The organism is Bacillus sp. AM 13(2015), from assembly GCF_001518755.1.
Classification (GTDB): domain Bacteria; phylum Bacillota; class Bacilli; order Bacillales; family Bacillaceae; genus Bacillus; species Bacillus safensis.
In genome coordinates this window covers 1-40,978 of record NZ_LKCP01000095.1, presented here as the reverse complement: position 1 = coordinate 40,978, position 40,978 = coordinate 1, and the positions used below count along the sequence as shown (strand labels likewise).

At 41.4% G+C, this 40,978-nt stretch carries 43 protein-coding genes and 2 pseudogenes; 1 reads left to right on the top strand and 44 read right to left on the bottom strand.

All coding sequences use genetic code 11. The features are described from left to right. From AOQ70_RS18860 to AOQ70_RS18795, 15 genes and pseudogenes are all read right to left on the bottom strand, one after another. Nucleotides 1-385, bottom strand: a pseudogene (locus tag AOQ70_RS18860) (DNA replication protein DnaD); the annotation flags it as partial. 99 nt (nt 386-484) lie between these two features. Next, a complete protein-coding gene (gene asnS / locus AOQ70_RS18855) occupies nt 485-1,777 on the bottom strand; it encodes an asparagine--tRNA ligase (RefSeq protein ID WP_156417757.1) in 1,293 nt (430 codons plus the stop codon). 115 nt (nt 1,778-1,892) lie between these two features. Beyond that, nucleotides 1,893-2,378 carry a cell wall elongation/penicillin-binding protein regulator TseB gene (tseB, locus tag AOQ70_RS18850; protein WP_039179489.1) on the bottom strand — a complete coding sequence of 162 codons (486 nt, stop codon included), beginning with the start codon at nt 2,376-2,378 and terminating at the stop codon, nt 1,893-1,895. Between the two features lie 12 nt (nt 2,379-2,390). Then, entirely contained in the window at nt 2,391-2,561 is a 171-nt protein-coding gene (locus tag AOQ70_RS19490) for a YpmA family protein (RefSeq protein ID WP_064497519.1), read from the bottom strand. A 132-nt stretch (nt 2,562-2,693) separates the two neighbouring features. Next, nucleotides 2,694-5,486 (bottom strand): ATP-dependent DNA helicase DinG, encoded by a 2,793-nt coding sequence (dinG, locus tag AOQ70_RS18845; protein ID WP_059377988.1) that lies wholly within the window; start codon nt 5,484-5,486, stop codon nt 2,694-2,696. Between the two features lie 114 nt (nt 5,487-5,600). Continuing rightward, on the bottom strand, nt 5,601-5,984 hold the full coding sequence (panD, locus tag AOQ70_RS18840; protein WP_024422780.1) for an aspartate 1-decarboxylase: 384 nt from the start codon (nt 5,982-5,984) through the stop codon (nt 5,601-5,603). Then, on the bottom strand, nt 5,977-6,843 hold the full coding sequence (gene panC, locus AOQ70_RS18835) for a pantoate--beta-alanine ligase (RefSeq protein ID WP_059377985.1): 867 nt from the start codon (nt 6,841-6,843) through the stop codon (nt 5,977-5,979). Before panC ends, panD begins: the two co-directional genes overlap by 8 nt. Further along, nucleotides 6,840-7,679, bottom strand: coding sequence for a 3-methyl-2-oxobutanoate hydroxymethyltransferase (gene panB / locus AOQ70_RS18830; RefSeq protein ID WP_024422781.1), 840 nt, complete (start codon nt 7,677-7,679; stop codon nt 6,840-6,842). The genes panC and panB overlap by 4 nt, the downstream gene beginning before the upstream one ends. Nucleotides 7,680-7,876: 197 nt before the next feature. Then, the gene (locus tag AOQ70_RS18825) at nt 7,877-8,860 is read right to left on the bottom strand and encodes a biotin--[acetyl-CoA-carboxylase] ligase (protein ID WP_059377983.1); all 984 of its coding nucleotides are present in this window, start codon (nt 8,858-8,860) and stop codon (nt 7,877-7,879) included. Continuing rightward, nucleotides 8,833-10,034: pseudogene (locus AOQ70_RS18820) on the bottom strand (CCA tRNA nucleotidyltransferase). The gene AOQ70_RS18825 and the pseudogene AOQ70_RS18820 overlap by 28 nt, the downstream one beginning before the upstream one ends. Continuing rightward, entirely contained in the window at nt 10,027-11,172 is a 1,146-nt protein-coding gene (bshA, locus tag AOQ70_RS18815) for an N-acetyl-alpha-D-glucosaminyl L-malate synthase BshA (protein WP_039179506.1), read from the bottom strand. Before bshA ends, AOQ70_RS18820 begins: the two are co-directional and overlap by 8 nt. A gap of 2 nt (nt 11,173-11,174) precedes the next feature. Beyond that, nucleotides 11,175-11,879, bottom strand: a complete 705-nt coding sequence (gene bshB1, locus AOQ70_RS18810) for a bacillithiol biosynthesis deacetylase BshB1 (RefSeq protein WP_059377981.1) — start codon at nt 11,877-11,879, stop codon at nt 11,175-11,177. Further along, nucleotides 11,866-12,285 carry a methylglyoxal synthase gene (gene mgsA, locus AOQ70_RS18805; protein WP_034280445.1) on the bottom strand — a complete coding sequence of 140 codons (420 nt, stop codon included), beginning with the start codon at nt 12,283-12,285 and terminating at the stop codon, nt 11,866-11,868. Before mgsA ends, bshB1 begins: the two co-directional genes overlap by 14 nt. A gap of 17 nt (nt 12,286-12,302) precedes the next feature. Continuing rightward, a complete protein-coding gene (gene dapB, locus AOQ70_RS18800) occupies nt 12,303-13,106 on the bottom strand; it encodes a 4-hydroxy-tetrahydrodipicolinate reductase (protein WP_039179514.1) in 804 nt (267 codons plus the stop codon). A gap of 5 nt (nt 13,107-13,111) precedes the next feature. Further along, entirely contained in the window at nt 13,112-13,447 is a 336-nt protein-coding gene (locus tag AOQ70_RS18795) for a nucleotide pyrophosphohydrolase (RefSeq protein WP_024422788.1), read from the bottom strand. Between the two features lie 137 nt (nt 13,448-13,584). On the opposite strand from AOQ70_RS18795, the gene AOQ70_RS18790 reads away from it, so the two are divergent. Continuing rightward, entirely contained in the window at nt 13,585-14,457 is an 873-nt protein-coding gene (locus AOQ70_RS18790; protein WP_024422789.1) for a YitT family protein, read from the top strand. 30 nt (nt 14,458-14,487) lie between these two features. Here the strand turns inward: AOQ70_RS18790 and ypjB are convergent, their stop codons facing one another. From ypjB to spoIVA, 29 genes are all read right to left on the bottom strand, one after another. Then, a complete protein-coding gene (gene ypjB / locus AOQ70_RS18785; protein WP_059377980.1) occupies nt 14,488-15,291 on the bottom strand; it encodes a sporulation protein YpjB in 804 nt (267 codons plus the stop codon). A 65-nt stretch (nt 15,292-15,356) separates the two neighbouring features. Further along, nucleotides 15,357-15,950, bottom strand: a complete 594-nt coding sequence (locus AOQ70_RS18780; RefSeq protein ID WP_047203225.1) for a DUF1405 domain-containing protein — start codon at nt 15,948-15,950, stop codon at nt 15,357-15,359. A gap of 100 nt (nt 15,951-16,050) precedes the next feature. Continuing rightward, on the bottom strand, nt 16,051-16,818 hold the full coding sequence (locus AOQ70_RS18775; RefSeq protein ID WP_039179522.1) for a menaquinol-cytochrome c reductase cytochrome b/c subunit: 768 nt from the start codon (nt 16,816-16,818) through the stop codon (nt 16,051-16,053). A gap of 41 nt (nt 16,819-16,859) precedes the next feature. After that, a complete protein-coding gene (gene qcrB, locus AOQ70_RS18770) occupies nt 16,860-17,534 on the bottom strand; it encodes a menaquinol-cytochrome c reductase cytochrome b subunit (protein WP_003215804.1) in 675 nt (224 codons plus the stop codon). 2 nt (nt 17,535-17,536) lie between these two features. Further along, nucleotides 17,537-18,043 carry a ubiquinol-cytochrome c reductase iron-sulfur subunit gene (locus AOQ70_RS18765; protein WP_007500911.1) on the bottom strand — a complete coding sequence of 169 codons (507 nt, stop codon included), beginning with the start codon at nt 18,041-18,043 and terminating at the stop codon, nt 17,537-17,539. A gap of 144 nt (nt 18,044-18,187) precedes the next feature. Beyond that, nucleotides 18,188-18,634, bottom strand: coding sequence for a YpiF family protein (locus tag AOQ70_RS18760; protein WP_059377977.1), 447 nt, complete (start codon nt 18,632-18,634; stop codon nt 18,188-18,190). 61 nt (nt 18,635-18,695) lie between these two features. After that, a complete protein-coding gene (locus tag AOQ70_RS18755; protein WP_008344562.1) occupies nt 18,696-19,235 on the bottom strand; it encodes a ReoY family proteolytic degradation factor in 540 nt (179 codons plus the stop codon). 75 nt (nt 19,236-19,310) lie between these two features. After that, complete coding sequence (locus tag AOQ70_RS18750; RefSeq protein ID WP_059377976.1) at nt 19,311-20,582, bottom strand: tetratricopeptide repeat protein; 1,272 nt, start codon at nt 20,580-20,582, stop codon at nt 19,311-19,313. A gap of 280 nt (nt 20,583-20,862) precedes the next feature. Beyond that, entirely contained in the window at nt 20,863-22,149 is a 1,287-nt protein-coding gene (gene aroA, locus AOQ70_RS18745; RefSeq protein ID WP_059377975.1) for a 3-phosphoshikimate 1-carboxyvinyltransferase, read from the bottom strand. Nucleotides 22,150-22,159: 10 nt separating this feature from the next. Beyond that, nucleotides 22,160-23,275: a prephenate dehydrogenase gene (locus tag AOQ70_RS18740; RefSeq protein ID WP_039179536.1), complete on the bottom strand. Its 1,116-nt coding sequence runs from the start codon at nt 23,273-23,275 to the stop codon at nt 22,160-22,162. Nucleotides 23,276-23,391: 116 nt separating this feature from the next. Further along, nucleotides 23,392-24,489 carry a histidinol-phosphate transaminase gene (hisC, locus tag AOQ70_RS18735; RefSeq protein ID WP_039179539.1) on the bottom strand — a complete coding sequence of 366 codons (1,098 nt, stop codon included), beginning with the start codon at nt 24,487-24,489 and terminating at the stop codon, nt 23,392-23,394. An 11-nt stretch (nt 24,490-24,500) separates the two neighbouring features. Continuing rightward, nucleotides 24,501-25,304: a tryptophan synthase subunit alpha gene (trpA, locus tag AOQ70_RS18730; protein ID WP_059377974.1), complete on the bottom strand. Its 804-nt coding sequence runs from the start codon at nt 25,302-25,304 to the stop codon at nt 24,501-24,503. Next, complete coding sequence (trpB, locus tag AOQ70_RS18725) at nt 25,297-26,499, bottom strand: tryptophan synthase subunit beta (protein WP_047203218.1); 1,203 nt, start codon at nt 26,497-26,499, stop codon at nt 25,297-25,299. The genes trpA and trpB overlap by 8 nt, the downstream gene beginning before the upstream one ends. Further along, the gene (locus AOQ70_RS18720; protein ID WP_059377971.1) at nt 26,480-27,148 is read right to left on the bottom strand and encodes a phosphoribosylanthranilate isomerase; all 669 of its coding nucleotides are present in this window, start codon (nt 27,146-27,148) and stop codon (nt 26,480-26,482) included. The genes trpB and AOQ70_RS18720 overlap by 20 nt, the downstream gene beginning before the upstream one ends. Further along, nucleotides 27,145-27,897: an indole-3-glycerol phosphate synthase TrpC gene (gene trpC / locus AOQ70_RS18715; protein WP_059377970.1), complete on the bottom strand. Its 753-nt coding sequence runs from the start codon at nt 27,895-27,897 to the stop codon at nt 27,145-27,147. The genes AOQ70_RS18720 and trpC overlap by 4 nt, the downstream gene beginning before the upstream one ends. Then, on the bottom strand, nt 27,890-28,912 hold the full coding sequence (gene trpD, locus AOQ70_RS18710) for an anthranilate phosphoribosyltransferase (RefSeq protein ID WP_059377969.1): 1,023 nt from the start codon (nt 28,910-28,912) through the stop codon (nt 27,890-27,892). Before trpD ends, trpC begins: the two co-directional genes overlap by 8 nt. Beyond that, nucleotides 28,884-30,431 (bottom strand): anthranilate synthase component I, encoded by a 1,548-nt coding sequence (trpE, locus tag AOQ70_RS18705; protein ID WP_059377967.1) that lies wholly within the window; start codon nt 30,429-30,431, stop codon nt 28,884-28,886. Before trpE ends, trpD begins: the two co-directional genes overlap by 29 nt. A 231-nt stretch (nt 30,432-30,662) precedes the next feature. Next, entirely contained in the window at nt 30,663-31,046 is a 384-nt protein-coding gene (aroH, locus tag AOQ70_RS18700; protein ID WP_024422804.1) for a chorismate mutase, read from the bottom strand. Beyond that, nucleotides 31,043-32,134, bottom strand: coding sequence for a 3-dehydroquinate synthase (gene aroB, locus AOQ70_RS18695; RefSeq protein ID WP_059377965.1), 1,092 nt, complete (start codon nt 32,132-32,134; stop codon nt 31,043-31,045). Before aroB ends, aroH begins: the two co-directional genes overlap by 4 nt. Next, nucleotides 32,134-33,306 carry a chorismate synthase gene (gene aroC, locus AOQ70_RS18690; protein ID WP_039179560.1) on the bottom strand — a complete coding sequence of 391 codons (1,173 nt, stop codon included), beginning with the start codon at nt 33,304-33,306 and terminating at the stop codon, nt 32,134-32,136. Before aroC ends, aroB begins: the two co-directional genes overlap by 1 nt. 74 nt (nt 33,307-33,380) lie before the next feature. Further along, complete coding sequence (locus AOQ70_RS18685; RefSeq protein WP_039179563.1) at nt 33,381-34,160, bottom strand: CheR family methyltransferase; 780 nt, start codon at nt 34,158-34,160, stop codon at nt 33,381-33,383. Between the two features lie 145 nt (nt 34,161-34,305). Beyond that, nucleotides 34,306-34,752 (bottom strand): nucleoside-diphosphate kinase, encoded by a 447-nt coding sequence (gene ndk / locus AOQ70_RS18680; protein ID WP_024422808.1) that lies wholly within the window; start codon nt 34,750-34,752, stop codon nt 34,306-34,308. A gap of 129 nt (nt 34,753-34,881) precedes the next feature. Further along, nucleotides 34,882-35,844: a heptaprenyl diphosphate synthase component II gene (gene hepT / locus AOQ70_RS18675; protein WP_041085904.1), complete on the bottom strand. Its 963-nt coding sequence runs from the start codon at nt 35,842-35,844 to the stop codon at nt 34,882-34,884. 24 nt (nt 35,845-35,868) lie between these two features. Beyond that, nucleotides 35,869-36,573, bottom strand: coding sequence for a demethylmenaquinone methyltransferase (locus AOQ70_RS18670; protein ID WP_024422810.1), 705 nt, complete (start codon nt 36,571-36,573; stop codon nt 35,869-35,871). A gap of 3 nt (nt 36,574-36,576) precedes the next feature. Then, complete coding sequence (locus tag AOQ70_RS18665; protein ID WP_041085908.1) at nt 36,577-37,344, bottom strand: heptaprenyl diphosphate synthase component 1; 768 nt, start codon at nt 37,342-37,344, stop codon at nt 36,577-36,579. A gap of 115 nt (nt 37,345-37,459) precedes the next feature. Then, complete coding sequence (gene mtrB / locus AOQ70_RS18660) at nt 37,460-37,690, bottom strand: trp RNA-binding attenuation protein MtrB (RefSeq protein ID WP_008344541.1); 231 nt, start codon at nt 37,688-37,690, stop codon at nt 37,460-37,462. A 24-nt stretch (nt 37,691-37,714) separates the two neighbouring features. Then, a complete protein-coding gene (gene folE, locus AOQ70_RS18655; RefSeq protein WP_003215789.1) occupies nt 37,715-38,284 on the bottom strand; it encodes a GTP cyclohydrolase I FolE in 570 nt (189 codons plus the stop codon). 190 nt (nt 38,285-38,474) lie between these two features. Beyond that, nucleotides 38,475-38,753 (bottom strand): non-specific DNA-binding protein Hbs, encoded by a 279-nt coding sequence (gene hbs / locus AOQ70_RS18650; protein ID WP_003215863.1) that lies wholly within the window; start codon nt 38,751-38,753, stop codon nt 38,475-38,477. 375 nt (nt 38,754-39,128) lie between these two features. Then, nucleotides 39,129-40,607: a stage IV sporulation protein A gene (gene spoIVA, locus AOQ70_RS18645; RefSeq protein ID WP_008344534.1), complete on the bottom strand. Its 1,479-nt coding sequence runs from the start codon at nt 40,605-40,607 to the stop codon at nt 39,129-39,131. Nucleotides 40,608-40,978 lie beyond the last annotated feature (371 nt).

Here is a 40,978-nt window from a genome sequence, read left to right as displayed (position 1 = left end):
AAGATTTTTCTGCCTGCACATGTTGTTTTTGAGCTTCTTTCGCCTGTTTTGTTTCTAAAAAGTCATACAGCACGCCCCATAAAGGTTCTACTGAGTAACGGTCATGCTGAATACCAGACCTGTCTTCAAATGGCTGAATTGAGATAAATCCTTTTTGAATCAGATGCTGCACCATATACGCGCACTCTTCCGCTGATATGGTCATTCCATGAGAAAGCTCTTCAAATGTTTGAAAGAAAACACCTTGTTCTTCATTCATTTTAATCTTGAGCATGACCATCATCTGTGATTCATTCAGTCCTAACTGCTCATAATGAGCAATCAGCAAATTAGGCAAACTTGTCGCCCCCATTTGCTGCATATTTATAAATTGCTGCCTATTCATCGGATACACCTCTTCATTTTAAGTATATCACGTTTTATTTCACGTGCCTCCCTAAAAAGACGTTTGAAAAAGCCTCCATTTGTTGGAGGCTTTCACGTCTTAAGGGTATAAACGGTTTAATAATCTTGGGAAAGGAATGGTTTCACGCACATGCGGCGCTCCACTAATCCAAGCAACTGTACGTTCAAGTCCAAGACCAAAACCTGAATGCGGTACAGAACCGTATTGTCTTAATTCTGTATACCATTTGTAAGTTTCCTGATCAAGCCCATGTTCTTTCAATCTTGCTTCAAGAAGCTCTAAATCATGAACACGCTCAGAACCGCCAATAATCTCTCCGTAGCCTTCTGGTGCAATCAAGTCTGCACAAAGGACAACATCTTCACGATCTGGTGCTGGCTGCATATAGAACGGTTTTAATGATGTTGGGTAATGAGTGATAAACACTGGTTTATCATAGCTTTCGGCAATCGCTGTTTCGTGAGGCGCTCCGAAATCATCTCCCCATTCGATATCATCATAGCCTTTTTCCTGCAAGAATTTAATCGCTTCATCGTAAGTGATGCGCGGGAATGGTGCTTTGATGTTTTCTAATTTCGCTGTATCACGACCTAGTGTATGCAGCTCCACTTTACAGTTTTCAAGTACACTTTGAACAACATGAGACACATAATTTTCTTGATACTCAAGGTTTTCATTGAATTCGACAAAAGCCATCTCAGGCTCGATCATCCAAAACTCAATTAAATGACGTTTTGTTTTAGATTTTTCTGCTCTAAATGTTGGGCCAAATGAGAATACTTTTCCGAGTGCCATTGCTGCAGCTTCCATGTAAAGCTGACCACTTTGAGAAAGGTACGCATCTTCATCAAAATATTTCGTAGCAAACAGTTCCGTTGTGCCCTCAGGTGCACTTCCAGTTAAAATTGGCGGATCTACTTTCACGAAACCTTCTTGATGGAAGTATTCATATGTAGCACGAATAATTTCGTTACGGATTTTCATAATGGCATGCTGTTTTTTAGAACGAAGCCATAAATGACGGTGATCCATTAAGAATTCTGTTCCATGCTCTTTCGGTGTAATTGGGTAATCTGTCGCTTCATGAATCACTTTAATGGATTTCACTTGTAATTCAAAACCTAGTGGTGAACGCTCATCTTTTGTCACTTGACCTGTCACATAGACAGATGTTTCTTGTGTGACTGATTTCGCAAGCTTAAAGACTTCCTCTTCCACTTCTGCTTTTACTACGACTCCTTGAATAAAGCCTGTCCCGTCACGCAACTGCAAAAATGCAATTTTTCCGCTTGAACGTTTATTGGCAATCCATGCGCCGATGGTTACTTCTTGATCGACGTGTTTGAACACTTGATTAATCGTTGTTTTCAACATAATTCCCTCCAAAGCCAGAAAGAAACTCACCTATTTGTCAGGTGTGAATCTTTTTTCATACATTTTATTATAACCGTTCTAAATCAGCATGGTCAACGCAAGACAGGAGAAACTACGGTGTTAAATTTTTTTCCACACGTCCTGTCGAAAAGTCGACATAGCTGAAGCTATATTGATTGTTCTCATTTAAGTACGTCACTTCCCAAAGGAGTACGTCACCTTCTCTCGCTAATTTGACTTCTTTTAGCTTAGAGACCGTGTTCTCCTTTTGAACGGCTTGTACTGCTTGATTCGAGGTAATGCCTTCTTTTGCTTTTTTTGCGATCACTTTTTCTTTTTTGCTGGCAGGAACCCAAACGTAGGTCGTTTCATTCTGTTTGTTTTTCCCTTCAACAATAAATTGCTTTTCTTTCCCGACAAAGGTTTCCACTTGCTCCACTTGTACGATGTTTGCTTGTTCTTTTGCTCGTTCGATCGCTGCTTCATGCCCTTGTTCTCTTTGTCCCATGGCAATTTGATAAATCCACGTAAAGCTGATGATGCCAATGAGCAGAACGAGAGCCACTACAGATGAAATAATCCAGACTATTTTTTTCATGTCAAGCTTCCCCTATGTGCGATATATCGTGAATACCGCTTGATTTTGGTCTTCTTGATCTAATGCTAATCCAAACATGAGATCTTCTCTTTTAAGCGTTCTGTTCAATACATCAACGATTTTGTACAGGTCTTCTGAATGCTTAATTTGAACAGTTGAAAGTACCTCTATTTTACTTTCCACTTCTAATTCCTCCTCGGTACGTAAATATTGTTAGTCATACTTTTCTGCACGGGAACCGATACTATTTTTACAACGGAACACAAAAAACCGTTACGATAAATTAACTCCAAACCCACACCAGCTAAAGGCCGCTTATGACAGCGGCTTTTCGTTGTTAAGGTTTTCTATATACGCCTCAAGTGACTCTTTTGACATCTCGTGAACTGGCGCATGAGGGAGTGATTCTAAAAATAGTTTTCCATATGAAGCGGTTTTCACTCGGCGGTCTAAAATCAGCAATGTGCCAATGTCTTTTTCAGAGCGCAGCAAGCGTCCAGCTCCTTGCTTAAAGGTTAACACAGCTTCTGGTAAAGCGACGGCTTTAAATGGATTCTTCCCTTGTTTTTTAGCTGCATCACATTTTGCTTCAATGAGCGGAGAATCAGGCGGCCGGAACGGAAGACGTGCCATGATGACTGTAGTCAGCTCTGAGCCTGGAAAATCAACACCTTCCCAAAAGCTACCCGTACCAAGTAAAATAGCTTGTTTTGCTAATTTGAACATTTTCGTTAATTTTACGGGGCTTCCGCCTGTCAGACCTTGAGCAAAAAGGGCGGACTGCATCCCTTCTGTTTTTAGCTCTTCATAGACTGCTTTTAACATCTCATGTGAATTAAACAAAACCAATATTTTTGCATGCTGCTGCTTTTCCATAATCTTAATATATTGCGCAGCTTGCTTTACATAATCTCGTTCATCACGATTTGTAATCGGCGGCATGTCTGCCGGAACAATGACCTTGAGCTGTTTTTCAAGTTCGAAAGGTGAATCAATTTGCACAAGATGAGGGTAAAAATCTTGCAGGCCAAACCGTTCCAAGCAATAATCAAAGCGGTGATTGATCGTAAGCGTCCCTGATGTAAGGACGACACTCTTTTTGTTCATAAAGAAACGATCAGCCAAAAGCTCCCCAGTATCTAACGGCTGTGCATGCATAAAGACAGCGTTTTTGGCGCCCTTTGCATCAATTTCAATCCAAACCGTTTCATCGTTTTTCGGTTCAAAGATAAACCGGTAAAGCGTACTGCAAAAAGTATGCATAAACGACATGACTTGGTCGTATTCCTCTGCTTCAAAGGCAAAGTGTTCTGTCAGCTGATCACTTTTTTGAAGAAGCTCATTTTTTTGCTGTTCATACAGCTTCTCACAAGCAATTAACAAGGAACAAAGCTTACTTGCCGTTTCTTTAATCCGTTTCCACTGAGCATGCTTTGAATGATGACGTACTCTATGAATGAGACGATTGATGTCGGCTTTTGGTTTTGTCCTTTTCACAAATGAATGAACGGTGCTAAAGAAAGCATCACTTTCCATTTGAAGCTGATTCAGATACTCATCCATTTCGATAAAAGTGTCCGTCTGTAACCCTGCATGATGAAATCTTTTTTTCAGTTTCTTTAACAGTCCGCCTTGCAAGGAGCCAAGCTGCGTTAATTTCGCATGAAGCTGGATATAAGACGCACTATCTCCTAGTGTTTCATTGGCTGTTTTCTCAAATTGATGGGCTTCGTCTATCACATATACGTCAGCATGCTGAAAGATCGACGATGCCTCTGTTTGTGATAAAAGCAGACGATGATTCGTTAAAATTAAATCAGCTGTTTTTGCCCTTTTTTTGGCGCGCTCATAAAAGCAATACTCTTTAAAACGGCGCTTTTTTGATGTAAACGGCATATGTACACAGGAAATGCGGTCTTTTATATTGGCGGCTCCTGACGGTAAATTCAGTTCAGATAAATCACCTGTTTCCGTTACAAGGAGCCACATTAAAATTTGCGCCTTCGTTAAGACCACATCATAGTTATCATCTTCCTCATGAAGCACATGCTCAAACTTATCTAAACAAATATAATGCGCCCGGCCTTTAAAGACACAGGCAGCAGGCTCAAACGGGAGCAGTTGATTCAACATCGGCACATCGCGCTGAAGCATTTGCTGCTGCAACAGGATGGAATATGTACTAATAATGACAGGTTTTCCTGATTTCCTCGCTTCTAAAGCAGCTGGGATGAGGTAAGCGAGCGTTTTCCCAATACCCGGTGCCGCTTCAATTAATGCATAGGCTCGTTCATGAAACACGTCTCTTACTTTATTCATCATCGTAAGCTGGCCTTCTCTTACCTCATATCCTTCTACCGTTTGCGGAAGCTTCTTTTTAATTTCCTCAAACAGCTTTTCATCATCTTCACCTACTGAATGTGTCGCCCTACTGATAGGATTCGTGACATCTTTTACAGCAAAAGAGCCGACTTCCACCAAAGAATCTTCCAGGCTGGCATGACTCGTTTCAAGCTGCTTAATTAAGAGCCCTATATCACTTAGGAGATAAGAAGATAATCTGCGCAGCTGCTTCAGCACATTTTGCGGTGTATGTTTTAATTGATGTAATAAAGTTAAAAATAACATGGCAGTAACTTCCGCATCACTATCCGCCCTATGCGGGTGGTCATGTGGAAGCATGAGCTCTTCACTTAATTCAGTGAGCTTATAACCTTCAAGCTCAGGATAAAGAATTCTAGAAATCTCAACTGTATCAATTGCTAGCACATCCAGCTCATTTTTCCCGCATGCTTTTAGTTCATCATTTAAAAAATTCAAATCAAAATGAACATTGTGCGCAACAAAATAAGCACCCTGTATGAGATCATACACCTCTTGGGCAATGTCCTCAAAAAACACCGCATCGTCAACCATGTGCTGCTGAATGCCTGTCAGCTGTTCAATAAATCCAGGGATTGCTTTTCCCGGGTTCACATATTTTGAATACCGTTCGACAATTTGTCCATTTTCAATGACCACCGCAGCTATTTGAATGATTTTATCACCTTTTTTAGGTGAATTCCCGGTGGTTTCAATATCAACGACAACAAACCTTTGATCGGTCATAAAATGGACACCTCAATTCCTCGTTTCACCCTGAAGTGAAACACGCTCTGGACAAAATAGATGAAACAGAACAGCTTCTCTTCCTGAAACTGTTCTGTTTCTACGAAGCTTGCGTTATAAAATCGTTCTAGCAGGCTCTTGCCCAATCATTTGCTCAATTTGATTTTGTTTATTTAACACGACCACTTTTGGTGTATGTGTCTTTGCTTCTTCTTCTGACAGCATCCCATAAGCGATAATAATGACTTCATCCCCTGGCTGAACCAATCTCGCCGCCGCCCCATTTAGACAAATGACACCGCTCTTTCTTTCGCCAGGAATAATATATGTTTCAAGTCTCGCGCCATTATGATTATTGACAATTTGTACTTTCTCATTTGCCATCATACCTGCCGCATCAAGTAAATCTTCGTCAATTGTAATACTTCCTACATAATGTAAGTTTGCTTCTGTTACCGTCGCTTTATGAAGCTTAGATGTCATAAAGGTTCTATACATGTTTTTCACCGCTTTCAGGAACATGGAAAATCACATTATCAATCAGTCTTGCCCGTGAAAATTTCACCGCAATCGCCATAATGACTTGACCTGCTAACTGCTCAAGCGGCTCAAGTTCTGGATATGAGTAGATCTCAATATAATCAATTTCCCCGCTCGTCTGAACAAGTTCCTCTTCAATCAGCTGATACACACGGCTGACATCACGTTCACCTTTTTCAACAGCTGACCGTCCTTTTGTTAAAGCGCGGTATAAAGCAGGTGCTTCTTGTCTTTCTTTTTCTGACAAGTATACATTCCTTGAGCTTTTCGCTAAACCGTCTTCTTCTCTGACTGTTGGTACAGATACAAGGTGAAGATCAAAGAAGAAATCCTTGATCATCGCATCGATCACAGCGACTTGCTGTGCATCCTTTAGACCAAAGTAGACATTTGTTGGTGACACAAGATGAAACAGCTTTGTAAGCACAGTGACAACGCCGTCAAAATGTCCTGGACGTTTTTTTCCGCATAACACATCCGTCCGCTTTTGAACCGTCATCGTAATAGATGGTTCGTTTTGGTACATTTCCTTCACATCAGGTGCAAATAAAATGTCCACTCCTGCTGCTTCTGCAAGACGCTGGTCTCTTTCCATATCCCTTGGATAGGATTCAAAGTCTTCATTTGGTCCAAATTGCAAAGGATTGACAAAAATACTCATCACGACAATGTCATTTTGTCCTCTTGCTTCCCTCGCAAGCGTCAGATGTCCTTCATGAAGAAAGCCCATCGTCGGAACAAAGCCGATGGAATGCTGCTTATCTTGATGCTGCTTGATTAATTCTTTTAGCTCGTGAATATGGGTGACAACGTTCATTTTTTGATTCCCCCATATAAGCCATCAAGGACTTCTTCTTTGATATGAAACGTGTGCATGTCCTCTGGAAATGTGCGTGCTTTTACTTCTTTTGTATATTGAATGAGCGCTTCTTCTAAAACAGTATCAATTTGCGCGTATTGTTTCACAAACTTAGGTGTTCTAGACACCCCGTATCCAACCACATCATGGTAAACGAGAACTTGTCCGTCTGCCTCAGCTCCTGCACCAATTCCGATCACAGGAATCTTCAGCATATCGGTAATTCGTTTTGTCAGTTCGCCAGGTACGCATTCCAGCACAAGTGCGATTGCACCAGCTTCCTCACATTTCAAGCTGTCTTCAATCAATTTTTGAGCACTTTCGTGGTCTTTTCCTTGCACCTTATACCCGCCAAGTACACCAACAGATTGAGGTGTGAGGCCTAAATGACTGACGACAGGAATGCCGCCTCTTGTTAGAGCTTGAATGGATTCAAATACTCCATCTCCGCCTTCTAGCTTTAAGGCATCGGCACCGCTTTCTTGCATGATGCGTGCTGCATTTTTCATTGTTTCTTCTAACGAATAATGGTAAGACATAAATGGCATATCAGTCACAACAAATGTGTCTTTTGCGCCTCTTTTCACTGCTTTTGTGTGATGGATCATATCATCCATCGTGACTTGAACTGTGGAATCTAATCCAAGTACAACCATCCCAAGTGAATCACCAACTAAGATCATGTCGACTTCCGCTTTTTCCGCTTGCTTTGCAGCTGGATAGTCGTATGCAGTCAGCATCACAATAGGTTCATTTTGTTCTTTCATTTTGAAAAAATCTAGCTTTGTCTTCATTTGTTCCTCCTCATTCTGGAGAGGAAATGGCTTGCCTCACATCACATGCGTTAATTTCTCATGTGCGGCGAATCATCCCTCTGTCCAAGTCCCTTAGGATCAAGGCAGAAATTTATCAAATTTTTCTTCCTAACAGGTACAGTTCTTTGCAGATACTGCCCACACGAAGTATATCAAAAATGTGCCGGGTGTTCCACTCAAGTTGACTTGATCTCAATGTCTGCGGAGTAGATTTTTTGGATACCGTCCTCCGTTTCAAGCAATAAAACACCTTCTTCATTGATTCCAAGCGCCTTCCCCGAATATTGCCCATTGACGGTGCGGGCAACAATATGTTGACCGATCGTCATCGCAAACGATTCCCATAATTGTTTAATCGGCGCAAATCCTTGCTGCATATAATCATCATATCTTTTTTCAAAGGTGGACATGATCTGTTGTATGAGTGCAGCCCGATCCACTTTTTCATTCAGTTCCATTCGCAGACTTGTGGCGACATCCTTTAGTTCATCTGGGAAGTCATCAGCTGTTTGGTTCACATTAATGCCCGGTCCAATAATGACCGCATGAACCTGGTCAGCTTCTGCTTTTAATTCAGTCAGAATGCCAACGACCTTTTTCCCATTCAACAAAATATCGTTTGGCCATTTAATAGATGGAGTGAGTCCTGTTTGCTGCGCAATCGCTTCTGCGATGGCTACTGATGCCAAAAGCGTCATTTGCGGCGCTTTATAGAGCGGGATCTCAGGCCGGAGAATGAGACTCATCCAAATGCCTGTCCCATTGGGTGAATGCCACGTTCTTTGAAGGCGTCCTTTTCCGTCTGTCTGATGATCGCTGACAACGATCGTGCCGTGGGGCGCACCTTCATTTACAAGATCATGGGCAATCAGCTGAGTTGAAGCGACTTCTTTCTGAAAGTAAATATGCCTGCCGAAGCTCTCTGTTTCAAGACCAAACAGAATTTCGTCCTCACTAATTTTGTCCGGTTTACGAAGCAGACGGTATCCTTTTCTTCTGACCGCTTCTACCTCATACCCCTCTTTTCGCAAATCCTCCATATGCTTCCATACAGCCGTTCGGGAGCAGCCAAGCTCATCACAAATTTGCTGACTTGAGACAAAATCCTGGCCGGATGCTGTAAATAGTTCAATTAATCGTTTTCTAATTGCGGATCGCATGCTTTAAGCCACTCCTCTATGGCTTCTTTTCGGTTTTCTAAACGGTTTGCAAAACGGCTTTTTTCACAAGATCAAGCTCTTCTGCAATCCATTTCCCAGACGTCTTTTGCCGAAAGGCCATTAAATCTTTTCCTGAAACAGCGAGGTCTTGGAGCTTTTTAATCGGCAGTGCATCATAAGAACGCTTCGCTGCCTCCAGCTCATCAAAGAAAATGCGGCGTTCATGTTTTAGCTGCGTGATCTTCAAACTAGATAAGAGCACGTGTTCACCAGCTTCAAACATGTTTTCCGCATCCCAGTCACAATCAACGTATTTACTAATAGCCATTGCGTCTTTCAAAAGCTTCGTTGACAGCTTCCATTCTTTTAAGAAGACCGCAGCTTCCGCTTCATCTAGGCCAAGCAAATGGATACAAGCCCCCCATACCTCTTCTAGTCCATCCAGTAAGTAATATGGAAAGGATTGAAAGGATTCGTGAAGACGATCCTCTTTGAGACCTGGTAATTCTTCATATAACTTAGTTGAGATGAGCACTTGAATGGCCTGCTCACAATGACGGCCTTTTAAAAGCTTCTCCATTTCAATCTTTTTGCGCTCAACCGATATGTTGGCAAGCAGATGTTTATCTTTTTTCATTGCTTCAGCCGTCTCATCTGCCAGCTCAAAGCCAAGCTGGCTTAAAAAACGGACAGCTCTCATCATACGAAGCGCATCTTCTTGAAAGCGGCACGCAGGATCTCCGACGGTTTGAATTCGTTTCCGCTTAATATCCTGTTTACCACCTACATGATCAATGATTTCCCCGTTTATATCCATAGCCATCGCATTAATCGTTAAATCTCTTCTTAAAAGATCTTCCTTAAGCGACTTGATAAACGCCACTTCTTTCGGTCTGCGAAAATCTTCATATTCTGATTCCGTTCGAAATGTCGTGACCTCATAGCTGACACCCTCATGTAACACAATGACAGTGCCATGCTCCTTACCGACATCTACTGTTTTTTCAAATAAGGACTCAACCTTATCAGGTGTTGCATCTGTCGCAATATCGATATCGCCGATTTCTCGTCCTAATAGAACATCTCTCACCGCTCCGCCGACAAAGTAAGCCTGATGCCCATGTTCGTGCAGTGTATGTAATATAGGGATCGCATGTGTGAATGGTTCATTCATCTTCAACATCACCTTCGATCAATTCTAGGTAAAGCTTTTCATATTCACTCACAATCTTTTCAGAGGAGAAATGAGCCTGAACACTAGACTGAGCTGCCGCTGACACTTTTTCATGAAGCGCTTCGTCTTTTAGCAGAGACACTGCGTGCTTTGCTGCTCCGTCTATATCGCCGAGCGGGACAAGAAACCCTGTTTCTCCATGTGTAATGACCTCTGGAATACCTCCGACATCCGTTCCGATACAAGGGACACCGCACGCCATTGCTTCAAGAAGCACAAGCCCAAAGCTCTCCTTCTCTGAAAGAAGCAGCTTCAAATCACTTATTGAATAAAGCTCCTCAACCTTCTCTTGCTTGCCTAAAAACAACACGCGGTCTGTCAGTCCCAGTTTTTTCACAAGTTCGCATACGACCGATTTTTCAGGACCATCACCAATGAGTAGCAGCTTTGCCTGCACCTGTTCAGAAATCTTTTGAAACACATGAATCACATCATGCACCCGTTTCACTTTTCGAAAGTTTGATACATGGATGATAACCTTTTCGTTCGGTAAAAGACCATAATGTGTCTTTAGCAAATCGTGATCTTCACGCAAATACACCCGTTCATCAACAAAATTATGAATCGTATCAATCTTTTTATCTGGTTTGATGAGATCGTACGTCTGCGCAGCTAATGAATGCGACACCGCCGTCACACGATCCGATGATTCGATGGCGAACCGAATGACTTCCTTTAATGATGGATCATAGCCTAAAACCGTAATATCCGTTCCGTGAAGCGTCGTAACGACTTTCACAGAGTGTCCAGTCATTTGTTTGGCTAAAAACGCACAGACAGCGTGCGGGACCGCATAATGCGCGTGAATAATATCAAGCTTTTCTCGTTTTGCGACTTCTGCCAATTTACTTGCCAGCGCAAGGTCATAAGGTGGATATTGAAAAACAGCATATTGATTCACATCCACCTCATGAAAATAAATATTCGGATACACTTTATTAAGCCTAAACGGAATGCTAGAGGTAATGAAATGAACATCGTGCCCTTTTTCAGCTAAACGTTTTCCAAGCTCCGTGGCTATAATGCCCGATCCGCCGACACTTGGATAACATGTAATTCCGACCTTCAGTTTTTTCATAATTACCCCCCAAGTAAGTCATCGTCCATCAAAAGTGGTTTCTTTGTGATAAACCCTTCTGCATAAGCTTTGTTGACTTCTCTTCCATACATAGACTCTCTCATTTTGACAAAATCAATATAACCGTTCACAAGAGGTGTCTCTACTGAATTTGCCGATTTAATAAATTGGCTTTTATACGCATGCAAGCTATCAATTTTTTGATGCATTTCCTCAGAAATATCGATCACAAAATCTGGACGATGGTGCCCATTAATCATGTAATAATACATTTGGCTTATTTTATGCGCTGGCTGCTTGTATGAATCTTCAAATTTATGTATACCTGCAGAAAAAGCGGCCTCTTCTACAAGTGAGCCCGCATGGCCATGATCTGGATGCCGATCTTGGTGGTGCGGAGCGAAAATCAGTTTCGGTTTGTATGTTCGAATCACGCCCGCAATTTCCTTCATCGCTTCGTCATTTAGATACAGCCCTCTATCTGGCAGTGTGAGCTGGATTCTCGCTCTGACACCTAAAATAGCGGCGGCGGCTTTTGCTTCTTCTTTGCGGCTCTCTACCGTTCCATTTGAAGATAATTCGGCCTGGGTCAAGTCGCAAATTCCGACGCGCGCCCCTTTTTTTACGTATTTTGCAATCGTTCCGCCCATTCCGATCTCTACATCATCGCTATGTGCACCGAATGCAAGGATATCAAGTCGTTTCATTTGTTCCTCCGTTTTTTGCTACATCTCGAAAATCAAACGTACCTTTATTTAAATTCCTGACTAAAATTTCAGCGGTTCCCATATTGGTGGCTAATGGAATGGTATACACATCGCAAAGCCGGATGAGTGCAGATACATCCGGCTCATGCGGCTGCGCAGTTAGCGGGTCTCTAAAAAAGAGCACAAGATCCATTGCATTATCAGCAATTAAAGCACCGATCTGCTGATCTCCCCCAAGTGGTCCTGACTGGAAACGATGAATGGGAAGCCCCGTCGCTTCTTTCACTCTCAAACCTGTTGTCCCTGTTGCGTAAAGTGTATGATCTGCCAAAATATCACGGTACGCGGTGGCAAACTGTATCATGTCACTTTTTTTCTTATCGTGAGCGATTAAAGCAATGTTCATCAGGAATCCACTCCTTATTAGTCGATGATATTTTCTAAACCATAGACGAGCTGATCAATGTGCATGACCTGTTCCACTGAAAGCTTTACGCCTGACATAAAGGATGCACGGTTATAAGAATCATGACGAATGGTGAGCGTCTGTCCGTCCATTCCAAACAGCACTTCTTGATGTGCAATCATACCAGGAAGTCTGACGCTGTGCAGACGGATACCATCATAATCTGCTCCTCGTGCCCCTTCGATCAATTCTTTCTCTTCTGGATGTCCCTGCTTTTTGCTTTCTCTTACTTCTGCAATCATTTCAGCCGTTTTTAAGCCCGTACCGCTTGGGGCATCTAGTTTTTTATCATGGTGAAGCTCAATGATTTCAACGTCAGGAAAATAATTCGCGGCCATTTTGGCAAATTTCATCATTAAGACTGCACCGACAGCAAAGTTTGGCGCAATAATACAGCCTATGCCCTTTTCTTCTGTTAATTGCTGAAGCTCTTTTAGGTCATCTTCTGAAAATCCAGTTGTGCCTACGACTGGACGCACGCCATGTTCAAGTGCTTTTTTTGTATGTACTTTCCCGATTTCTGGTGTCGTCAGATCAATTAATACATCTGGTGCTGTTTCTGAAAGACACACATCAATATCCGTATAAATTGGCGCATGAGAGGTCGTATGAATCACATCAGATAATTTTTTTCCTTCATGCACGTGATCAAGTGCGGCCACCAGCTGAAAATGGCCTGTTTCTTCCGCCAGCTTCACAGCTTCTATCCCCATTCTTCCTCTTGCTCCAGCGATTACTACTTTGATGGTTTCGTTCGTCATCTTCTCTACTTCCCTTCTTTTTTCGTCCAGCGGTCTTTATCTCTTGTGTTGAATTTATGCATCACACGGTCATGTGCTTCTTCTAGTGAAATATCAAGTGAATTAGCGAGGCATGTTAATACAAACAAAACATCGCCTATTTCTTCTTCCATACTTTTTTCTGTTTCCGTTGTTTTTTTCGGCTTTTCTCCATAGTAATGGTTAACCTCTCTTGCCAGCTCTCCCAATTCTTCTGTCAGACGGGCCATCATGGCAAGCGGGCTGAAATAGCCTTCTTTAAATTGTCCTATGTAATCATCTACTTCTTGCTGCACGTGACGCAGCGTTTTTTCTTTCGTCATGAAGCTCATCCTCCTATCCATCTCTTACATGTTAGCGAAATCATAAATATTTGACAAATGTTTAAGACTCAGTTTGCTTGTTTCTCTCCCATACCATATAATATTATCGCTGTCTAAGCAAAAAAAGGAGTGATCTCTTGCTAAAAGAAATTCGTCTTAAAAATATCGTATTTATTTTAATAGGATCTGCGATTTTTTCTTTCGGTCTTGTTCATTTTAATATGCAGAACAATTTGGCGGAAGGCGGATTTACAGGTATTACACTGCTTTTATATTTTCTATTTCACATTGACCCATCTATTTCAAACCTTGTCTTAAACATTCCGATCTTTTTTATTGGCTGGAAAATGCTCGGCAGAACGATGTTTACTTATACAATTGTAGGCACAGTTAGTCTTTCTGTCTTTCTTGCCATCTTCCAGCGCTTTCAAATACATATGCCTCTCCAGCACGATTTAGCCTTAGCCGCCCTCTTTGCAGGTGTGTTTATCGGAACAGGCCTCGGGATCATCTTTAAATTCGGCGGTACAACAGGCGGTGTGGACATCATTGCAAGACTGATCAACAAGCATTATCAGGTGGCCATGGGACGAACAATGTTCATCTTCGACGCATGCGTCATTACCATCTCTCTTACCTACTTAAATTATAAAGAAGCGATGTATACACTTGTCGCAGTATTTGTTGCTGCGAAGGTCATTGACTTCATGCAAGAAGGCGCTTACGCTGCCAAAGGCGCCATGATTATCTCTGAAAAAGATGACATCATTCAAAAGAAAATCACGGATGAAATGGAGCGCGGTGTCACCATCTTAAAAGGGGTCGGTTCCTATACGAAGCAGGAGCGCAACGTCCTTTATTGCGTCGTTCCGAAAAACGAGCTTGTCCACCTCAAAAGCGTCGTGACCTCAGTCGATCCTCATGCGTTCGTATCTGTCAGTGACGTGCATGATGTACTCGGTGAAGGCTTTACATTAGATGAACACAAAAAGCCGCTCAATCCACATTAAAAAAGAAGCACCAGTTTTGGGCTTCTTTTTTTATGATTTAGGATAATCAGCCTGACGTTTTTGCTTCTTTTCTTTTTCAGCACGATATTTCCGAAATCCAACATACGTTAACGTTAGTAAAATGATACTCCCAGTTGTTAAGATGACCCATAAAAGGGATGGATCAGCTTCATCTTCATCGACGTGAGCAAACACACTCGATAAATCCTCTTCCAGCTTCGTGAGACGTTCAAGCTTTGTCCCACTTGATGCTTTTAAAAATTCACCTTGCTCAATCACTTCCATGTGCTGCTTAATCGTCTGGAGCTTTTCAGGCGAAATATCAATGGTTAAGCTCGGATAGATCATATCGTATAAAGAAACCAGCTCATTCCAAGTTTCATAAAATGTCGTCGATTCTGGATCTTTCACTTCTTTTTTCAAAGTAGGAAAAGACTCCATAATGGGCTTCTCGAGCGAACCCCAAAGAGGCTCAGAATCCGACTGGATCGCATCAAGCAGCATTCTAAATTGAGAAGCATAACGAAGCTTTTCGCGCTCATTCAATTCTTCCTGCGGCAGCCCTTTTATCATATCTTGATAGCCAAGTGTAATTTGCCGAATCTGCGTATTCGTCAAAGTTCCACGCCAATTCTCAGCTTTAAATGTCTTTTCAACATACAATGCGACTTGTAATGCCTCATCATATTTAGCTTGTCTCGTTAATTGAAAGATGGAATCTGATAGTTCCGTTAATTCTTGCAGCGTGTTAGCAGCTGTTTCCTCACCTTTGGCAACAGCAGGATGTAATACGAGAAAAAATAATAGAATCATCGCGATTGGCTTTCGTTTCATGCAAGTCCCTCCTAGCCCTTCTCCATACAGCGTATGAAGAAAAGGACAAGGTTAGACCAACATTGTTAAGGGAGTTCCAGCTTGACCGATTTTTTCGATAGAACGAGATAATACGAAACAAGAAGAACCGCGATACTTAACCAAAACGTCGCATAGCCGATCTCGTTTGAATAGGCAGACAGCATAGAATAACGCGGCATCATACCAAATACATAATCAATCACATCGTTATGTAAAATCCAAATTCCCGCTACCACGAGATGACGCATTTGGAAACGATAATACGGTGCAAACAATACGGCCTGAACCGCCATCGCAAAGTGAGACCCAATCAGCATGTAGCCTTCCCACGGAAAATCATCAACAGATAAAAGCACAAAGATATTCATTCCTACCGCCCATAGCCCATATTTAATCAAGGTCACAAGAGCAAGTGCTTCAAAATAAGGAGCATTTCGTTTCATCAAAAACGCAAGTAATACAAATAAAAAGAAAAAGCTGGCCGTTGGACTGTCTGGTACAAAAGCTAAAAAGACAGCCGGCGTCTCTACAAGCTGCGGAATATACCAATAGTATCCGTACACAGTGCCAAGGAAATTGATCATAAGCACCAGCACAAGCATGTAGCGCGTCGCTAGCAAATATTGAATCCATCTCATATGTCTCTTCACTCACGATCTGTTAAAATCAGAAAAAAGCTGACAGCGCCAGCTTTTTCTCTTTTGAGTATATCCTTGTACTTGCATTTAAACAACTGAATTATTTTGATTTGACCTCAGATAAATATTTAGAGAGCTTCTCGAGTTCTTCATCACTGCCTTTAAAGACACCCTTAGGCATATTGCCTTTTCCTTCTACAGCGATTTTAGCAATCTCCTCAGGCGAAAGACCGTTGTCAACAAGTGACGGTCCGGCTGCTCCGCCCTGCATGTTATCCCCGTGACAGGAGATACATGTCTGCTCTTGATAAATTTTATACTCTTCAGCTGAAGTATCAATCTCTGCTTCTTTCTTAATCTCACCTTGTTTTGCCGCTGCTTCCCAATCATGGGTTGCAACAGACTCCCACGTTAAATATGTTGCTGCGCCGACTGCAAGGATCATCATCCCGACTGCAATTGGTCTTCTATACGGTCTGCGTTCTGGACCTGAATCAAGAAATGGTGCGAGCAAAAGTGCACCAAACGCGATTCCAGGCATAATCATCGCGCCAACGACAGTGAAGCTACCTGCAGCAAATTCATATTTTAATAACTGGTACAAAAATAGGAAATACCAGTCTGGCAGCGGAATATAGCCAGTATCTGTCGGATCAGCCATCCGCTCAAGCGGAGGCGCATGAACAACAGTTAGGACAAGAAATCCAATTAAAAAAACGGCACCTACAAGCCATTCCTTTAAAAGAAAGTTCGGCCAAAAGGCTTCTGTTTTTCCCGGATATTCGGAATAGTCTTTAGGTATGTTAGGTTTTCTTTCTGCCGGTATCCTGGAATCTCCGACAAACTTCATCCCTTTTCCCCTATGCAAAGTCATCCCCTCCTCATTGAACATTCATCAAACGCAACATTTTATAGCGGTCCAGAAATTCCTTGCTTACGAATCATAATAAAGTGGGCAGCCATCAGCCCAAATAATGCCGCTGGCAAGAAAAAGACGTGGATAGCGAAGAATCTCGTCAGCGTTTGTGCCCCTACAATGTCAGGATGACCTGCAAGCAGCGTTTTGATCTCTTTACCAATGAAAGGTGTTGCTTCTGCTATTTGAAGACCAACCTTCGTCGCAAACAGCGCCTTCATATCCCATGGTAAAAGATAACCTGTAAAACCAAGTCCAAGCATCACAAAGAAAATGAGCACACCAACAATCCAGTTCAGCTCTCTAGGCTTTTTATACGCCCCTTGGAAAAAGACCCTTAGCGTATGTAAAAACATCATCACAATGACTAAACTCGCACCCCAGTGGTGCATCCCTCTGACAATCTGGCCAAATGCCACTTCATTTTGCAAATAATAGACAGATTCCCAGGCATTTTTAATATCCGGCACGTAATACATCGTTAAAAACATGCCCGACAGGACTTGAATGACTGTCACAAAAAACGTTAAACCGCCAAAACAATACACAAAAGCGGAGAAATGATGTGCTGGATTGACGTGCTCTGGCACCTCGTGATCCGCAATATCTCTCCATATCGGTGTAATGTCTAGCCGCTCATCTACCCAATCGTAAATCTTGTTAAGCATCGTTACCCTTCCCCTTTCGGCACAGCTTTTCCAAGATAGAGGTATCCGTCCTTCACTTGCTGCTTATAATGGTCAAGCGGTGCAAGCGGTGGAGTTCCGGGTACGTTTGTACCATCCTTGTCGTACAGCCCATAATGGCACGGGCAGAAAAATTTGTTTGGATTTTTCGGATCACTGTTCCAGTTCACTGTACATCCTAAATGTTTACAGATTGGCGATAAAGCGACAATTTCATCCCCTTCTTTGTACACCCATGCTGACCTAGATTCCTTTGACTCATACCATGCATCTACTTGATCAATTTTAAAGTCAAAGCGCTTCGGTTCCTTTGTCAGTTCATCTACACTGACAACTTGAACCATATCCTGATCCTCTGTTCCTTTTAGCACAGGGTCAAGCGCAAAGCGAACCATAGGCATGAGCATTCCAGCGGCCATAAATCCCCCCACGCCGGTCAACGTGTAATTCAAAAATTGACGCCTGGACACTCCATGTCTCTTCTCGCTCATTTTTTTCTCCCCCCCTCAGGTCGTCAGCTACTTTATAACTGAATTAGAAAAAATTTCATAAAACTAGGACACCCTCATAATATATCAATCTATTCACAAGGTCAACATCCTAAAAAGCTATGTACAATGCAAATGTAAGGGTTTTTATGAAGGGTTCCATTTTTGTAACAAAAAGTTCAAAATTTGTTCTACACTGTCTTGAATGACTTTTTGCTTTAATTCAACCTTCAAATGCTCCAGCGGAACCGGCTTGAGCAAAAATAGCGATTCGCTAATCTCAGCATGCTCTTTCCACTGGTGATCAGATGTGATCAGTGCGACATGCTGAAAATGATCTTTGAGCGACTGCTTCATTGTGAATATGTCTTCTTGTTTCCGGTCACTCACTTCTAAATATGTATGTGGTGGAAAAAGAAAAACCCGCCCTTTTAATTGTCTTTCAAGTTCCTCTGCTACAAGAATAGTAAACTCTCCTAAAGACACGGTTTGTTTCATTTGATCTGCGTTAATCCCAACTAATGGAATGATAGCGGTATCAATGTAAGCTTTAGATTGCAAAAAGCGATCCGCGTCCTCTGCTTGAAACTTCATCAATTTCCCCTCTTTCATGACATAAGCCCTGCCTGTATAGGGCAAGGCTTATTCGTTCAGTTTATGACAATAGGCTTAATTCTTTTGCCAGCTTATTAAATGTTTCTTGATCATGACGGTCGAGTGCTTCATCTATCTCTTTCATGAGCCGTTCTTTTTGGAAAGTTGCGATTGAGTGCTCAAGCACTTTCTCAGCAAGATCCTTATCTTTTTCATTCTCATAAAGATCCTTTGGAATATGGGGATTTGTTTCAAGAACAGCTGCATATTCCGGCGAACGATAAGCAGAACGGAAATTCAATTGAATAAACAAATCCTGCTGTTTATTCAAACGAATATCATGAAATGACTTTTCAGCATCTGTCGTCATGATGTTTTCTTTATAAAATCTAAAGGGAACTTCATCCACACAGTGTGTTGACATGATGATTCCCCTTGGGCAAAATTCTGCTTGCTCTACAAAATGAACCTTTTCCATCAAAGAGTCGTGACTCATTAAATAATTTAATATCCAAACACACTCTCTTCGCTTTAGCTGATAATGGTTTAAGAACCACCGGATAAATTCCTTCTTTTCATTGACAGAAACAGGGGTCTGCATGTTATTCCCTCCTCTATCGTAAATTAAATTGCTATACATGAATTATTCAACAAACCAGTTCTTCATTCCTGCAAACTATAAGGAAATTTCGTCTTCAATTCTTAAAATCGTTTCTTCAATTTCTTCATTTGTGCCATCTTTCTCTAGAACTTTGCGTAATAACGGCAGTGCTTCTTTTTGTCTGCCCTCTTCTAAAAGGAACGAAGCGTATTCATATAAAAAGTCACGTTCCTCATCAAAATCAGGCAGGGCAAGCTTGAAATACTCGGCAGCTTCTTTGTATTCTTCTCGCCCGACAGAAGCAGATGCAGCATACCAATTCCATTTTGGATCATCTTCCCCAAAGCTTTTAACCTCTTTAATAACATCTAGAATTTCATCAAACAGCTCTTCATTTAAATAGATCGCCAGCAATGTTTGAACTGCTTCAATATAACCCGGATCGAGAGCAAGTGCTTCTTGAAGCAGTTTTTTCGCATCTTCTGAATCCCCATTTTTCAAATCAATCTTGGCACCATATAAATATAATTCTTTGTTATACTCATCAACTTTAATACCCTCTTTTACTACCTCTAAAGCCTCGTGATATAGTCCTTCTTCCTCATAACTTTTCGCTAAAGGCATATAAAGTGACGAATAGGATGGATCAATATCTTTCAGTTCTGTAAGCTGCTGAATGGCTGTTTTTGTTCTGCCAGCCCTCATCGCTGTAAATCCGTAGCCAAAAAGAGTGTTCGGGTCTGCTTGATCTTTTACTGCCTTTTCGTACCATTCAAGTGAATCCTCAAATTCTCCAGCTGTACTGAGTGATTCAGCAAGCCGCTGATACACATTGACACCGCCAACCTCATGCTGTTGATCTGCCACTTTGCAGAAAAAATCAGCCGCTTTTTTTGAAAGACCTTGAGAAAAATACAACTCACCTAATGCAAAATCGATGACGGCTTCATTCGGAAGTAGTTCTTTCGCTTTTAAAAGCTTTTGTTCACTGACTTCAAATAGTCCTTGCATTTGATACAAATCTGCCATTAACAATAAACTCTCTGGGTACGCATCATCATCTTCAGGAATCGTTTCTAATACTGCAATCGCCTTCTCTTCTTCATCAGAGTCAATCAGCAGCTCTGCATAAAAACACGTTAAACCTGTTTCCTCTGGATATAAATCATGTAAATCACTGATGAGATTCCGTGCTTTATCGATATCTCCCCAATCATAATATAATTGAGCCGCTTGCGCCTTTTCTTCATCATGCAAATGCTTCTCTGCTTGAGCAAGTGTTTGGAGTCCTTTTTCAGTCTCACCCGCCTCAACTAATTTTATGGCTTCTTGTAATGAACTATTCAAATCAAACCGTTCCTTTCTGTTTCCAAAAACCTAAACTATTGTTACTTCATATCATAATCGACAGGTGCACATCCAGCAAATATGTTGCTCTTTTAAAATGAACCCATTTTTGTGTTTTAAAGACTGTTTTTCATTTCATCCTATACGAAACTGATGATTTGTAAACTGCAGACACTATTTTTATCGGACAAAATGTTTTTTTTCAAGGTTTCACCTTGAGACAAGCTATGCTATATTTCTGACAAATATGCAGAAGGAAAGAAAAAGCCTGAGGACATCCTCAGACTGTTTTCGTTAAATATTCAATGTGTTCAAAGAAATTTGGGTATGAGACACGAACAGCTTCCGTATCTTCAATCTCAATTGCTTGCTTTGTCACACATGCGGCAATTCCAAGCATCATACCGATACGGTGATCTCCGTAGCTTGAGACGACTGCGCCGCCTTGAAGCGTAGTTTTACCATGAATCTTCATACCATCATCTGTTGCTTCAATATCAGCACCGAGTTTTTTAAGTTCTGATACGACTGTATCAATTCGATTGGTTTCTTTTACTTTTAACTCAGCAGCATCTTTAATGATTGTTGTTCCTTCTGCTTGGGTCGCAAGAAGCGCAATTATCGGAATTTCATCGATGAGTCTTGAAATCATGTCACCAGAAATTTCAATCCCTTTTAATGATGAAGTAGAAATGGTTAAATCACCGTACGGTTCTCCGCCTTTGGCATCTACTTCATTGATCTCAAGATTTGCCCCCATAAGTTTCAGTACATCAATAATACCTGTTCTTGTTTTGTTTAGCCCGACATTTTTTAAGACAATCTGGCTATTAGGAACGATTGATCCAGCTACAAGGAAAAATGCAGCTGAAGAGATGTCCCCAGGAACAAATATATCTGTTGCTGTTAATGTTTGGCCGCCTTCAATGGAAACACTTTGTTCATCTTCATCTAGCTTTACACCAAACATAGAGAGCATTCTTTCTGTATGATCTCTTGATTTGTGTGGTTCAGTTAATGTCGTTGTTCCCTCTGCTTGTAGCCCTGCTAAAAGGACAGCTGACTTAATTTGTGCACTTGCCACTGGAGACTCATAGGTTATGCCTTTTAAATGACCGCCACGAATAGACAGTGGTGTATACTCGCCATTTGCTCTGCCGTCTATTTTGGCTCCGAGTTGTTTAAGCGGACCCGTCACACGTTTCATTGGTCTTTTGGCAATACTCTCATCACCGATTAGTGTACTGTGAAACTCACAACCAGCTAATATTCCCATCATTAATCGAATGGTTGTACCAGAATTACCGACATCGAGAATGTCAGACGGCTCCTTGAGCTCTTTCAGCCCCTTACCATGAATGACAACATCTGTCCCTTTTTGTTCAATTTCAACGCCCATCTTTCTAAAGCAATCAATCGTACTTAAACAATCAGCTCCAGGAAGAAAGTTTTTCACTACTGTGGTCCCATCAGCAATTGCACCAAACATCACTGATCTATGTGAAATAGATTTATCACCTGGGATATGAATTTCTCCATTCATAGGAGCATTTTTATGAATTTTCATGTTTGTCACCTCAGTCAGCATAAAATGTATCGTAATTCGCTCTATTTTTTATACAGATTTCTGCACGCTTCCGGTCGTCATCTGTTTGAAAACTAATGCGTAAAATCCCATTAATGTCTTCCCGCGTCTCAATAATACGGATATTTGTAATACTAATGTTTTCACTTGCAAGATGCCCTGTAATCTCCGAAATGACCCCAGGGTGATCCGGAACATCGACATACAGATCATAAAAAGCAGGAATGGCTCCTTTTTTCCTTAGAGGAAGTCCATCGCGATATTCCTTTGCATCTTGAAAATAAGAGAACAATCCTTCAGCATCTTCTTGCTGTACGAAGGTCTCAATGCGATTAATCTCTTTTTTCCATTCATGAAAACGGTCTAAAATCTTGTGTTTATTGTGCAGCAGGATATCCCGCCACATTGCAGGATTACTTGAAGCAATTCGTGTGATATCACGAAAGCCTCCAGCAGCAAACCGTTTAACAAGTGGGAATTGTTCTTCAAAATGATGCGCTTGATGCACAAGACTGGCTGCAACAATATGAGGAAAATGGCTAATGACACTTGTCACAGCATCATGTTCTTCTGGTGTCATCTCGATGAAATGAGCATTTGTCCCCTTTAACAAGTCCATCAACCGATCAACAGCTTGACGGTTTGTTTCCTTTGCAGGCGTTAAAATGTAGAACGCATTTTCAAATAAAAAGTCTTTTGCTGCAATAACACCTGACTTATGAGAGCCTGCCATTGGATGGCCACCAATAAATTGGTAATGCTCAGGCAGCGCTTTTTCAGCAAAATGGACGACCTTTTGCTTTGTGCTGCCGACATCAGTGATTGTGAGCTCTCTTTCAATTCCAGAGTCTGCAATATCACTAAGCATCTTTACTGTTTGCTGGACAGGTGTTGCCAAAATAATGGTCGAAGATTCTTCTAAACCCGCTAGAAACGAATCAGCTGTTGCATCAATAATTCCCAGCTTTGTTGCAGCAACCATTTGCTCTTTGGAAACATCAAATCCTACAATTTTTTTATGAGGATACTCTTTTTTAATCGAGAGTGCAATGGACCCACCGATTAAACCGAGTCCAGCGATTAATATTGTTTCGTTTGCATCGTTCATATTCATCACCTGATTTTTCGCGAAAATTAAACAACCTATTTCAACAGCTTATATGTATAGGAGGTTGGTACAATGAAAGCCATATCCTGCATTAGGATATGACTTTTATGGTTATGCTACGCACGAATGCCTTGCAGTAAATCGGCAAGTGTACTTAGAATTTCTTCATTTTGCTCTTTTGTTCCGACGGTAATACGTAAAGAAGTCGGAAAACCAAGTGCTTTACCGGAACGAACAATGTAACCTTTTTTCAATAATGCATTGAACAATTCATCTGCATCTCGTTTAAAATCAATCAGCACAAAGTTTGTTTGAGATGGATAGATATATAGTCCAAAACGTTCAGCGAAATCTTGGTATTGCTTGAGACCTGCTTCATTTTTCTGTCTGCATGATTGAATGAAGTCTTGGTCTTTTATCGCTGCACGCGCAGCTGCCTGAGCGATACGGCTAGTATTAAACGGCTCTCTCGCTGGTTCAATGGCAGTAATCAGCTCTTCTGATGCAATCCCGTAGCCTACTCGAAGTGCTGCAAGTCCATACGCTTTAGAAAACGTTCGAAGTACAATGACATTTTGATAGGATTGTAATAAAGATAAACTGTCTGGAAAATCTTCTGCACGAACGTATTCAACATACGCTTCATCTAGTACAACAAGCACGTGAGCCGGCACTTCGTCTAAAAACGCCACAAGCTCAGATTCTGACAAATGATTTCCCGTCGGGTTATTTGGATTACATACCCAGACAACCTTCGTGTTTTCATCGATCGCATCCAGCATGCCCTTCAGATCGTGAGCTCCTCCGTCTAATAGAGGCACTTCTCGAATTTCAGCATGTTCAATCACTGCATTGTGACGGTATTGCGGAAAAGATGGAGATGGGATGACGGTATTTGTATGTTGATCAAGGAATGCTCTCGCAATAATTTGCACAAGTTCATCTGAGCCATTCCCGAAAATTAATTGTTTTTCACTTACTTGAAGAAATTCAGCCAGCTCTGTTCTTAAACTTGCGCTGTATCCATCTGGATAAATCGCTAAATGTTCGAGCTCGGCCTGTATCGCCTCTCTTGCATGTACGGAACATCCAAAAGGGTTTTCATTTGAAGCCAATTTCACAATTTTGTCTAATTGATATTCTTTTTTGACCTCTTCAATTGGTTTCCCAGGTTGATACGGTTTTAGCTGTTTTAATTGATCTTTGATTTGCAAAATGTTTCACCTCATTTGAATGAATAGAGGGGACTAAATGTTTTTGCATATGTTTCAAATTCTCTTAAAGCCTCTTGACGTGTATCACTTGCCAGCAATTGTTCTTGAAGCTCTTCAATTTTTTTCACAAGTGCACTGCCGACAACGACGCCGTCACTCAGTTTATTCATTGAGTCTACCTGCTCTCTTGTTGAGATGCCAAAACCGACCGCAACCGGTATGTGACTCAGCTGTTTCACTTGTTGAATAAAATCTGTAATTGACGCGTCAAAGGATTGTCTGACACCTGTTACACCAAGAGATGAAACACAATACACAAAACCTTCTGCCTGCTCTACAATGTTTACTAATCGTTCCTTGCTTGTTGGTGCAACGAGTGAAATATATGAAATGTCATGGGTTTGACAGTTCTTTTGCAGCTCGCTGCTCTCTTCAAACGGCAAGTCGGGTGTTAAGAGTCCCGAAATATGATTTTTGCGCAGTAAAGCGAAAAAGTATTCTGTGTCTAATTGTAACACAGGATTATAATACGTAAATAGAATTACAGGAATTTTTACACCGTTTTTTTTCATCTTCCCTGCTAATTCTATCGCTTTTACGATATTCATGCCATGATTTAGAGCTCTTTTGGAGGCTCTTTGAATGACAGGACCGTCCGCTAGTGGATCGGAATAAGCAACACCGAGTTCAATCGCATGTGCACCGGCTGCTTGAAGGGAGATAGCTAAATCAATCGTGATGTCTTCTGACGGATCTCCTGCTGTGATAAATGGGATGAATAATTTTTCGCCTTGCTCTAATTGAAATCTAATCATTTTGTTTCCCCTCACTTTCAAGCACGTTCATTAATGTATGCACATCCTTATCGCCTCTTCCTGACAGGCAGACAAGGACGATTTCATCTTCATTCATCGTCTTGCTTACCTCAAACGCCTTGGCTAGCGCATGTGCAGATTCAATTGCTGGAAGTATTCCTTCTTTTTCAGTCAGCAGTTTTAGGGCATCTAGTGCTTCTTCATCTGTCGCACTCACATATTGAACCCGTCCGCTCGCATGTAAATAGGCGTGCTCTGGTCCAATTCCCGGATAATCTAAACCAGCGGAAATCGAATATGGCTCAATAATTTGGCCAAATTCGTCTTGGATTAAATAGGTCAAAGACCCGTGGATCACTCCTTTGGTTCCTTTCGTGATGGTTGCAGCATGGAGCGGCGTATCGATTCCTTTTCCAGCAGCCTCTACCCCAATGATATCTACCTCTTCATCTAAAAATGCCCGGTACATTCCAATGGCATTACTTCCGCCGCCGACACAGGCAATCACTTTATGTGGAAGCCTTCCTTCTTTTTCAAGCAGCTGCTCTTTTGCTTCATCACCAATCATGCGCTGGAACTCGCTGACGATTTGAGGATACGGATGAGGGCCTACAACGGAGCCGATCATATAAAAATGATCACTGCAGTGCTGAACCCAATAGCGAATGGCTTCGTTTGTTGCATCTTTTAATGTACCATTTCCGCTTGTGACAGGTATGACTTCAGCGCCAAGCAGTTTCATTCGGAAGACATTGAGTGATTGTCTTTCCACATCTTCTTTTCCCATAAAGACCGTGCAGGATAACCCGAACTTTGCGGCCACCGTTGCAGCAGCTACTCCGTGCTGACCTGCGCCTGTTTCCGCGATGATGTTTGATTTCCCCATTTTTTTTGCAAGCAGAGCCTGCCCAAGCGCATTGTTAATTTTATGAGCACCTGTGTGGTTTAAATCTTCTCTTTTTAAATAGATCTTTGCGCCGCCGAGGTATGCTGATATTTGGTCAGCATATGTAAGCGCAGTTGGTCTGCCTGAATAGTTTCGAAGTAGTGATACATATTCTGCTTGAAAAGCAGGATCTTCTTTTAATTCACGAAATGCCTGTTCAATTTCTGCAAGTGGCTGCATGAGCGTTTCCGGCACAAATTTCCCTCCGAATTCTCCGTATCTGCCAATCTCATTTGGATATGCGTACATCATTTAACATCCTTTCTTCGAGCGCTTCGATCTTAGCGCTGCTTTTCTTTCCGTTTTCTTCTATTCCGCTTGAAAGATCGATCGCTTCTGGACCATAGGCGAGCAGATCTGCTATCGTTTCTGGTGTGATGCCGCCTGCAATTACGCAAGTCTTCCCCAGCCGTTTTGCATGTTTAACGTATAGAGGCACTGCCTCCCAAGCAAAAGCTGTTCCAGAGCCGCCTCTCATCCCTTTTACTTTCGCATCAATAAGGAAGCCATCGATAACAGGCGCAAATGCCGTCATTTTTTCAAGCGTTCTTGTTACATCAGGCTCGTGATGGAACACTTTCCAAACGACAGCCCCTGTTTGTTGTTTGATTTCTTTTACGTCATCCTGCGTTTCATCTCCATGAAGCTGTACGATATCTAAAGGTATCTGTTTTGTGATCTCGCGCACTCTTTGAATCTTTTCATTTACAAATACACCGGCAATCTTTTTCTCACACTTTGTTTGGGTGAGCCATTGTTTCACTTGATCTGGTTGGACTTGTCTTTTACTTGGAGCAAAAATAAATCCGATGGCATCTGCGTGAGATTGCGCAATACATTCCACATCTTCTTGTGATACTGCCCCGCAATATTTTACATAAGGCTTCATCCTGTTCATTCTCCAAACAATGTCTGAACGGCTTTTTCTTGTGATTGTTCTCTCATTAATGATTCTCCTACAAGGATTGCACCCGCTCCATGATTCTTCACAAAGGTTAGATCATCAAATGTTTGAATCCCGCTCTCACTCACTAGTAAGACCTCTTTTGGAACGAGGGGGGCAATCTCTTTTGTTTGTTCAACTGTTGTTGTAAATGTATTTAAATTCCGGTTGTTCACTCCAATGATTTCAGGAGTGAACAACTTTAAAATATTTTCCAGTGTATCTGCTGCATGTACTTCGACAAGGACGTCAAGTCCATTCTCTTTCGCTTCAGCATAGAGCTCGTGCAGCTTTTGCGGCTCAAGTACTTCTCCAATTAATAAAATGGCATCTGCTCCTATACGTCTTGACTCTTCTACCTGTATGGAGTCAATGATGAAATCTTTTCTTAAAATTGGACGATCTACGTGTTTTTTAATGAGGGATAAGTATTCATTTTTTCCTTGAAAGAATGGTTCATCCGTTAAAACAGATAAGCAATCAGCGTTGGATTTTTCGTAAGCTTTTGCTGTTTGTAAAGGATCAAAATTTGGTTGAATGATTCCTTTGGAAGGAGACGCCTTTTTCACCTCAGCAATTAGACCAATTGAGCGATGAGGATTCATGAGTGCTTCTTTAAATGATCGTCTTTCAAAGTGTTCATCTACTGGTAACTGCAATGTTTGGACATGTTCTTTTTTGCGGGCAATGATTTGATTAAGCATAGATCTCTTCCTCTCTCGTTTTTTGTTTTAAACGAGCCAATTGTTCTTTGGCTGCGCCGTTTTTAATCGTTTCAATCGCTTTTAATGTTCCGGCCATGAGGTTTTCTGACTTCCCTGCGACATATAAAGCCGCTCCAGCATTCAGGGCTGTAATATGAAGCGGCGCCCCTACTGTTTGATGATTCAATATATTCTGAATCAATTTGGCGCTCTCTTCCGGTGATTGGACCTGAATATCTGATAAATATCCTTTTTGCAGCCCAAAGTCTTCTGGATTGAGTGTATATTCTGTCATGACATCTTTTTTGAGTTCAATCACATATGAATTTGCTGTAATCGTTAATTCATCAAGCCCATCTTCTCCGCAAACAAACAGCACATGTTCTGGCTCTAATGGCGCAAGGGCTTTTGCCATTAATTTTGCCTTTTCCTTTGAGTAGACGCCGATGATTTGCTTTTTGGCTTGCATTGGATGGCAAAGCGGACCTAATAGATTAAATACCGTCCGGAAGCCGAGCTGCTTGCGGACTGTGGCTACTTGTTTCATAGATGAATGATACAATGGTGCAAATAAAAAGCCCATGTTTTTCTCTTGTATTTGTCTTCTTGTTTCTTCCGGTGTGGATTGAATGTGAATCCCAAGACACTCTAGTACATCGGCACTCCCGCTTTTAGAAGAAACTGATCGATTTCCATGTTTGGCGATTTTGGCTCCAGCAGCGGAAGCGACAATCGCAGCGGCAGTTGATATATTAAAGGTTGAGAGTCCATCGCCTCCCGTGCCGCAAGTATCAACAACATCAAGCGATCGTTCCATTGGTGCTGCATTTTGCCGCATGGCTTTCACGAAGCCAGTCATTTCTTCAGCGGTTTCTCCTCTATGCGCTAAAATGGAAAGACTTGCAGCGACTTCAGCATCTGTTAAAAAGCCGCTCATCATATCATGCATGAGTTTATTTGCTTCATTTTCTGATAGAAAGCCTCCATTAACAAGAGCTGATAGTCGGTGATTCATCCTGCACACTCTCCTTTTCTGAGAAAATATGTTCCGCAAGCTGAATGGCTTTCAGAAGTGCTCCTGCCTTGTTACAAGTCTCTTCCCACTCGTTTTCTGGGACAGAATCAGCCACAATGCCGGCGCCTGCTTGTATAGAAGCGGTCTGATTTTTGACGCTCATCGTACGAATGGTAATACAGGAGTCGATATTACCGTCGAATCCAATATAGGCAATACATCCGCCATACGTTTCCCTTGGCTCAGGCTCCATTTCATTTAATAATTGCATCGCTCTTATTTTCGGGGCACCTGTTAATGTGCCTGCTGGGAAAGCGGACATGAGCGCATCGACTGGATGTGTATCCCGCTTTAGCTTTCCTGTCACAATGGAGATAATGTGCATGACATGTGAAAAATTCACTACTTTTGTAAAGGTCGGTACGGACACACTGCCGTATTCTGCCACGCGGCCTACATCATTTCTGGCAAGATCCACTAACATGTAATGCTCCGCTTTTTCCTTTTCATCTTCAAGCAGCTCTTTTGCTAGCTCAGCATCCTCTTCTCTTGTTCTTCCTCGTTTTCTTGTGCCTGCAATAGGATGAATTTCTAGATGCCCGTTTTTGGCATGGATTAATCGTTCTGGCGAGCTGCCGACTAAATCACGATCTTTTAATTTCATAAAATACATATATGGAGATGGATTCACAATCCGAAGCACGCGGTATAACTCAAATGAACTCACTGATACAGGGATATCAAATCGCTGTGAGAGGACGCCTTGGAAAATGTCACCCGCTCGAATGTATTCTTTGATCTTTTCTACGTCCTTTAAAAATTGCGCTTTTTCATAGGTTGACGTCACATGTTCAAAGGATGGCGGCTCATTCATATTCCCTGATAAAATCAGTTCTTTCATATCAGTCTTTGAATGCAGCTTGTGTATCATCTGTTCAAGCTGTTTTTGATTTTCTCTGTAAGCGCGTATTTTTTCGTCTTCTGCTTCATGTCCGGTTAGCTGGGTGTACTGGATAAAATGAACATGATTCGTTTCATGATCAAAGGCGATCATCGTTTGGCAGACAAATAATGTGCAATTATCTGCCAGCGATGCGTTTCGATGAGGCCTGACAGAAGGTTCAATGTTTGGAATCAGATCGTAGCTTAAGTACCCAACAGCCCCACCTGTAAATGGGATATCAATATTTGGCGCTTTGATTTGATATTGCTCTTTCATCCAATCTAGCAGTTCTTTCAGCTCCTGCTTTTGCATGACTTCCTGCCCCGCAGCGTCACGTGCAATGTATTTGTTTTGGTCATCATGTAAGGTTAAAAACGGGTTCAATCCAATGAAAGAATATCTCGACCAGCTGGAAGACTCATCTTTGCTTTCTAGCAAATACACAATATCTTGTTTGAGTTTTTCAACAATTTGAATCGGTGAGAGCGTATCGACTGTAATGGTTTCAACAATTGGGATCGTTTTGTAGGACTCACTGTCCTTTAAAAATTGGGTCAGGTTTGATTGGGAATTCATAAGCACACTCCTTAAATGGGATTAAGGAGAATGAGGGGACATATAGAGGGTTTGTATGAGTATACGAAATAAGCCTAAAAGAGGGTTTCTCTTTTAGGCAGTATGATTAAATAGAAGTATCGTATCTCTGCTCAACTCTACTCATCTCAACTACCCTAGTCTCATTCTCATCTTCTCTAAGCTTGCAATGCCGTTTACACCTGTGTGTAAACTTCGGCTGTTCATATCGTATTATAATTCCTTGTTTTTTGTCAACTGTAAATCAGGGCGAAGCGTCACAGCTTCTTCCAAGTACACATGCTGTATGTCTTCCTGCTTTGTATCTGTCTGGACAGTCATTAAGACACGAATACATTGCTTTAAACCGCCATCAATGTCTAGTTCCTGCATGCAAGTAACCGGTACATATGTCCATCCTTCAAACTGACGAAGTGCTTTTGCCGGAAAAACGGAGTGAATATCTTGTGTAGCTGAAATCAAGATCTGCACGACACGTTCTGGATCTACTTGGTTTCTTGAAATAATCGCTTCTAACAGCTGTTTCGTTTTGTTTAACACTTCAGTTTCTGTATCTTCTATCACAGTTGTAGCCCCACGTATCCCGCGAAACATCATAGACATCCCTCCTCCCGTTTCCATTCTTCGAGCCAGTAGTGCAGCTCATCTTTTGTGAAAGACTGTAAAGTGACGTCTCCAATCTGTTTTAATAAAACAAATTGAACACTGCCCCCTCTTGCTTTTTTATCACCAATCATCCGGTCAACAAATGTTTTCGTTGAAATATCTGGTGTGACTTGTACAGGGAATCCAAGCTCTTGCATCCACTCTTTTAGTTCCAAACGATTAAGGCTGAGCCCCAGCTGCTTTTCGCTCACATACAGCGCAAACTGCATGCCGATTGCAATGGCATCTCCATGCGTGATGACGCCGTATCCGTATTCTGCTTCAATGGCATGCCCCAGTGTATGGCCTAAATTCAAAAATGCACGCACACCTTGTTCTTTTTCATCTTCTTGAACAATTGACGCTTTGACTTGAATGCCTTGATACAGCATATGTGCCAGCTCACTCTTTGATAAATCCGACAAAGAACGAATGGACATTAGTTCTGCTAAAAAGTCTTCACTAGAAATCAATGCATGTTTGATGACTTCTGCAAAGCCTGATCTTCGTTCAATTTGAGATAGAGTCTCAAGCATACTAGTATCATAGATCACAGCATTTGGCTGATGAAACGCACCGATTAAATTTTTACCGAGCGGATGGTTGATCCCTGTTTTCCCGCCAACTGCACTGTCATGTGCCAGCAGCGTCGTCGGAACTTGGATAAAGTCAATGCCCCTCATATAAGTGGCAGCAGCAAATCCAGCCAAATCTCCAATCACACCGCCTCCCAGCGCAATAATGCAGGAGGATCGATCAAGCTGAAATTGAATGGCTTTCGTATGAATATGCTCAAATTCGGCAAAGGATTTTGACTGCTCTCCGCTTGGCACAACCACTTTGTTCACAGGCCACTTCTCTTGAAGTAAGCGAACCATCTCATCACCATAAATGGCATCAACAGCTGCATCTGTGACGATTAAGAGCTTCGTATAGGAATGCCCAGTGGAAGTTATCAAGTCAACGATATTGCATTTAATCCCATCACCGATAAATACAGGATAAGTGGCTGAAGACGTCTTAACTTCCAGTGTTTTCATTAAAATTCCCTCTGAAGCTGGCGCATTTTTTCAACATTTTCTTTAATGCGGTCGATTTGGTCAAGGCCAAACTGCTCCACAACTGCATTGGCAATTTCCCATGCCACGACTGCTTCTGCAACAACACTTGCAGCAGGAACAGCGCAGCTGTCAGAGCGTTCAATACTTGCAGAGAAAGGTTCTTTTGTTTCAATGTCAACGCTTTGAAGCGGCTTATAAAGCGTTGGGATTGGTTTCATAACCCCTCTTACGACAATTGGCATACCAGTTGACATTCCGCCTTCAAGACCACCTAGGCGGTTTGTTTTTCTCGTATAGCCCTTTTCTTCATCCCAGATGATTTCATCATGGACCTCACTGCCATTTTTAGAAGCTGCCTCGAAGCCAATACCGAATTCAACCCCTTTAAAAGCGTTGATACTAAGTACAGCGCCTGCAAGCTTGCTGTCCAATTTACGGTCGTAATGAACATAGCTGCCAACCCCAACCGGCATCCCTTCAACGATGACTTCAACAATTCCGCCAATTGAATCGCCGTTTTTCTTCGCTTCATCAATTGCATCCATCATTTGCTGACCTGCTTCACTGTCATAGCAGCGAACAGGTGATTCTTCTGTTACCTTTTGCAAATCTTCAATAGACTCATATGCTGTATGAGCTGCTTTCACTCCGCCAATTTCAAGAACGTGGCCAGCTACTTTAATCCCTAGATGCGCCAAGATTTGTTTGGCAACTGCGCCTGCTGCTACGCGAACAGTTGTCTCGCGCGCTGACGAGCGCTCTAATACGTTTCTCATATCACGGTGTCCGTATTTAATCGCACCATTTAAATCCGCATGTCCTGGTCTTGGACGAGAGATTTGACGCTTCATTTCACTTTCTTCTTCTTCTGTGATCGGCTCTGCTCCCATCACCTTTGTCCAGTGCTTCCAGTCGTTATTTTCAACAACAAGAGCGATTGGCGAACCTAATGTTCTCCCGTGGCGAACGCCACTTAACACTTTTGCCTGGTCTTTTTCGATCTGCATTCTTCTTCCTCGGCCATGACCTTTTTGTCTTCTAGCCAATTCATAATTGATGTCATCCTGCTCTATGTAAAGTCCTGCTGGAACTCCTTCAATAATTGTGGTCAATTGTGGACCATGTGATTCACCTGCTGTTAAGTACCTCATTGACTTAATCTCCCTTCATCGCATTAACGCTTTTAAGTAAAAATATAATAACACACTTGCTACTAAAAAGTCAGCTACATACCCTTCTTTTGATAAAAGAAAGTATCAGCAGATGTCAGTCCAAACTTTTCCGGGTGAAAAATTTGCTCTGTAGAACCAACAAATAATACGCCATTTTGTTTTAAACTACTGCTCATTTTCAAGTAAATTTCTTCTTTCGCCTCTTCAGTAAAATAAATCAGTACATTTCGGCAAACGATAAGGTCAAGCTGTTTTTCATATGGATCAGCTAAAAGGTTGTGCTTCTTAAATTGAATATGCTTTCGAACCTCATTTTTCACAGTGTAAAATGAAGAATCTTCTTTTGTGAAATATTTTTGCTTGATATGATCTGGTACCTCTTGCAGAGAGCGTTCATGATATCTGCCTTTTTGAGCTGATTGCAAAACCTTATCATCAATGTCAGTTGCAATAATTTGAAAGTCTTTCACTAGAGGATGACTTGACAGCAGCATAGAGAGTGTATATGGCTCTTCTCCTGTCGAACATGCTGCGCTCCAAATCTTTAAGGTCCCGCCATTTTTCGAAAGCAGCGGCAGGATTTTTTGATCAAGTACTTCCCAGCGCTGATAGTTTCGGTAAAATTCTGACACATTAATCGTCATGCGGTCCATCGTCTCATCTAATAGTGCTCTGTCCTTTTCAAGCGCGGCCGCGAATGCTTCAAAATCTTTAAATCCTTTTTTATCATAAAGTGATGTTAATCTTCGTTTCATTTGTGCTTCTTTATATAAATTCAGATCAACCCCGGTTAGTTTTTTCCATTTTCCAACAAATACTTGATATGGATCCATCAATGTCCTCTCCTGTCTCATCTATCTTTGTCCTAGTATAGCTGTTTTTATCGAAAATTTGTATCTTCTCATACGAAATTTCGTGTAGAAAGTTCAATATAAAAAAAGCCAAAGTGTTCATTGAATGAACACCTTGGCTTGAACATTAATAAATCCAGCTTGAGATGGTTTGATCCCAGCTTGTGAGTTCTTCTTGTTTGAAGAATAAGTTAATTTCTCTTTCAGCACTTTCTGGTGAGTCTGACCCATGAATAATGTTTTTCCCAACAGTCAATCCATAGTCTCCTCTTATTGTTCCTGGAAGCGCTTCCTTTGGATTTGTTTTGCCGATAATTTGTCTTGTTACGTCTACTACCTGTTCACCTTGCCATACCATTGCAAATACAGGTCCTGACGTAATAAAGTCAACCAATTCTCCGAAAAATGGTTTTTCTTTATGCTCTCCGTAATGTGTTTCTGCTACTTCCTTTGGTATACTCATTAGTTTTGCACCAACAAGCTGAAGCCCCTTTTTTTCGAATCTTGACACAATGTCACCGATTAATTGTCTTTCCACACCATCAGGTTTGACCATAAGAAATGTTTTGTCCATATACGTTTTCCACCCCGTCGTTATGTATGTATAGGCTTACATTGTTACAAAGTGATCGTATCATTTTTTTTTATAATAATCAATTTTTGACAAAAAATTTCACAAAAAAACCAATCAACGTAGCGTTGATTAGAATTTTCGTTTCCCAATATATTTTGCAATGGAGGCGAGTGACGTTCTCGCTCGTCCTCGAGGAAGCTTGTCGAGCTGTTCAAAAGCTTTTTTCAAATACATTTCACTCACTCGAATCGAGCGGTCGATCGCATCTGTTTGTTTGAGGCTTTCAATGACAGGCTTCAGCTGCTTCTCCGTCGTTTCACTATTGATCAGCTTCAATTGACCTTCTAGTGTCGGATTTTTCAGTGCATATAAAACTGGGAGTGTGACATTTCCTTGTAAAAGGTCTCCTCCAACAGGCTTGCCCAGCTCTTCTTCTGTTGATGTGAAATCAAGGACATCATCAATGATCTGATAAGACATGCCGACATAGTATCCAAACCAATAGAGGGCTTTATGTGTTTTTTCATCTGTACCTGCTGCAATAGCGCCTAATTGACAGCTGCCCGCAATAAGCAAGGCTGTTTTTCGTTTGATTCTTCTTAAATATGTACGCAGGTTCTGTTCCATATTGTATTTATCTTTCACTTGCTCTATTTCACCAAGACAGAGCTCAACGACCATTTTTGACAAAATTTCATGTGCCATTGGGTGATTGATTTTTGTCATGTATTCAAGTGATCTCGCAAACATATAATCCCCTGTGTACATGGCAATTCTGTTATCCCATTTTGCCTTTATCGTTGGTTTGCCTCTTCTCAGCTCTGCATCATCAATCACATCATCGTGAACGAGTGATGCCATATGAATCAGCTCGAGAGCAACGGCAACATATTTTATTTTATTAATGTCATAGTCACCAAACATGCCTGAAAGGAGAACAAAAACGGGGCGGATTCGTTTTCCGCCCGCTTGCAGCAAATGAAGACCTGCTTCACTTAATAATGCATAATCAGAGCGAACTGTTTGTTCAAGCTCTTTTTCAATTATATCGATATCATGATTTAAAAAAGAGATCATTGCTTTTAGTTTCATTATCTTCACCCAAATATCGTTTATTCAAAGCTTCTTTCCGATATGTGTTGCTGCTACACCGCCTGTAAATGGATGATACGAGACATCAGACAACCCGGCCTCTTCAAACAGAGCCGCCAGCTCTTTCATTCCAGGGAATGTTTTGGCTGATTCTTGAAGCCATGAATACTCCTGATAGCTTTTGGCAAACAGTTTTCCAAAGAGCGGCATAATGTATTTGAAGTAGATGTAGTAGCCCTGCTTAAAGCCGATCATCTCAGGCTGTGATGTCTCAAGACAAACAACCATTCCGCCGGGCTTCACTACTCGTGTCATTTCCTTTAGCACCGTTAAATAATCAGGGACGTTTCGAAGTCCAAAACCGATGGTGACATAATCAAATGAGTTGTCCTCAAAAGGAAGCTCCATCGCATTGCCGTGAAGCAATTCAATCTGTTTGTAGCCCCCAGTTTTCACCTTCGTTTCTCCAACACTCAGCATGTTTTTACTGAAATCAAGGCCTTTGACCTCGCCTTTTTCTCCAACAGCATCTGCAAGCGCAATTGTCCAATCGGCTGTCCCGCAGCATACATCTAATGCTTTAGAGCCTTTTTGCACATTCATGAGCTTCATTGTTTTATCACGCCATTTTTTATGCTGTTTAAAGCTGATGACAGAGTTCATTTGATCATAGTTTTTATAAATTTTTTCAAATACACCGTGTACTCGCTGTTCTTTTGATTGCTGCATGACTTACCCTTCTTCCACTTTCTGATGGTACGCAGGCTCATTTTTCATATGATCCAAGCGATTTAATAGCTCTTTTTGAACGACCGGAGATGAAACAAGATGCTCCTTGATCGGCCGTTTGGCCTTTTCATAGCCTTCATTCTCAAAGTTGTCAAAACATGAATAGGCGTCCGTATAACTATCGTTCAAAAAAAGTTTTAAATGTTTGTCATTTTCTGCTTGTTTCATGAAACGTTTATAAACAAGAAAACGACTTGCAATCTCATTCCAATGCGTTAATTGAAAATGCTCAGAAATCCTTTGGAAAAGCGCAGATTCAACTGTAGCTACACTTTTGTAAAAGTGCGCTGCATCTTGAATGGACCGGTCATACAGTCTAATTTTATGTTCATTGATCTCTTTGATCGCCGTAGCGAGCGTGCGGATCATATAAATGTCTTTCATGTCAGAGAGAAGAGAATAATAGAGACCGCTGAAATAGTCTCCTGCCAGGATGGTCAGCTGACGATTTTTAAATTCGTCTTGCTTGATGGCTGCAGCAGTTGTGACTTCGTCATGGGTATCAAGGGCAATTTGCACAAGCATCGCCGTTAAAATATAATTTTCTTTTTTCTCTGCATCAATTTGAGCTTCATCAAACATTGCATGAAAAAGAAGGAGCTTATCTTCATCGATGAGTGGCGCGCGTAAATGCTTCGCCAAATAAGGATGAGAAAGCTTTTTATTTAATTTTATATTTAGATTAGATAAAATTCCGTAGATGTCTTGCAAAGATATCACCCTTGTCCCAAAAATTACAGTTTCATATGTAGACCTGCACATTGTATAGAGATTTATTATACCATATCGGCTCTCACTTTTATGCTATCAAGTGCATACAAGTTCTTTATTTCTTTGCTTCGCTTTGAATTTCACCGAAGCTTGTTTGAATGACAGCATCGCCTCTTACTTTGATCGCTGACGTATGCTCAGTAAATTGTGCAATGATCACTTCACCTTTATCGAGCTTCTCGGAATGGTGAAATCTTGTATCAGAGCCTCTTGTTAGGCCGATGACATTTACACCATTATCAATGGCTTTAATCACCACAAAATCAGATGCTTTATTTTCACTCATTTTGTTCACCGTCCATCTATTGAATTAGTCGTTTTTAATAAAGGAAAGCACTTCTGCTCTTGCGGCTGCATCATTTGCAAATGTGCCGCGTACTGCTGAGGTCACTGTTTTAGCGCCTGGCTTTTTCACTCCGCGCATCGTCATACACATATGCTCTGCTTCAACGACAATCATCACGCCATGCGGATTAAGTGTTTCCACCATACTATCTGCAATGGTTGATGTAATGCGTTCCTGAAGCTGCGGGCGTTTTGCCACGGCTTCGACTGCTCTTGCCAGCTTGCTAAGTCCCGTTACTTTTCCGCCGCGCGGAATATAAGCAACGTGGGCTTTCCCGTAGAAAGGCACGAGGTGGTGTTCACACATTGAATGGAAAGCAATATCTTTTACAAGGACGAGTTCTTCGTGGTCTTCGCCAAAAATGGTTTTAAAATGTTCTTTTGGATCTTCATTTAATCCTGAAAACACTTCTTCATACATTTTTGCGACTCGTTTTGGGGTATCGAGAAGTCCTTCACGATCTGGATCTTCTCCGATTGCTTTTAATATATCGCGTACTGCGTGTTCGATTAATTCTTTATTTATTTCACTCATGTATTATATCCTCCAAAGGCGATTACATTTCATTCAGATTCTAGCACACTTCAGATCCTAAAAGCAAAGGAGAGCGTTCTAAACGAACCTTTTGATTCAAAAGGAAAAGCCCCTTATGAAAGGGGCTTTTCTAGACCAGTGTGAAACTGTATATGTATAACTCCTTCAACAGGATCATTACACATAACGATTATTTACCTGCCACCGCGTCTTTAAGTGCTTTACCTGGTTTGAAAGCAGGTACTTTGCTTGCAGGGATTTCGATCTCTGCACCAGTTTGTGGGTTACGTCCTTTACGAGCTGAACGCTCACGTACTTCAAAGTTACCAAAACCAATAAGTTGGATTTTGTCACCATTTTTAAGTGCATCTAAAATTGTATCAAAAACAGAATCAACTGCTTTTGTCGCGTCTTTTTTAGATAACTCGCTTGCTTCAGCAACCGCGTTAATAAGTTCTGTCTTGTTCATGCCTTTCACCTCCTCCCAAAAATATGCATTCAATAGATTGTTATCATTTCTTCACAATTCATCTTCTTTCTATACCCTTTTTTAGAAAAAAAGAGCGTCCTAGAAAGCGTTATACATGGCTTTTCATTAGAAAACATCTCTTTGAAGGAATGTTTGTCCAACAAAGTGAAGATTTTCTGTAAGTAGATTAACACATATGAAATACCATATCAAGCATTTTAAAGGGTAGAATCCTTATTCGTCAAGGATTAAGGGCACTTTTGCGAACGAATATTCCTAATTTCAACCTGAATCTGACTAATCTTTATACAATTGTCTTTTTATGACTCATTCAATACGCAAAAAAAGACCCCTATCAATGAGAGGTCTCACTTGCTATAAAATAATCGCAATCAAACCGCCTGAACCTTCGTTGATGATTCTTTCAAGTGTTTCCTTCAGCTTATATCTTGCGTTTTCCGGCATGAGAGACAGCTTTGCTTGAATACCTTCTCTGACAAGGGAGCTGAGAGAGCGGCCAAATATATCTGAATTCCAGATCGAAAGTGGATCATCTTCAAAGTCTTGCATTAAGTAGCGGACGAGCTCTTCACTTTGTTTTTCTGTTCCGATAATCGGTGCAAATTCGCTCTCTACATCTACTTTGATCATGTGAATAGATGGCGCTACCGCTTTTAACCTTACGCCGAATCTTGATCCCTGCCTAATGATTTCTGGCTCATCTAAACTCATATCTGACAACGCTGGCGCTGCAATCCCGTAACCAGTCTGCTTCACCATTTTTAATGCGTCTGACACTTGATCATATTCTGTCTTAGCATGAGCAAAATCTTGCATGAGCTCAAGTAGATGGTCTTTCCCTCTAATTTCTACACCAACGACTTCTTTTAAAATATGATCATATAGATCATCTGGCGCATATAGGTCAATCTCAGCAATCCCTTGACCCATTTCAATTCCTGCTAAACCCGCTCTTTCAATAAAATCAAATTCACTGAATTGACCAACGACACGGTCCACATCTCTTAATCTTTTAATATCCTTTACGGTTTCCTTCACTGAATCCTGGTAGCTCTCTCTCAGCCAGTGATCTTCTTTCAGCACCATCACCCAGCTTGGCAGGTTCACATTCACCTCTAGAACTGGGAATTCATATAATGCTTCACGAAGTACACTGAGTACGTCTTGCTCTCTCATACTTTCTACGCTCATGGCGAGTACTGGAATATCATACTTTTGGCTAAGTTCCTGCCGGAGCGCTTCTGTTTCAGGATGATATGGCCTCACTGAGTTGATGACCATAATAAATGGCTTTCCAACCTCTTTGAGTTCATCAATCACTCGTTCTTCAGATTCAATATAATCATGTCTTGGGATTTCTCCAATGGACCCATCTGTTGTAATCACTACACCTATTGTTGAATGCTCTTGAATGACCTTGCGTGTACCAATTTCTGCTGCTTCATGAAACGGGATTGGCTCTTCATACCACGGCGTATTGATCATTCTTGGGCCATTTTCATCTTCATACCCGCGCGCACCAGGGACAGTGTATCCCACACAATCGACAAGCCTGATATTGACATCAAGACCGTCACTCACGTGAATAGATGCTGCTTGATTCGGTACAAATTTTGGCTCTGTGGTCATAATGGTTTTTCCTGCTGCGCTTTGCGGCAATTCATCCTGTGCTCTTGCACGATCTGCCTCATTATTGATATTCGGGAGCACCACGAGCTCCATAAACTTTTTAATAAACGTAGATTTCCCTGTACGAACAGCGCCAACGACTCCTAAATATATATCGCCTCCTGTTCGTTCAGCGATATCCTTGAAAATATCGACTTTTTCCAAGTGATCCCCTCCCGGACTTGCTATCCTCGTTTTCAAATTAAATACTCTATTCTTCAATCAAACTGTGCTTGAAAGGTGTCTGGACAATATATGTGTATGACGTTGTCCTATTTGAATATGACACCTTTTTGTTTTGAGAGTATGTTTAGCCATAAAAAAACCTTTCTCCTCATTTATATGCAGAGGAAAAAGGTTCATTCTTGTTTATGACGTCTTTTTTTCTAAAAAGGCAGGCTCACCTTTTTTGTTGATGGTATATGGGACAGAAAACGCGGGTACAAACGGAGTTCCTGCCAATATACATCTTGAATGTTTTCACCTGGTTTCAGCTTTTGCTTCGTATTCTTCAAAATATGGGCAAAATCACTGCG

What these genes read in the sequence shown, in the direction of transcription:
- hepT (WP_041085904.1), bottom strand. Translation starts at nt 35,844, where the DNA reads ATGAAACTAAAAGCAATGATCTCTTTTTTAAATCATGATATCGATATA.
- aroH (WP_024422804.1), bottom strand. Translation starts at nt 31,046, where the DNA reads ATGATGTTTCGCGGGATACGTGGGGCTACAACTGTGATAGAAGATACA.
- AOQ70_RS18685 (WP_039179563.1), bottom strand. Translation starts at nt 34,160, where the DNA reads ATGGATCCATATCAAGTATTTGTTGGAAAATGGAAAAAACTAACCGGG.
- aroB (WP_059377965.1), bottom strand. Translation starts at nt 32,134, where the DNA reads ATGAAAACACTGGAAGTTAAGACGTCTTCAGCCACTTATCCTGTATTT.
- ndk (WP_024422808.1), bottom strand. Translation starts at nt 34,752, where the DNA reads ATGGACAAAACATTTCTTATGGTCAAACCTGATGGTGTGGAAAGACAA.
- dinG (WP_059377988.1), bottom strand. Translation starts at nt 5,486, where the DNA reads ATGACCGATCAAAGGTTTGTTGTCGTTGATATTGAAACCACCGGGAAT.
- AOQ70_RS18825 (WP_059377983.1), bottom strand. Translation starts at nt 8,860, where the DNA reads ATGCGATCCGCAATTAGAAAACGATTAATTGAACTATTTACAGCATCC.
- panB (WP_024422781.1), bottom strand. Translation starts at nt 7,679, where the DNA reads ATGAAGACAAAGCTAGATTTTTTCAAAATGAAAGAACAAAATGAACCT.
- aroA (WP_059377975.1), bottom strand. Translation starts at nt 22,149, where the DNA reads ATGAAAATTCATAAAAATGCTCCTATGAATGGAGAAATTCATATCCCA.
- trpA (WP_059377974.1), bottom strand. Translation starts at nt 25,304, where the DNA reads ATGATTAGATTTCAATTAGAGCAAGGCGAAAAATTATTCATCCCATTT.
- mtrB (WP_008344541.1), bottom strand. Translation starts at nt 37,690, where the DNA reads ATGAGTGAAAATAAAGCATCTGATTTTGTGGTGATTAAAGCCATTGAT.
- qcrB (WP_003215804.1), bottom strand. Translation starts at nt 17,534, where the DNA reads ATGCTTAACAAGATTTACGATTGGGTAGATGAGCGGCTAGACATTACA.
- AOQ70_RS18765 (WP_007500911.1), bottom strand. Translation starts at nt 18,043, where the DNA reads ATGAGCGAGAAGAGACATGGAGTGTCCAGGCGTCAATTTTTGAATTAC.
- trpB (WP_047203218.1), bottom strand. Translation starts at nt 26,499, where the DNA reads ATGTACGCATATCCAAATGAGATTGGCAGATACGGAGAATTCGGAGGG.
- tseB (WP_039179489.1), bottom strand. Translation starts at nt 2,378, where the DNA reads ATGAAAAAAATAGTCTGGATTATTTCATCTGTAGTGGCTCTCGTTCTG.
- ypjB (WP_059377980.1), bottom strand. Translation starts at nt 15,291, where the DNA reads ATGAAACGAAAGCCAATCGCGATGATTCTATTATTTTTTCTCGTATTA.
- AOQ70_RS18780 (WP_047203225.1), bottom strand. Translation starts at nt 15,950, where the DNA reads ATGAGATGGATTCAATATTTGCTAGCGACGCGCTACATGCTTGTGCTG.
- AOQ70_RS18670 (WP_024422810.1), bottom strand. Translation starts at nt 36,573, where the DNA reads ATGCAGCAATCAAAAGAACAGCGAGTACACGGTGTATTTGAAAAAATT.
- AOQ70_RS18755 (WP_008344562.1), bottom strand. Translation starts at nt 19,235, where the DNA reads ATGCAGACCCCTGTTTCTGTCAATGAAAAGAAGGAATTTATCCGGTGG.
- aroC (WP_039179560.1), bottom strand. Translation starts at nt 33,306, where the DNA reads ATGAGGTACTTAACAGCAGGTGAATCACATGGTCCACAATTGACCACA.
- dapB (WP_039179514.1), bottom strand. Translation starts at nt 13,106, where the DNA reads ATGACGAACGAAACCATCAAAGTAGTAATCGCTGGAGCAAGAGGAAGA.
- AOQ70_RS18720 (WP_059377971.1), bottom strand. Translation starts at nt 27,148, where the DNA reads ATGAACAGGATGAAGCCTTATGTAAAATATTGCGGGGCAGTATCACAA.
- trpD (WP_059377969.1), bottom strand. Translation starts at nt 28,912, where the DNA reads ATGAATCACCGACTATCAGCTCTTGTTAATGGAGGCTTTCTATCAGAA.
- panC (WP_059377985.1), bottom strand. Translation starts at nt 6,843, where the DNA reads ATGAACGTTGTCACCCATATTCACGAGCTAAAAGAATTAATCAAGCAG.
- folE (WP_003215789.1), bottom strand. Translation starts at nt 38,284, where the DNA reads ATGAGTGAAATAAATAAAGAATTAATCGAACACGCAGTACGCGATATA.
- AOQ70_RS18795 (WP_024422788.1), bottom strand. Translation starts at nt 13,447, where the DNA reads ATGACGAAAGAAAAAACGCTGCGTCACGTGCAGCAAGAAGTAGATGAT.
- AOQ70_RS18760 (WP_059377977.1), bottom strand. Translation starts at nt 18,634, where the DNA reads ATGAAGTTTCAAGCAGAGGACGCGGATCGCTTTTTGCAATCTAAAGCT.
- hbs (WP_003215863.1), bottom strand. Translation starts at nt 38,753, where the DNA reads ATGAACAAGACAGAACTTATTAACGCGGTTGCTGAAGCAAGCGAGTTA.
- mgsA (WP_034280445.1), bottom strand. Translation starts at nt 12,285, where the DNA reads ATGAACATTGCTTTAATCGCTCACGATAAGAAAAAAAGTGACATGATA.
- AOQ70_RS18740 (WP_039179536.1), bottom strand. Translation starts at nt 23,275, where the DNA reads ATGAACGATGCAAACGAAACAATATTAATCGCTGGACTCGGTTTAATC.
- bshA (WP_039179506.1), bottom strand. Translation starts at nt 11,172, where the DNA reads ATGAAAAAACTGAAGGTCGGAATTACATGTTATCCAAGTGTCGGCGGA.
- bshB1 (WP_059377981.1), bottom strand. Translation starts at nt 11,879, where the DNA reads ATGAAACGACTTGATATCCTTGCATTCGGTGCACATAGCGATGATGTA.
- trpE (WP_059377967.1), bottom strand. Translation starts at nt 30,431, where the DNA reads ATGAATTCCCAATCAAACCTGACCCAATTTTTAAAGGACAGTGAGTCC.
- trpC (WP_059377970.1), bottom strand. Translation starts at nt 27,897, where the DNA reads ATGCTTAATCAAATCATTGCCCGCAAAAAAGAACATGTCCAAACATTG.
- panD (WP_024422780.1), bottom strand. Translation starts at nt 5,984, where the DNA reads ATGTATAGAACCTTTATGACATCTAAGCTTCATAAAGCGACGGTAACA.